This is a genomic window from Helicobacter baculiformis (assembly GCF_900197685.1).
Classification (GTDB): domain Bacteria; phylum Campylobacterota; class Campylobacteria; order Campylobacterales; family Helicobacteraceae; genus Helicobacter; species Helicobacter baculiformis.
The window spans coordinates 1-51,097 of the sequence record NZ_FZMF01000012.1 but is presented as its reverse complement, the minus strand read 5'-3'; the positions used below and the strand labels follow the sequence as shown (position 1 = coordinate 51,097).

Here is a 51,097-nt window from a genome sequence, read left to right as displayed (position 1 = left end):
GGAGGAGGGCGTGTAAATTTGTATCTTGGGGGTAAAGGGCGGCTCCTTTTAAGGGTTTGGCCTTCCGTCCCCCCCCTGGTGGGGTGGGCAAAGCTTGGGCTAGGTTTTACAACTTCTCTAGTTTTGGGTCTGTGGGTTTGTTCTTTACCGCCTCTAGGTTAAGGCCCCTTTGGTTTTTTGGGTTTTTGAGGGCCTTCTCTCCCCCCCCCCCCCCATTTTTCGCCCCGCACACTCCGCAAGCCTCTAGCACGGCTTGAATCAAGGCTTTATACTGCTCCACACTCATACGCACCTCAGCATAGCGTTTTTCCACTTGGGCGCATTCTGTAATGATTTGCTCTTGCACCTCTAGGGGGGGTAGGGGGATTTTAACTTCAGCCATTACATTATTCATTAGCTTAGGATTGGCAGACTTAACAACATAATTCGGTGTAGCCAAGTTTAAGACTAGCGACAAAAATTTATGGTGTATCTTACCTTCATCTATAATCTTTAATGTTCCGCATACATTCGTGCAGTTAAACTTTCCGCTTCTGTAAAAGCAAGTCCCGGCATAAATGCCGTCAGTAGTCCATGTAACATATTCACCCTCAAAATCATAAGTATTTAGATAACCCAAAATCCCGTTATCTTTTGTCTGTGATGAATATACGGGGTATTCTCCTTTATTGGCTTCTATGTCCTTATGACTAATAACTCTACCTCTACCTATGTTACATAGCGATTTGATTTTGACTAACCCATACTTGCCCCCCTCAAAGGGGTTAAGGCTGGCTTGTTTGGGGGTTAAGTTAATCGCTCTATCTAGCACTGCCTTAGAAAAGTCTATCAACTCCCTTAAGGGCGCGCTAAAGAGTTGGTAACCTGCGGGGTCTGGGTCCCTATAGGGGCTTAAATTAGGGCGGGGGGTGTTGGTGCGCACAGCGTGCATAAAGCTTTTAAAGGCATAGGCTAGTTTGGTGGGGTCCTCTGGGTTTTGGGGGTTGTAAAGGGGGGTTTGTATGTGCTTGATACTTTGGACATTGCCTAGTGCCTGACTCTCTAGGTCCTCTGTTTGCGCGCTGGTGTATTTGATGCCCTCATCGCCCTTGCGCTTGCTCCAATCATAGCCCAAGAACTCTACAATCTTAGCCTTGTTGTTTTTATTATCGCTCTTTTTATCCGGAGGGCTTTTGAGAATCAGCACCTCTTCGCCTTGAATGAGAGCAAAGAGGTGCATTTTTTCTAACTCTAGGGCGTGCATTTGCTCTAGGGCTTGCTCTCTTTGCCATGCCTTTAAGGTGTCTTGGTAGTCTTTGCTTTTAAAATACGCGTTTTGTTGGGCTTTGCCCTCTTGCTTGGGGTCTTTGGCATAAAAGCTAGAAGCTTTAAACCACTCTTGTTTAAGTCCCTCTGTGGGGAGCTTTTTTTTAAAGGTTTTGGGCTCTTTACTCTCAAAATCGCTAAAATACTCGCTAAAGCTCTGCTCTAGGGCTGGATTTAAGTTTTTGTCCGTCATGAAGGCTTTAAAGTCCGCATAAGGGTAGCCCCTAAAGGCGCAATATTCTTTTAAAAACTCTGTTTGCTTGAAGTCTTTTTCAAGCTTTTTTTCTTCAAAATTGGCTTTAGTCAGCGCGTCCAATAAATCGGTGCTGTATTTTTGCGCCTTTTGGGCGAATAAAATGATCGTCTGCGTGCCCGTGCTCCCAAAGGTGCGCGAATTAAGTTCCACAATACAGAGCAGTTTAAAATTTTCTAGCAAGAGGGCGCGGGTTTTTTCATACAGCCCCCCCTTTTGTAAGACGCTCACAGGCAGTATGAGCGCGCATATCCCCCCCTTTTTAAGAAAGTGCAAAGCGCGCTCTAAAAAGAAGCATTCAATGGAGTTATTGTTTTCATAACTCTTGGGGTCAATGCCACTTTTTAGGCTAAAGGGGTTCAGCGCGCTAGGCTCGAGCGTGCTTAAAAACCCTTTCACAGAATAGGGAGGGTTGGAGAGAAGGCAATCAAAGCTTTCTAGCTCAAAGCTTTTAGCATATCGGGGGGCGATGAAGTCTAGCGCGTCTTGAAAAATCACTTGGCTTTGGCTTTTGGGGTTGTGAAAAATGCAGGCGAGTTTGGCGACTTTGGAGAGGTCTTTGTTTTTCTCAATGCCATAGACTTTCGCGTCCTTGTGGCGCGCCATAAACTCGGTTAAGAAATGCCCCGCCCCACAAGCAAAGTCTAAAACTTTGGGGTGATTTGGCAGGGGGGGCAAGGAGTGGATGATAAAATTAGTGATGGGCGTGGGGGTGAAAAAACGCCCTTCGGTTTGGTGGATGTGGCGGTTTAAAAAGCCTTCAAACAGATCGCCTAAGAATTGGTTATTTTGGCTTTGGCTCAAGTGCAGGTCGGCGATAAGCCCAGCCACTTGCACGAGGACTTTAAAGTTGAGGTAAAACTCTTCGGAGTTTTCCACCTCAATAAAATTAAACTTTTTGATGTTGAAGTATTTTTGTTGATCAAAGATGTCGTCTAATTTTTCTTTAAACTTGCCTTCATAACGCTGGGCTTCTTTAAAGAGATCGCCAATGGCGCTTTTTTTAACATTGATGACCTGTTTATTAAAGAGTTCTTTAATGCCCATTTCATAGAGGTTTAAAAGTCTGTCGCAGTACAAAAAGGGGTTGTCTGAGATCACGCCCTTGTAGGTGAATTGTAGGTCATTAGGGTTTTTGATTTCATCAATCACCTTACACAAGAACAAATCCACAAGGATATAAAAGCTGTTTTCGTAATTGCCAATAGAATGGTGGCGTAAGATGGTGGCAAATTCGTGGTAAATGCTTGAGATTTGATCGGCAGAGACGGCGCGTAGGTCCTCAAGGCTGTATTTTGTTTTGCCGATATTGTAGGCTTGGATGTCTTCTTCAAAAATGCCCTTCGTGGTGAAGGCGTTTGAATAGGTTTGACTCCAGACTTCAAAATAGCTTTTGGCGTTGGTGTTGCTCGAGTCTGCAAAGCCGCGTTTTTTGTCCTCCTGCTTACAATCGCGGTTCAAACGCTCTAAATGTTCGGGATTGTCCTGCATAGAAATTAAGCGCATGTCAGCTGTGTGCGCGTCTTTGAAAGTGAGTAGGCACAGGTAGGGGATTTTATGCACGGCGTAATAACTAAAGAGCTGGTCGCCATTTTTGAGCGTGGCGTTCCATGCCTTGCTAAACTCATTCCCATAAGTTTTATTTTCAATGAGCACAAGGGGGTTAAATTCTTGATTGAGCACTAAAATATCCCCATAGACTTGTTGGTTATGCCCCACTTTAAAGGTGGGTTCTAAAATGATGTGCTTTGGGGCGTATCCCTTTTCTAGGAGCTTATGCACCGCCACCAAACACACAAAGTTTTCATTAGAGCTAAAATTAGTCGTGGTGTTGCGGTGGATAATAAAGCCTGTGCTAGGATCATCATTGCTAGGGTAATCGCCCTCTTTAAAACGATGATCTAGGGGAGAGTAGGCGATTTTTTTGTGTTTGAAATCTACGCAAATTTGGGCGTTATTGGGGTAAGTGTATTCAAAAACCTCGCCCTTGCGTGCTTCAAAGCCTAGAGAGTTTAAGATGTCTTTTAAGTTGTGTTCGCTGATCACCATGTCCCTTTAAAAAGGGAGTATTGTAGCTTAAAGGGGATAAAAAGACTCAAGCAATGCGCACAATCCATGTTAGGATTTCGGGTCATCTATTCTAAAAGGATTGGTATGTATAAACGCGCTTTATTGTTGGCTTCTTTGGCGGTGGGGCTGACTTGGGGGCATGATTTTGCCAAGCTGAGCGATGAGGAATTGCTTAAAATCGCGGGCACTCTGCCGGCTAGTCAAGCCTTGAATTATCGCATGGAAGTGGTGAAACGCTTGAGATCGCTTGATGAGGGGCATCAAAAGGAGTTTAAAAAGGCTTTTGCTCAGAGCGCGCGGGCGAATTTGAGCAAAATAAGCTGGAAAGAGTTTTCGCACATGCGTGAACAAGTGCGTGGCTATCTAGCTAAAGCTAAAAAGAAACACAGCTCCAAAGAGCTTGAGGCGATGGGTTTGAATATTGACATCTGCACGGGCAAAGAACGCCGTGTTTGGTGCGCCCCTAAGAGTTCTCATTAGATCGCATACTGCTTAAAGAAAGTGTGTAAGCGCGTGTAAATCTCCTCGTTGCGTGCTTCGATATCCTGTTGCAACCAATCACTTTGAGGGAGTCTGGCTAAGGCTTGAGCCTCTGCAAAGTTAGACTTAGCGTATTGGACTTTCTTATCATCAAAATACCCATTGCTGGCTTTGATATTGAGGGGTTTTTCTAGCAATATCTTATTACCAATGGACTCAATAAAAGGTTTAGCCTTAGTCTTATCCCAGCCGGTGTAATTCCTGCGCCACTGCGTGGTTTGAGGGAAGATGTGCTCAATCTGCGCCTGATCACATATGCCTACTGCTTCTTGAGGGTATTTTAAATACATGTTAAGAGCCAACAAGACCTTAGTAAGCTTCTTGCTAGATTTGCTAGAGGTGTTAAAAAGGTCGCGGAAATTGCGCTCACTTTTCCTCGCGGATAGAATCCTGCCCTCTAAAATGTCTTTGCTTTCGGCGTGAAAATCCATAGTGCCGGTTTTGTATAAGGAAGTGTAGGCGTTGTAAATCACATTTTTAAAGCTGATGGTTTTTTTGCTGATGCTGTAGAGCAAGAGATGTGCGCACAAACGCATCAAAAACTCTTCGCAGTTTTTGAAATAATCCTTGCCTCTTTCTAGGCAATACATGTAATATGCAGAATCTAAACACTTCCAATACTCGCTTTCGGTGAGATACAAAATATCGTAAAATTGAAGCGATTTGAGGCTGTATTTGGAACAAACCTCTTCCTCACGCCAAAATCGATCGAGTGTTTCAATGTTTCGCATGATAGAGCCATCTTGCAACATCTGTTTATGTTTGTTTAAAAAGAAAGTTCTTAGGGCAATCTCACGATTCTTATCTCCTTTTTGCGCGCGCACCACATGCATGTATTGCCTAAAGAGAAATTCTATATCGGCTACTTGCTCTAGCTCTTTCCAGCGTTGGATAAAAGCCTCTCTCTCCTGCCCTTTCCTATAAGTAAAAATCACACTTTTAAAAATGTCGGCATCGTTTAAAGGAAGTCCGCGGGCATTTAAGATGTGAAAAATACGCAGGGCAAACTCTAAACTCATCTCTCCATCTGGTCCCTCGCACCCAATGGGGAGTACAATACAAGCGCGCAATACGCACACGCAGAACGCATGGAAACTATTAGGGTGTTCTTTAGCAAACTCATCTAGTTGCTGGCAAAAATAGCGGTAATTTTTCTCGTAATTGGAAGCATTTTTATCATCTATTAACTCTTCTGTAGGCAACCCCTCTTTTAAGATACGCTCCAAAATTGCGCGCTCTTCATCAGCAACCGCCTCACTGCGCAAATGAGGGGCGTTGTAGTCGGGCTCTTTGGTGATGTGATCGACACGCCACAAACAGGACTGGATGCTATCTATCACTCCCTTTATATTGGTGTTATTCTCATTGGAAAGCTTGGCATGCATGGCTCTAAGCAGGAGAACAAAAGTTGTGGTGCGCTGTTGCCCATCAATGATGTATTGCTCCTTAACCCCCTGAAAGGAGTACATGACAATTGAGCCTAAAAAATAGGGGTCATCCTCTAGTTGAGCACTATCGCCCCCCCCTCAAAGAACGCTACAATGTCTTCCCAAAGCTGTGTGCACTGATCTTCTCCCCAAGCATAATGTCTTTGAAAAACGGGAATGACAAATCTATTTTGAGACAGATATTCTAAAATACTCTTCTTCTCCGTTTTCATCATCACCATAAAGCACCTCCATGAAAAAGTTGAAGCCGGAAGCTTAGCATAAAAAAATTTATTTAGGACAAATACACGCGTGGGAGGCGTTTGGTGAGCATGGTGATAGCTTCATAATTGATGATACCTAAGATTTTGGCAATGTCCCCAGCCCCCATCGCCCCACTTGCAGGATCGCCTAAGAGAATCACCTCATCGCCCTCTTGTGCCTTTATACTACCCACATCAATAAAGCATTGATCCATGCACACCCCCCCGATGATGGGCACTTTTTGCCCATGCAAGAGCCCCCACGCTTTATTGCCCAAGATTTTAGAAAACCCATCCCCATAGCCTAAGGGCAAAACCCCTACGCGGGTGTTTTTCATGCAATAGTAATCCTCCCCATAGCCTACCAATCTCCCCGCCGGGATGTCTTTTAAACTCACAATCTGGGCTTTGAGGGTGAGGACATGGCGCAAAGCAAAACCCTTTTTCTCTAGAGCGTCTTGGGTGTAAATAGAGGGGTGTAAGCCATAGAGAGCTAGCCCCACGCGGGCTAAATTCATGCCATAGCTGGGCATGCTCAGTGCGCACGCGCTATTAGCCATGTGCTGGTATTTAAACTCTAATCCCATGCCTTTGAGTTGATCGACAAATGCTACAAATTGTTCGGCTTGTTTTTGGGCGTAATTTTTATAGAGCGCGTCCGCGTTGCTATGGTGGGTGAAAATGCCCTCTAGTTCTAGCCCCTTGAGCTGGGCGATTTGGGCGATGGCGTGCGCGGCTTTGGGGGTGGGGAAGTAACCCAAACGGCTCATGCCCGTGTCTATTTTGATATGCACCTTGAGTTTGCGCCCCAATTTGAGCGCGGTTTGTGAAAAATGGCGCGCCTGTTTTTCACAAAAGAGGGTTTGGGTGATATTGGCTTGGATGAGCTCTTGTGCCATGTGATCTGGAGTGAAGCCTAGAATGAGAATGGGCACTTTTTCAAAGCACGCGCGCAATTCTAGGGCTTCATCAAAGGTCGCTACCCCCAAATACTCCACCCCCTGCTCTACAAAGACACGGCTTGCCTCTAGCGCGCCACATCCATAGGCATTTGCTTTCACCACCGCCATGATGCTCATCTTAGCCCCCAGCAAAGCGCGCATGACTTGAAAATTATGTACTAGGGCGTGGGTGTTGACCTCCACATAGCTAGCGCGCGTGGGGAGCATAGACACCCTGTTGCAACGCGCTAAAATAAGACTTGGTTTCAGCCACCACGACTTTATGGAGCAAGAGTAGGGCGATCAAATTGGGGATTGCCATTAAAGCGTTGGCGATGTCAGAGAAATTCCACACAAATTCTAGCTTGGTGATCGACCCAATAAAGATGGTGATAAGATAGAGAATGCGGTAGGGGAAAATGTAGCGATCCCCAAAGGTGAATTCAATGCTACGCTCCCCATAATAAGCCCACCCGACTATTGTAGAATAGGCAAAGAAAATAATAGAGGCAAAGACAATCCAACCCCCATTAGGATAGAAATAGCGCACACTCTCATAAGTGAGCAAACTGGCGTCATGGAGTTGGTGATAAACCGGAGTCATGAGCACCAATAGTGCGGTGGAGGTACAGACCACCATTGTGATGATGAGGGGTTGTAGCATGGTGATGAGGGCTTGCTTGACCGGGTGTGCGCTCTTAGAAGCGGCCGCTACAATGGCTGCACTCCCCATGCCCGCCTCATTAGAAAAGAGCCCCTTAGACACCCCAATCTCTACAATGGTGAGCAAGCTCACTCCCCCAACCACACCCCCTAAGACCGGTTGAGGGTGAAAAGCTTGCGACACAATGAGTTTTAGCGCGTCCAAGGCTGCGCTAGGATGGGTGAGCACGATATAGCAAGTGGTGAGCACATACAAGAGCACCATGAAGGGCGCAAAATAATCGCTAAACTTGCTGATGGATTTGATCCCCCCCATCAAAATGAAACCCGTAATAGCGGTGATGATGAAACCAGAAAGCCAAGTGGGCATAGAGGCATGGTGTAAGAGAATAGAAGAAACCGCATTTGCCTGAGTCATGCTCCCAATCCCAAAGGAGGCGATCAAAGTGAAGAGGGCAAAAACAAAGGCGAGTTTGGGCATGTGCAACCCGTTTTTGATGTAATACATCGGACCGCCCTTATAACCAAACTTGCCCACCTCGCGGTATTTTAAAGAAAGCACCCCCTCGGCGTACTTGGTCGCCATGCCTACAACACCCGTTATCCACATCCAAAAAATGCTCCCCGCTCCCCCCATCACGATCGCCAAAGACACCCCAATAATGTTCCCAATGCCCACAGTCGCCCCAATGGAGAGCATTAAAGAAGAAAATTGCGAAATATCGCCATGGGAGTGTTTGTCGCGCGTGTAAAGCACCTTGAAGGCATGGATAGCCTTGCTAAATTGAATCCCCCTGAGCAAGAAGGTGTAAAACAAGCCCGTGCCCACTAACAAGACTAATAAGGGCAACCCCCACACCCATTCTCTGACAATCTCTAAGAAAGAATTGAGCGCATTCATTCTCTAAAAAAGGCAGAAAAGAGCATAATATCCGCGCTCTTTTCATTGCATCCACAAGCGATGAGATCGGCGATGATCTTGCCCACTGCCGGTCCAAAGGTGATGCCCAGCCAGCCTAAGCCTGTGGCGTGGATGAGGTTACTATAGTGCGCGTCATAGCCCAAGTAGGGGATGTCATTAGGGGTAAGGGGTCTAAACCCGCTCCACTCTTTGGGTTCTTGCATTTCAAAGGGATGTGTGAAGGTGGCAAAATTCTTCTTCATGTTTTCAATTTGGGCGCGCACAATGCCCGGATCGGTGGTGTTGAGTTCAAGCTTAGAAGTGATGCGTACACTCTCACGGCGCGGGGTCATGGCTAAAAAGATGTCTGCAAAGAGAGAAGAGGTCTTGGGCTTGAGCTCTTCGGGCATTTTAAAGGTGATGCTATAGCCCTTAGCGCCCATCATCAAAAAGCGATTATGGGTTTTTTGGAGCAAGTAGGGGTTAGCCCCTGTGGCTAAAATGATGGTGTGGGCTTCAAACTTATTATGGTTGGTCAACACACCGCTGATCTTTTGTCCACTAAATTCAAAGTCTAAAACCTCTTCATTGTAGTAAAGTTCCACTCCCGCATTTTTCAAGTAACCCTGCAAACTCTCCATCACTTCTTGGGCGTCCACATGGGCGTTTTCTTTGAGCAAAACGCTTCCACAAATATTCTCTTCTCTAGCGATGGGCATATAATCCAGTGTGGCTTTGGGATCAAAGATTTCATAGGTATGCGCGGGGTAGTGTGTACACGCCTTGAGTTTTTTCTCAAAATTCTCTTTGAGAGTGTAGATCATCAAGAGCCCATCTTCTTTAAACCAAAAATCCATGCCCCGATCCAACATCTCATGATAAACCTCTAAACTCATCGTGCCATAGCGTTCAAAGAGCGCCAAAGTGCGCTTAAGAGACTTCGCATTCGCGCTTCTGATAAATTTCCACAGCCATTTATAGAGTTGAGGGTTGAGCCCCCAGTGGATATTCAAGGGTGCTTGCCCTTTGAGCATGAGCTTGATCGTGTCGCACACCACACCCGGACTAGCAAGCGGGGCTTTCTTGAAGGCAGAAACTAAGCCCGCATTGCCAAAAGAAGTTCCAAAACTCCCATCATTTTGTTCAATCAGCGTAACTTTTCTGCCGGCATGGTGCAAAGCGTAGGCACAACTCAAACCCACAATGCCCCCACCGATGATAATGATATCTTTTTGCATAAATCACCCACAACGCGCAATTGCTTCGATCTCCACCAGCCCGTCTTTAGGAAGTTTAGCTACTTGAAAAGTCGCGCGGGCGGGGTAGGGTTCTTGAAAATAACTCCCGTAAATCTCATTCACCACTCCAAAATCTTCTAGGTTTTTGAGCAAGATGGTGGTTTTGACCACGGCGCCAAAATCTAAGCCCGCTTCTTGGAGAATGGCGCGCATGTTCTCCATGGCCTGTTTGGTTTGCTCTTTAATACCTCCGGCAAATTCTGCGCTCTTAGGGTCAATGCCCAACTGTCCAGAGACAAAGACGAACCCGCCGCTTTTAATCGCCTGTGAATAAGGTCCAATCGCCTTAGGGGCGTGATCTGTATGTATTTTTTTCATAAATCTCCTTATTTGACATCATACTCTGTGTAAGTTGCGCTCTAAGACCGATCAGCTATTTGATCTCTATATGTACGGGCTTACCCACATCTTGACTCACCTCTTTAAGCTTAGCATCGGCTTGCTCTCTTGTGGGATAAGGACCGATCAAGTAGCGCTTTTGCCCTTTAAGTTCTTGTATTTGATGGGGATATTTGACAAAAGCCTCCATAAATTTTGTGTTGGGAGTCTTGCTGAATACGCCCACTTGCAAGTAAAACCCTTTTGGAATACTGGGCTGTTCTGCTTTTACACCACCCATCTTCTCCCCCTTAACATGATCGATGGCGATTTCTTCCATCTGTGGTTTTATAGGAGTTTTGGATGGGGTTTTAACCGGCTCTGCTTTGGCAACTTTGGGAGCTTCTTTGGGTTTTTCGACTATTTTTTTAGGTTCCACCTTAGGGGCGGGTTTCTTCTCAAGAGTCTTGTGCGCTAGCTTCTCATGCTTCTCTTTTTCATGTCTGCTATGTTTTTCCCTCTCATGCTTTTCATGCTTGGGTCTAGCCGAGTGCTCTCTGTGTTTTTCTAGAGATTTTTTCTCGTTATGTTTTAACTCCTCTTTTTTGGGTTTTGAGGATAAGGGCGTAGAAGCAGTGCTTACGCTTTTGTCTAGAGGGCTTGCCGGGAGCATAATAGAAGGTTCTGGTACCTGCTGTGCTTGCTTTGCCTGAATATCTCTAACAATCTGATCAAACCTATCTTCCTCCTTTTTTGTATTGTTAGAGGACTCTAGAGTTAGATTTTCAAAATTGTTTTGATTGGGCGTACTATCGTGGAGATTACCTACCCTTTGCAAATGCTCATCATCGGGGATAGAAGCACTTTTAAGTGGCTCGCGCGTGCTCTTATAAAATACGACCAGCACGACCCCCAAAATAATAAGTCCTACGGCCGCGATAAGCAAAATTTTCTTGAGACCGGAACTTTTTGCCTCATGTTCATTGAGAGCTTCACTGATTTTTTTATTTAAATCATGTTTAAGTTCTGAATTATCGATCTCTTGATTAAATTCTGATTTGTTCATGGGAATCCTTTTAAGGTGCTGCGCGCACTACATGTGCTTTGCCCAACTCGCCCCCCTCTCTTTAGCAAAGACTTCATAGGGCAGAATGAGGATATTGAAATCTGGTGGGAGATCACCATTGGGGAAGACACGCCATTCATTGGGCAAGCCCTGAGCGAGTTTCATAGAAAGCGTCTTAGCCAGTCTGCAGCCCTCGCCAAGCTCCGTATGCCCCTTGTGTATATACAAATGCAAATGCCCGGGGGTTTTGCTCTCATAGGCAGTAAAATTAATATACCCCTCTTCTCTTAGAAGTAATTGCGCCTTGTGGTAAAAGCGCTCTGTATTGCGCCCATTGTAATCAAAGACGATGTTCTCTATCTTATTGTTAGGCAAAATCAAGTTATGCGCGATGGTAATTTCCTTGCGCCAATGCTTTTGGATGAGCATAGAAGTGAGACTAGCCCCAACTTTTTCAAACTTGTCATAGAAACAACGCCCCAAATAAGTGACGCGCCGCCCTAAACCGGGTTGCTGTACGAAGTAGTGGCTTGTTTGCATTTTAATGAGCTGTAAATCCATCTCTACCATACGACTTCCTTAGAAAATCGGAGTGTCATAAGTTTTATAACGCTTAGAAAACGCCACCACTTCTTCTCTAATGCGCGCGTGCTTGGCGCTGTTTTGGACATCTTGCAAGACCTCCACGATTTTATTGCCAATGAAATGAAAGTCCTCTTCTTGCATGCCCCTGCTGGTGAGCGCAGCCGAACCCAGCCTTAGCCCACTGGTGAGCATGGGGCTTCGTGTGTCTCCGGGTACGCTGTTTTTGTTGGTGGTGATCCCGGCGCGATCGAGGGCAATTTGTGCGTCCTTGCCGCTATACTCATGCAAGCGCATCACCAGCAAATGGTTATCACTCCCTCCACTCACCAAATCAAAGCCATGTTCTAAGAACACCTTGACTAAAACCTGTACATTGCGTTTAACTTGGATGATATAGTCTCTCCATTCGGGTTTGAGGTTTTCTAAAAACCCCACCGCCTTAGCCGCGATCACATGCATTAAAGGCCCCCCCTGCAAGCCCGGGAAGAGCGCACGATCGATCTTGCTAGCCACTTCTAAATCATCACTCAAGATCAAGCCCCCCCTAGGACCGCGCAATGTCTTATGTGTGGTGGTGCTCACCACATGGCAATGGGGGAAGGGGTGGGGGTGCTCCCCAGCGACCACTAGCCCGGCAATATGCGCCACATCACCCATCAAGAGCGCGCCCACTTCATTGGCGATCTCTCTAAAGCGTTTAAAATCCACCTCCCTAGGGTAGGCAGAATAGCCACACACAATGAGTTTAGGGCGCACAATCTTGGCGATCTTTAAGACCTCATCATAATCAATCCAGCCCTCGTGATTAAGTCCATAAAAAAAGCCTTGAAAATGCTTGCCCGTTAGGCTCACCGGAGAGGCATGGGTTAAATGCCCTCCACTACTCAGATCCATGCTCAAAATGCGCTCATGAGGTTTGAGCAGGGCGTGGTAAATGGTCATGTTGGCTTGGCTGCCCGCATGGGGTTGCACATTGGCAAAGGCGCAATTAAAAAGCTTTTTAGCCCGCTCAATGGCGATCTCTTCAATCTTGTCCACCACCTCGCAACCCCCATAATAGCGCTTAGAGGGGTAGCCTTCGGCGTATTTATTGGTCAGCACACTCCCCATCGCCTCCATCACGCTTTCAAAGGTGTAATTCTCGCTAGCAATCATCTCCAAATGCTCGTTTTGGCGTCGCCATTCTTGGCAGATGAAATCAAAAATTTGCGGATCGCTTGTTTGTAAATGGAAAGCCATATCACTCACTTTGGTTGGATTTTAAGGGTTTCATGGCCGGGAAGAAGATCACATCTTTAATACTCTTCGCGTTGGTGAGCAACATCACCAACCGATCGATGCCAATCCCCTGCCCGGCTGTGGGGGGCATGCCAAGCCCTAGCGCCCAAACATAATCGGTGTCCATAAACTGCGCCTCTTCATCCCCACTCTCTTTAGCTTTGACCTGCTCTTCAAAGCGTTGGTATTGATCTAGGGGGTCGTTGAGCTCGCTAAAGCCATTGGCAATTTCTTTGCCCGCAATGAAGAGTTCAAAACGATCGGCGATATTAGGATCTGTGTCGTTGCGGCGCGCTAGGGGGCTGAGTTCAATAGGGTAGTGCGTGATAAAGGTAGGGTTAATGAGCTTGGGTTCTACCAGCGCGTCAAAGGCTTGCGCGAGCAAGTGCGCATAGGAGAGCACCCCCCCCACCTCCACGCCCTGTTTTTCTAAGAACGCTCTTAGGGTATTGGCATCCTCTAGCGCTTCAGAGCGCACCCCCCCAATCTCCACTAAAGCCTGCTTGAAAGGCACACAGGAGAACGCCTCAAAATCAATTTCTACATCCCCATACGCCAGCTTAGTGGGCAAACCCAAATGCTCTAAGAGAGTGCTGAAAAGCTCTTTTGTCAAGGCGATCAAATCTTCATAAGTCTTATACGCCCAGTAAAATTCAAGCATGGTAAATTCTGGGTTATGGGAGTGATCCATGCCCTCATTTCTAAAATTGCGGTTGATTTCAAAGACCGCTTCAAACCCCCCCACTATCAGGCGTTTTAAATACAACTCCGGGGCGATGCGCAAATAACGCTCCACCTCTAAAGCGTTATGGTAGGTGATAAAGGGGCGCGCGTTTGCCCCCCCGGCAATGGGGTGCATCATGGGGGTTTCTACCTCTAAAAACCCTTTTTGTTCAAAAAAAGCGCGCACACATGCCACAATGGCGCTACGGCGCACAAACACCTCTTTCACCTCTGGATTGGCGATCAAATCCATAGAACGCTGGCGGTAGCGCAATTCAATATCGCTCAAGCCATGAAACTTCTCAGGCAGGGGCACAATGGCTTTAGTGAGTACCTTAAAGCAAAGCGCGTGCAAACTGAGTTCTTTGGTTTTAGTCACAAAGGGATACCCCACAACATTGAGAATATCCCCCACCTCTACGCATTTTTTAAAAATATCAAAAGCTTCTTTGCCCAAGTCATTTTGTGAGAGATAGACCTGCAATAACGCGCTTTGATCTTCAATTTTAATAAAGCATGCCTTGCCCATCAAGCGGATGAACTTCACCCGCCCCACTAGCGCGTACGTGCTCGTTGTCTCTTTCTGCCCCGCCTCCAGCGCGCTAAAAGTCTGCAAGAATTGCGCATTGCTTAGAGATCGCTGCGCGCGGTTTTCATAGGGGTTGAGAGCGTGGGCGCGTAACTGTTCTGCCTTGTGGAGGCGTTGTTGGATATAGGGGTTGTCAAACATAGAATTACTCATGAGATTGTGTAGTGGTGGGTGTTTCTAAATCATTCTTTTTGACTTCTTGAACCCTATTTTGGATAGCTTTGCCTAACTTTTGAATTTCTGGGCGTTGCATCACATAGGAGGCCACTTCTTGCATGGTTGGGTAAAACTGGCTATTGGCATGCAGGTAGGTATCCATAGACTTCATAAAATCAAAGCGCGACGCCCCATAGAGCAAGAAGGCAAAAACCAAATACATTTTTGCGCAGGCAAAGACAAAGCCTAAAGCCTTGTCAATCACCCCAAGATTGCTGAAACTTACCGCTTTGCTCACCACAACCCCTGCAATCAAGAATAAAATCCATACCCCCGCAAGCACGGAAGTAAAGCCGATCAAACTTTCCATAGAGGGGCTATGAAAATCATGCACATGGGTGGAGAAGAACGCCCCCATATTAGAAGCGTAGCGTGAGCCTAGATACACCCCGCACACGATCCCCAAAATACCCGCCATTTCGTCAATAAGTCCGTTATAATACCCGCGAATCCCCACAATAAGAATAACAGCCACTAACGCAACATCAATATAATCCATACACTACACATTTCTAAGTGAATTTAAGACAATCTATCTTAGAATTATAAACTCTGTAAGCTTAAAATTATAAATGACTTAAGATAGAAGAAGGAGCGTAGTTGCCATCGCTAAGGCTAAAATATTATGTGTGGGGCTGGCTTTTGTCCCATACACATTGGGGACTAGCCTTGCTATTTTTGGCACCTGTGTATGTGGGTTCTATGCTTACAAAGCATCCCTTGATACTGACAGGCGCCCAAAGTTTACTCGCTCCTTTAAGTATCTTTGCGTGCTTGCAAGTAGAGAAACAGCGATCCTTTAGCTTTGGTTTTTTAGTGGGTTTAGGGTTATTTTACTGGTGTGCGCTGAGTTTTAGATACAGCGATTATGCCTTTCTTATCCCGCTTATGATGATTCTAATCGCCCTGTGTTATGGGGGGGTTTTTTACCTTCTGTGCTGGCGTTCTTCACCCATTTATCGCGTGCTAACTTTGTGGTTAGCTAGCTACATCCACCCCTTTGGATTTGATTGGTTTGTCCCGGAGTCCTTGTTTGCCTACTCTGTCTTTAAGGTGGATAAATTGAGTTTTCTTTGTGTGCTCATGGCTATCGCCCTACTCAAGCCCCATGAAAACGAACGCTTTTTATTTCTTAAAACCTCTACCCACCTTTATCCTAAGCTTTTAGCCTGTACCCTCTTTGCTCTGAGTTTAGACTGGCATGCCTCCAATGTGCCCCATAACACTTTTAGCCAATTCAAAGTTGCCACCACCCACACCGCCCAAGATCTCAAATGGCAACAACAGCACTTAGAAGAGATTGTGAATCATAATTTAGAGATGATCCGTAGAGCGATCGCTCAACAAAAACAGGTGGTGATCTTGCCTGAAACCGCCTTCCCCTTTGTGCTCAATACCAGCAACTTACTCCCCACCTTGCTAGAATTGAGCGCGCACATCACCATCATCACCGGCGCGCTCACACAAGCAGATCACACATTGTACAATTCTACCTATGTCTTTGCCAATAAGAGCTATCAATATGCCCACAAGGTGATCCTAGCTCCCTTTGGAGAAAAAATGCCCCTGCCCAAATTTTTAGCCGACTATTTAGAAAAAGTTTTCTTTGGTGCAAGTTCTTTCAGCTTGGGGAGTGGGGCTTCTTTTAGAGATTTTGACATTCAGGGGTTTAAATTCCGCCCTCTTGTGTGCTATGAAGGCACTTCTGCGCTTGCCTACCCCCATAGCCCAGACACCTTTGTGGTGATCAGCAATAACGCGTGGTTTGTACCCAGCATTGAGCCCTTTTTACAGCGCATGCTTTTGAAGTACTACGCGCGCCGTTTCCACAAAACCATCATACACAGCACCAATTTATCGCCCTCTTACATCTTAACGCCCACTCTGTTGGGCGATCAAAATAAAGGGTTTTAATGTTAGAAGCCACCCACATTAGCCATCGCTTTGAACATTGGCTTTATCAAGATTTGCATTTACGGCTCAAGGCTCAAGAATCCATCGCGCTTTTAGGGGTGAGTGGGAGTGGGAAATCTAGCCTGCTCAACCACCTCTCTACCATGTTAAAGCCCTTAAAGGGTGTGGTGCGCTTGCTCGAACATGAGAATATCTACGCCCTGCCCATGAAGACTCTCTTGCACATCCGCCGTTACCAAATTGGGATCATCTTCCAAGCCCATTACCTTTTCAAGGGCTTTAACGCGTTAGAAAATCTGCAAGTGGCTTCTATTTTGACCCAACAGCCCATAGACACCGCGCTGCTAGAAACATTGGGGATCGCACAGCTGCTCTCTCAAAGCGTGGGGGAGCTCAGCGGAGGGCAGCAACAACGCCTCTCCATTGCGCGCATTCTCACCAAGAAACCTAAAATCATCTTTGCGGACGAACCTACGGGCAATTTGGACAACACCACCGCTATGGCGGTGATGCAAACCATGCGCGATTACATCCATGCCCATCAAGGCGCGCTCATTCTAGCTACCCATGATGAAAAGATGGCGCGCGATTGTACCCGCATTTATTTGCTAGAACAACAACGACTCAGATTGCTTTGATCACATTTTATAGCTAATAGAAGTCATCACATAAGAGCGATCTTGAGTGGTGGGGGCAAAGTCCAAATTGGGCGCGCCAAAATAGCCAACCTTGTAGCCCCGGTGCATGGATACCTCATAGTAATTCACCCGGAGCATCGCACGGATGCTCTTGGTAATATTGTAAAAACAAGTTAAGCCTAGACTTTCTTCATTGGCGCGGGGAGAATAAGTGAGCCGTCCCAAGACTTCCCAAGAAAATTTTTTATAAGTGCCCCCACCCCGCGCAACTATTGTGATTGCGTTGCTATTATAGAGATTATCTAAACGCCCTTCATAGGGGGTGTTGTCTTTGGTATCGTAATTAATGGGTGTACCAAAACGCGCAATTCTAGCATTAGCGTTTCCAAAATTCTTATAAAGACTCCAACCAAAGTGGTAATTAGAGATAAGAAAATTTTGTTGGAATAAAAAGGAGGCTGTAAAGCGCCCAATCAGATTTCCGCGCCAGTAGGTGGAAGCTAGAGCGTGGCTATAAATAGGAAACCACAAATAAAAATGATTTTGGATACGCCAAGTGCCTAAGTTTTGCTTGGTATCATAAGAAATTTGTCCTTCTGGAGCGCTAAAGTCTTTAGGATAAAACCATAAGAAGGCTTGGATATCCCAAGACTTTCGACTCCAAAAGAGATTGATTGCGTGCATACCATAGTTGATGCGTCGCCCATCAGGATAGCGATATTGTACAGGCGCATAAAAATCTCGAATATATTGCAGGTTCGCGCGTCCGCGTCCATAACTGCTAAACCACTCCAAGCGCCAAGCTCCCTTCCGTACAAAACACTCAAAGCCCTGATTATAACCACTCAAGAAAAGCGCACGACTACGATAGCGCCCCACATTAAAGCCTACAATATTCTTATAAGAGTAACTAATGTAAGCGCTGTAGAGAACATAGTTTCGGGTGTTAACATTGTTGCCATAGCGCGATTTATGCCATGGTGCATCCATTAAATACCCCTGCCAACGCCCCATATAATACCAACTAGCAGGTTGGAATCCTGCATTAGGATCGCTTTGATCAATCAGTGTCCTAGTCGAGTCAAAAGCCAATCCGCCCAATTCACCCCCAAGCCCTGCGCTAAGCTTATGTGCGCCCATGGATTCAGGGAGCAGATTGGCATCAATTTGTAACGCTCCCACAGCGGTAACATAGCTACCCGTGGGGTAAATCCCCTTATCTGAATTGATTTGGGAATTATTAAAACCAATGCGCGAGAATGATCCGATACGCCCGCCGATCTTATAATCAAAAGCGCACAAATGGGAGAGAGATAGTAAGAGCACTAGAGGGCTTTTGGGCTTCAAGATGTTACCTTGTGAAATTGGAATGAGAAATTTTACCATTAAAATAATGCAAAGTGTGCTAATATGGCGCGTTGTACGCGCAACTGATTTTCAAAAAGAGTGTGCGATCTGCAGAGTTAAGCCTAAGATGGATTGACACCACTGATCCCCCGGCCTTCAGCGATAAAAAGTATATTAATGGGCTGTACATGCTTTTGGCATACCCCCCATTAAAGCTATTGGGATCATCAAGACTTGCCCGCTAGACGGGTCTCACAGCCCCTACTTCAAGAGTTGAGTCCCCGACTTTATGGCGGACACCATAATACAAAAACACCTTATCTTCATAGCTAAAGCTGGGGACTTCGACGCGCGAGCTTGTAAGAGGAGGGATTCAAACTATTATTGTGATCAGTTCAAGCAACCTCTCTTGGAAAGTGTTGCATCGCATGCTCCCGCAAGTAACCCAAAGCTTCAAAACCCCCAATTTCAATATGATCAGGTTTATGAAATATCTAAAAATCTCTGAGCAGCTCTGAGTTGGCGCATTTGGACACCCAAAGCCCCTTGTGCCTCTTTAAGCCGCTCAAGAGTCTGAAAGATCAGTTCTTGAGCCGTCTGTAGGGTCTCTAAATCTGTGCCATCGCCTTCTACAAAAGGACAACTCTCCACCAAAGCAAAGGCTTTAGAAAGATTATTTTCTAAAAGCGCTATCTTAAGCTTATCGACCCAATTCATGCTGATGGATTTCCCGCCATGCCTCTAAAAGTCCCCTAGCCACACGCATCACCAACCCAATTTTCTCACTATCATTTTCCAAGTTCGCCTGAGTGAGCACCTTAATTTGATGGGTGTAAAGCCCGGTCAAGTAAACCGCTACTTCACCCCCGCGCTCGTAATCCAAGACATTTAAGAGCTCGGTAAAAATATCAGTTACTTTATTCAAATAAAGAATCTTCTTTTCAATATCGCCTGCCTCAATATGTCGCTGTGCTTGTGCACAGAACTTTAAGATGCCTTCATAGAGCATTTCGATCAGCCGCGCTGGGGATTCCACGGTAACCGAATTTTGCTGGTAAATATTATATGCATTTGCCCTAAACATCGCTTCCCTTTTGTAATGTGGTGTTGGCACTAGTTCTTCTTAGCCGCTGCTTGATCAATCATCATCTGCACGGCATTAAAAGACTTGTTAGCCTTAGAAATCTGCTCATCATAGGCGGCAAAACGCTCAGCCATGGTATCATAACGCGTTTTCAAAAGATCCATAGCGTTCTCTTTATCCTTTCTCAAAGCCTTAACATCTTGGTTTAAAGAGTCTCCATAGAGCTTCAAACGCGCATTACCACCATCGACCAAATTCGACAAAACTTTATCTACACGCTCAAAAATCCCATCTTGATGGACTTCTTTCCCTCCAATAGTTTTATTATCACTCCCATAGAAAAAATCCTGCGTACCTTGAGGATCAGCGCTAACGGCACTAGAAAGACGACTTTCATCTAAACTCATCTTGCCATGTTCATCGAGCATAATCCCGTATTTCATTAAGCTGTCCACGCCCTTACTGGTCGTAAGCGTAAAAGTAACCGCATTAGTCAAAGACGAGCGAATCGTGCGTATATCGCTCACTCCATTAAAAATCCCGGCAATTTTAGTATCCGGGTCATAGCGTGTTGTCTCATCTAACTTAGGAATGAGAGCGTTATAAGCTTTGACAAACTCCTTAACATTATCAATGATTGCCTTATCATCGCGTGTAATGCTTACTGTAACTGGTTTGCCCGGCTCTGTAGTGCCTAATAAGCTTAAAGAAACGCCATTAATGACATCATTAACTTCGTTAGTGGGACGGGTGATGGTGGCGCCGTTGTAGGTAAATTTAGCATCTCCAGCGCTTTGGAGATTTTTAATTGCAAATAAGTCTTGAGCATTGGCATAAGAGCGCACAAATCCTTCAGAGAGACCCAAAGCACTAAGCCCTAGTTTGCCCTGCGCATTTGTCCCACTCAAACGCAACTGCCCGCTAGTGCTATTCAAAATGAGTTTGCCATCATTCCCTACAGAGGCATGCACCCCTTCTAATTGGCTAAGGGCTTGGGCTAGGGCTTGGGCGTTTTGTTCGCTAGAATTGCTAGACTTGGTGATCGCCCCCAAATCTAAAGTTTGACTATTCACGCTAATTATGCCTTTGATTGCTCCGGATTTGGGGGCGGTCGTTGCCTTGAGGAGGTCTCCCTCTGCCTGAGATTTCTCTTGAATAAAGCCTAACTCATGCGCCTTAGCGCCCCCCACCTCCACCGCTAAGCCTCGCTTATCATTGATAACCAAAGATTTGCCATCGTTGATCACCCCTACATTCAAATGCCCATCTTCTACAAGAGCTTTAGTTGTTGGGTTGTCTTCCAAAGCCTTTTGGATCGCTGCACGCAAGGCTTCATTCTTACTCTCCACAGAATTTTGTGCACCCAATTCCAAAGCAATGGGAATCTCCACAGGGTTATTCTGTGCGTCATAGACTTTGATAAAAAAGTCGTCCTCAGGCTTGGTGTCGTTCTTGAGTCCCAGGCTAATAGGGGCATCACTGCTTAAATGAGAGATCACACTAGAGCCAAAATAGACGCGGTTATCTGCACCCGTGTTCTTGCCATTAATCATGAGCTGGTAGGGCTTATTACCTCCTGTTTTCATCACAATCCCCATCACATTACCATCAGTGGCATCTGTAATCGCCTGTGCTACATCCCCCACACTCATACCCGCTTTGATTTTGACATCGTAATTTTGGTGATTGGTATAAAAACGCAAGGTGGTATCAAACTGGCTAAACGCATCATCACGTGAACTAAAATGTGTACCCACTTCGTTAATATCCCCCTGCGCTAAACTCTCAACATCAACCCTAATGTTTTGAAGGGGAATACCTGCACTAACATTAGCTTTAAGTGCATCACCGGTTACATTAGTGTTACGAGCCGTGTAAGTAGAATAGTCGCTCAAGGCTTTGGCAGGAGATCGCAGATTGGAGATGAGGGTTTCAATCTCAACAAGCGCTTTTTGCTTTTCTAGGTTTGCCTCCATCTTTTTCTCGATGGGCTTTACCATCATGTTCTCATCTGCTTTTTTAAGCTTATCAATCACATCATAATTTAAAACTTTGCTCCCAAGTCCTAAAGAACTCAACTGCCCTATTGCCATGATTCACTTCCCATACTGCACTCTCTCTAACCCTTTTTATCAAAGAGAATTCCTACAATATCGCGCATTTTCTTCGTCAACTTGATCACTTCCTGAGGAGGAATTTCACGAATCACCCTATTTCCATGATCGTCTTTAATTGTAACCACCAAGCCCCCAATGTCTTCATTGTAGCTAAAGGTGATATCTGAATGCATGCGCTTCATCTTCTCATTAAGGTCTTTGCTGATCTTCTGCAAATCCTGTTCCTTTAACTCCTGGGCGATGGAATCCGTCTCGGGCTTTTTGTCAAAATCATGTTTGGACGACTCGACATGCAAATCGGCTTTGCTGATAATAGTGTTGGGCAAAACATGGGGCTTTATTTCAGAGATGCTAGCAATATCGCCGGACATGGGCTCTCCTTAAATACAGCTAGATCGGCATTATTATGTTGTTTTTAATGTCATGAATCACTGGATTCGTGCAATAAGTTCTAGAGGGTTAATATGTTTGTCTTTAAGGGTAACTTCAAAACTCAAGCGTTGGTCAATCCGTCCGATCACATAGCCCTTTTGTACATATAAGCCATGTCGAATGGTAGGCGCAATCTTGTCCAGCTGCGAATAGATTGTATGCATGCCATCTTTATGTTCGATGATAATGACTTTCTTTAAAATGGGCACTTCTTTAGCATAAACGACCCGCCCATCAAAGACGCTACGCACCACAGCGTTGGGTTTAGTGGGCACTAGAGTTACCGACTCATTAAAAACTTTGAGGCGGTAGACAGGATCAAAATAAGGTCCGAATTTCTGCACCACTCTATAGCTGCTCAAGGGAGAAATAGTTTTAGGTCCTCTGTAGGTAATAGTTAAAATATCATGGTAGGAGCTTGCTACCTGTCTTACTTCAATGGGAGCTTCAATGCCTTCAAGAGCTGGTTTAGGTATCTGTTCGTGTTCTTTTTGCACACGGGCAATTTCTTTTTCCTTCGCAAGTTTGACAATGTTTAAAGAAGCCAAAAGCTGATCTAACCCCTTGCGTTCTTTATCTAAAGTTTCTAACTTCTTATTGTAGAGCGTCAATTCAGCGCGCATGCTTTCGATAATCTTTCGCTGTGCTTCCACTACAAGTTGTAAATTACGCTTGCGATCTTTTTGGGCGTTGATAGTGGAGCTGATTTGGTTAATATTGTTAGAAAGTTGGGTGATCTTGCTTGCGATCTGCTCTTCCTGTAGATTGAGAGTAGCAAGCTGGTTCTTAGAACGTTGGTTAATACGCTTGAAAACTTCTTGAAGCATCAAATCTTCAGTGCTAACTAGATGTTGTGTCTCCAATACCAACGCAAAAATCACATCTTTTAGCAGAAGTGTGGTTATTTCATCTTGAATCTTGAGGCGATTTTGCTTGAGATTATTAAGATAGAGGCGGTACTCTCCCAAAGATTTTTCCTGCGCCTGACTTTGGGCTTGGTTCTTATCAATGCTTTTTTGGATACTCTGAATTTGTCTAGCAAGTTCTTGGCTTTGCTGGTATTTTTGATTGATTGCGTTGCCCAAAGTGGTTAGATGGTTGCTCAGTTTATTTTTCTCAGCAGTGGTTTCTTGAAGCTTATTGGTGTTGAGGTTGATATTGCGCTGGATTTCTTCAATGCCATCCCCTTCCGCCCCAAGTCCTACACATAGCCATCCCATGACAAGCGCAACGCGCCAAACTTTCATGTGCTTCTCCTTTGGACCACCACGATCCACACGCAGGCTAAGGACACGCTCAGCGATGCTCCTAAGAAGATTGCCAAATCCTCATGCCATACAAAAAGATCGCTGTGGAGCTCTAAAGTATTCAAAATAATCTGAAATTTTTCTTGAGAATTTAAATATAAACTCCCCAGCAGCACCCCTACACTTGCCAACACCGAATCCACCAAAGCCAAACGGAATAAAAAGCCATTTTTGATCCGCATAGGTGCGCCCAAGAGTTCCATAATCTCAATGCGTTTAGAGTATTGTAGATTCCATACACTCACCTGCTTGATCAAAAGTAAGATGGAAAGCAAACCCACTAAAAAGGCAAAAACTAAAGTGCTCTCTTTGAGCAAAAGCAAGAGGCGGTATTCTTGATCGTGAGTTTTGCTAAAAACTTCTACTCTAGAAACCCCCGGTATTCTTAGTAATCTGTCATGAATGTGTTTGAGTTCCTCAGAAGTGGGAAAATGCTGTAATTTAAGCGAATAGAAGAAGGGTAAGCTTTTTTTAAGATTAGCTAAACTACTGGGGCTAATATTCTGCTGTAATCTCTCTAAAAGTGCATCTGGGCTGATAATTTCCAGCGTAGCGCTTGATCGAATATTTTGGCGGATAAATTCTAAACTTAACTTCTGTTGACTTACGATAGCAATTGTGTAGTTTTTGGAAAGTTGCGTTTCACGAATATTGAGCGCGCGTTGAATCCACAACACACTTTCCAAACCAACAAGTAAGGCGATCAGGGGTAATAAAAACGCTAAATGTTCCTTAAGTGTATTCATGTACCTCTCCGTCTTTAATATAAATCTTGCGGTAGGGTACATTGAAATTGCTCGGGATGCGGTGGGTTACCACGACGATCGTGATGTCTAGCTGCTTGTTCGCTCCTTTAAGTAAACTCCAAATCATGTCGCTAGAGTAGTCGTCCAAATTGCCCGTAGGTTCATCAGCAAGAATTAAAAAAGGTTTATGGGCAATAGCACGCGCCATTGCCACGCGTTGCTGCTCCCCTCCGCTGAGTTCTAAAGGATAGCGGTTAGACTTATAAAGCAAGTCCACATGCGCTAAGAGTTTCTCCGCTTGAATATTGCACTCCTCTTTGCGATACCCATTAATGAGCATGGGCAATTTAATATTTTGCTCCACGGTCCACTCTTCAATCAATTTATAATCCTGAAACACCACCCCAATATGGCGACGCAACTCGTTAATAAACGCCCTAGAGGCACGATTTACATTAATATTACACACTTCTAAACTTCCCCCCAACAAGGGAAGATCGCCATACAAAGAACGCAACAGCGTACTCTTTCCACACCCACTAGGTCCAGAAATAAACACGAAATCCTTGCGCTCCACCCTCAAATTTGCCCCCCGAATCACCCATTCATCCTTTTTATAGCCCAAGGATAAATCCCTCGCTACCACAATACTGCTCACAACGCCTCCACCAAAATTTCTTGCAACTGCTGGTGTGCTAGAACATTAGACTGGGTGTTTAAAGGCGCACCCCCCACATACTCCAACACGCCACTCTCTCGATTCCACACCGCGACTTTATTAGTGGGGGTGCCAAAATCCCCCAAACTTAATACTAAAATCCAAAGCTGTGCATATTCTAACACATCTTGGATGTGTAAAAAGTAATCAACTCCCTTGACAAGCCTATGTTTTAACACAAAATCTAGATTTCTAGGCACACCTCTCACATGTGTCGTTGTTTCTAAGCACATATTTTTTATCGATGTGGTAGCTTGGATATGGCATGCCCACACACATAAATCATAAATTTCTCTGCGTTGCTTAATCCAACGCGTTTCGTATTTACTGCTGATAGGTGCGGGGGCATTTTTAGCAATTTTGCATGCACAACTCTCCAACTCTAGCACCAAATCCAAGCTTTGCTTAAAATAAGTTAAGCTATCCGTGCGTAACCAAAAAAGCCCCTTATCAACCAATACTCTCAATATGTGTGCTAAAGTGCGCGTTGCCATGACGCGCCTTGTAGGGTTTTTGTCCCAAGGTACAGGAAAGTGTAAATCCAAGCTCAAACAAGATTGCGCGGGCAAGACTTCTAAAAGCGCACGCGCATCCGCGCGCATAATGTAGAGATTATGCAGTCTTAAGAGTTCTATTTGACGCAAGACTTGCTCTATACTGGGAGTATGAATTTCCACACCCACATAGACCTGTTTAGGGTTATGCTGGGCTTTTTGGAGTAAATGCACCCCCGAACCAAAGCCAATTTCTAAATGAAATGTTTCAAAACAGGCTAGTTGTGCTCCTTCTAGTAAATACGGACTTTCTTGGTACATATGCGCGCCTAAATTCCCTCGCACAAGCGTACAATGACACGCTAAAACTCGCAACGCTTGTTGCAGCACTCCCACAGGAATAGGGCGTGTAGATTTTTCAGCCTTGAATAAATACCCTTGTGGTTGCGTGATCTGGTAAAGGCAAAAATCATAGTTTTTTATCCCACGCACCCGTACGCGAATCAAAGCGATCTGTGCATGTAGCACGCTTTGGGCGCGGTATAAGAAACACACCCCCTCTTGCTCGAAAGGAAAAGCAGGCAGATTAGCCCGAGTGGCGCTAAAATGAGGCATGCATTAGCGATCCAAGCGCAATTCTACTTCTTTACTGGGGCGCGATTCAAGTCCTTCACTATCGACACTCACTACTTGATAGCGGTATTTTCTCCCATTTTCCATATTTTTATCCACAAATTGTGTACCTAAAATAGCTCCATAGCGCAGGGGTTTGGAGCGGGCATTGTTTTCAAAGCGATAGATCGCGTAATTCTTCACACGCGCGTCTTTGATTGCTTCCCAAGCGATGATAGCGCGCCCATCTTCAATGGTACCCTTCGTGATGATAGGTGTGGGTGGGCGAGGTAAGGTAGCGCCCTTAATGGCCCCCTGGGGCAATTCCCCCTCTATGCCATCCTTGTCTAGCGCGACCACTTTATAAAAACGATCCACGCCATCTGTATCTACATTATCCGTATAGCGCGTGTCCCTAACCTGAGCAATCTCTTTATACTTACCATCTAGGGTATCAGAGGCATAAACTTTATAACCTACAATATCTCTTTGGGTAGAGGGTTGCCACTTGAGAGCAATTTTGCGCGTTAAATCCGCACTCGCTTGCACATCAGACACCATAGAGGGAGGGTTTTTTGTCTTGCCCACCACCACCGCGCTAGGTAAAGATTTCGCCCCTTCAAAATTCTCAGCGATCACGCGGTAGCGATAAGCCTGCCCATCGCCTAATTTCTTGTCAAAATATTCGACAAAAAGGCGGTTTTTAACGACTCCAATATTAGCGAATTTTCCCTGATCATCTTCGCGCTGGATGATGTATTTAGCAATGCTGGGGTTAGGATGGGGAGTCCAAAAAATTTTGATTTCTCTAGGACTGGTCATGCTTGCAAAGACATTTTCCACGGGATTGATAAATGAGGTGCGAACACTAATAGTCTTAGACATGGTGGAGATTCCCCCATCTTTTCCCATTGTGGCGATTTGGTAGTAATATTGCCGCTGAGGTGTTAGCCCATCATCATAATAATGCGTGGCAAAGGGACTATGCACAACACCTATTCGCCTAAAGCTTCGATCAGCTTGCATGCGGTAGATCACAAAGCCCTCGATGCGTTCCGGGTGTGCGATGGGCTGCCATTCAAACCCCACGGATTGCACATCATTAATCGTCTTAATACCCTGTACAACAGGCAAGCTTGCATTCGTTCTATCTTCTTGGTGGTCGGCAAAAGATAGGGTGTTGTTCTTCCTAGAAGAAGCACAACTAGCCAATAAGAGCGCAGAAACGCCCAAGAAAATAATCTTCTTGCAAACACCCATGCCAATTAACCCCTTGGAAATGTGATTGGGCGCATTTTACCATGTCATCTGAAAGCTTGGCTTTAAACAAGAGTTTTTGCCCGGTTCTAGGGTGGGTCGCATAGAGCAAATAGGCATGCAACATCGTGCGCGGGGCGTGTAAATCCGGGACACCATAGAGTTTATCGCCCAAAATGCGCCGCCCTATGCTCTCTAGATGGGCGCGCACCTGATGGGTGCGCCCGCTATGCAAGCGCGCTCCAATGAGCTGGTGCGCCTTGCCATCTACAAGGGGGACAAAAAAAGTTTTTGCCAATTTGCCCCCTTTGAGCCTGAGCGCGTCCAAATTCGTCATTTTCAAGCGGTTTTTAGGGTGTCTGCCCAATCTGCACTCCACACACAAAGGGGTGTGCAAATGCCCTGCAATGAGCGCGATATAATAGCGCCCCATTTCCCTACTCTGTAACTGGGCGCTCAGATGGGCATGGCTGAAGTTATTCTTGGCAATCACTAACGCGCCACTGGTTTCTTTATCTAAGCGGTGCACAATCCCACAGCGTCCCGCCCCGCCCAAATCAGAAAGCGCATGCCCTCTTGCCTGCAAATATTCGACTAAAGTGGCTTCTTTGAGGCTGGGAGCGGGGTGCACCGCCAAATGTGCGGGTTTGTTCAGCACTAACAAATCCTCATCTTCATAAAGACATTCAATGTCTAAATTTGTCCAAATAGGGGGGGGAGTGGGGGGGCTCTTAGGGGGGAGAATCCGCACGCAATCCCCATGTTTTAAAAACACACCCCCTTTGGGGCACACTTGATCGTTGATCAACACTAAGCCCGCCTTGATATGTTGCAATGCCTGATTCTTTGCGATCCCTAAAACCTGCGCGACAAAGCTATCTGCGCGGGCGGTGGTTTGTGCGATCGCTTCTATCATGCTTGCTTTAAGTAACGCTCTAAGATCACACAAGCGCTCAGGCTGTCCAACACGCCATTTTTGCGTGCGCGTTGGCGTTGCATCAAGGGTAAATGAGCGGTGTGCTCTAAAGCCTGCTCACTGCTATTCTCCTCATCGACATACACCACAGGCGTAAAATTAACCAAACTCATAAAATGCAAGACACGCTTACGGGTGTCCTCATAACGCACATGGGGCAAGCCCACAAGCAATTTTTCAGGCTTTCTAGTCTTTAAAAGGGTTTGTAAGGCTTGGCTGGCTTGTTGGCGATTGGTGCGCACAATGGGCTCAAGGGGCAAGATCACACCCCCTACACACAACGCCAAACCAATGCGCTTCAAGCCCACATCACAGGCGATGAGAGAAGTACTCATGCCAACACCACACAGCCATTATGGCGCATGATCAAGCCCTGCAATTCGTATTCTACAAGCAAATCTCCATAACGGGCATAGGCTTGTTCGTAGGTGGGCGCGCTCTTGAAAAATTCTAGCAACGCGTCTTGAGGGGTGGATGGATTTAGGTGGTGATCGTGGGCAAGTTGGGCACAAAAGCGTTCTAAATCGTAAATGGCTTGGGCTTTGTTTGTTTGCAACAAGGCTTGTGTACCCAAACTCTCCCCCAAGCGGTGGGGTAGAACAAAGAGGGGTTTTTGATAGGCTAGGGCTAGTTTCGCGCTTGCCATCGACCCGCTGTGCAGATTGGCTTCAGGAATGATCACCAAATCGCTTAAAGCGATAATGAGGCGGTTGCGCTCCAAAAAAGAATGCCGATAGGGTAAGAAATTGCGCGCATATTCGCTCAAGATTAGTCCCTCTTGGGCTATTTTGCAAATGGTGGGCGCGTTAGTGGGAGGATAAATGCGATCCAAACTGCAGGGGGCGATCATAATCGTGTGGGGCAGGGCGTTTTTCTGTGCAATAATGTCCACCCCTAAAGCCCCTCCACTCACCACCACTCCCCCCAATTTGGCGATCGCTTTGGCGAGCATCGCGCTGCTGTGTTGGGTGTATTGGCTAGGGCTTCTACTCCCTACAATGGCGACTTTTAAGGGGGCGTTGAGCCGCTCTAACCTGCCCGTATAATATAAATCTCGCGGGGGGTGCTTGAGAGCGCCCAAGCAGAGAGGCAGAGCGTCTAATTTATGGTAATTAAAATGGCTTAGAGAGGGCATTGCGGATTAGAGCCGTGTTCGAGCACAATCTCCACTTCTAAAGTGTCTATATTGTGATTTGAATTGGTGCGTACATCGATTTTAGTGGTGTGGGTGTATTTTTGCACCACCGCTAGAATTTCTTTTTTCATGTCCTCAATATAGGGTAAGCGCATGCTCCGCTCATAGGAGAGCACCAATTTTAGGCGATCCTTAGCCACGCGCGCGCTATTTTGCCCCTTAAACCACTTATCCAGCAAGACACTCATGCCAACCAACCCTTTAAGACCCCTACTAATCCCCTTTTAGCTTTAAATTCCCCAAATTCCACCTCTTGACCCAAAAGGCGTTGGGTGATGCGTTGGAAAGCTAGCGCGCTCGGGCTTTTGGTGTAGATAATGGGTTCGCCGGTGTTGGTGGCTGAAATGATTTTATCATCTTCGGGTACAAGCCCAATCAAGGGCAGGGCTAAGATCTTGAGCACATCCTCATTAGAGAGCATTTCTTGTTTTTCCACAAGGTCGGGTTTGATGCGATTGATCACGATGTGCTTGATCATCTCCCGCCCCTCTTTGACTTTTTGGCTTTTGGCATCGATGATCCCAATGACGCGATCGCTATCGCGTACACTGCTCACCTCCGGGGTAACCACCACAATGGCGCGATCGGCAAAGAGCACGGCGTGCTCAAATCCGCTTTCAATGCCCGCAGGCGAGTCGATGAGTACATATTCAAACTGGGCTTTGAGCGTTTCAATCAAAGCCTGTACTTTGGCTTTATCTAAAATATTCTTGTCTTTACTCTGTGAAGCGGGCAGAAAATAAAGGTCTTTAGTGCGCTTGTCATTGATCAAGGCTTGGGGCAGTTTACAATTGCCCTCCATCACATCGACCACATCGTAAACAATCCGATTTTCTAAGCCCAAAATCATGTCCAAATTGCGCAAGCCAATATCAAAATCGATCGCCACGACTTTCTTTTGTTGCATCGCCAGCCCGATAGCCAAATTCGCCGTTGTGGTACTTTTGCCCACGCCTCCCTTACCTGATGTGATAGTGATAACCACAATCTCTCCTTATGCCTTGAATAAATGCGCGCGCAAATGCGCGCCTACTGCTTCTAAAAGCTGATCTTGCAGGGCTTTTCTGTGCGCGCGCATGGTGGGGTAATGCTCCGCGCTCTCTTGCATGAACGCGCGCGCAAAATCTCCATTCTCAATCTCTGCCAAGATCGCATGCATGCGCGCTTTGCTCTGTGCATCTACAACCCTCTCCCCACTCACCAACCCGCCATACTCTGCGGTGTTAGAGATGTGCTCTTGCATGCGCGCCAAACCCTTGCTATAGAGTAAATCCGCAATGAGCTTGATCTCATGCACGCACTCAAAATAAGCCAACTCCGCTGGATAACCCGCCTCCACCAACACTTCAAACGCCTTTTGCAACAAACTCACAAGCCCCCCACACAACACCACCTGCTCGCCAAACAAATCGCTACAAGCTTCATGCTTGAAGCTGGTCTCTAAAATCCCTAAGCGCCCCGATCCAATAGCACAGGCATAACTCAAAGCCAATTCTTTGGCATTGTGTTGGACATTGTCCTGGTGAATGGCGATGAGGGCAAATAGCCCGCTCCCTTGTTGGTAATTTTCTCTGAGCGCGTATCCAGGTCCTTTGGGCGCGACCAAGATCACCCCTACCCCCTCAGGGGGTTGGATGTGTTTGAAGTAGACACTAAAACCATGCGCAAAGAGTAAAGTTTGCCCAGGCTTTAAAAAGGGGGCTATCTCTTGGGTATACACCCGCGCATGGCTTTCATCAGGGAGCATGAAGGCTAAAACATCGCTAGCCTGCACACATTCAGCCACACTGCACACTTCAAAGCCCTCTTCTTTAGCTAGAGCAATGCTAGGGCTACCTGCATACAAGCCCACTAGGACATGCACCCCACTATCGCGCAAATTGAGCGCATGCGCGCGCCCCTGCGCCCCATACCCTAAGACTGCCACGCACTTAGAGGTGATCAAACTTACTTTGCTATCCTTGTCCGTATAGATGGGCAAGAATCCCGCACCTCTAGACATACGCTCCCTTTTTGACTATAATTTGCCATTGTAGAGCAAGGTAACTTAAATCTTGTATAGGGGGTAGGATGCGCCAAGATTTGCAGGTGCGCCAGGAGCTAGAGTTTCTCCACAATATGGTTGTGTCAATCTTAGAAGAATTTAGCCCCGCCACTACGCATCATTTTTTGCGTTTAAAAGCACTTTTTGAACATAACACTCCTGAGCATGAGGTAGAGATCGCAACTGCCTTACGAGAAATTGCCCCCTCTGCGCAAATCTTAGAGGTGATTAAGGCGTTTTCGCTTTACAATATCCTCATTAACATTGTAGAGGAACGCTATAAAAACCAGCAGCCTTCTTTGCTCGATCAGGCTTATCAAAGCCTTCTAGAACAAGGCTTTGAATCGCATACTCTAGATCGCATGCTCGAACATATCCAATTTTACCCCGTTTTCACCGCCCACCCCACCGAATCGATGCGGCGCACCTTTTTAGAGGCGACACAGGAAATTTATGCCGATCTCTGCCTCATCTTTGATCATTCTTGCAACCAAGCCACAGCCGCGCGCGCCAAGGAGCATTTGGCTTACCGCTTGCGCTTGCTGTGGAAAAGCCACCTGATCCGCCAAGAACGCCTAGAGGTCCTCTTTGAGCTAGACAATCTGCTCTATATCCTAGAGCACTCTATTTTACCCAGCGCGCAAGAACTCTTGGGCGTGATTCAACAAACTCTCAAAATTCCCCTCAAACAGAGTACTTTGCAGTTGGGTAGCTGGATCGGGGGGGATCGCGATGGCAACCCCTTTGTGAGCAATACGCTCATGCATCAAGTGGTGGTGATTCAGCATGAATTTATTCTCAAGGCGTACCTAAAGCACACCGCTAAATTGCAACGCGAACTCTCCCTAGCAAGCGATTTTTGTTCTGTCTCTAGGGCATTGCAAGAGGACTTGCGCGCCCATTTTGCACGACTTGATCCCACCAGCGCGCGTCTGCATGCCAAAGAACCCTTCAGGGCAAAACTCGTGCTCATGGAACAAAAACTTAAAAACCGCCTCATTGCCCTGAACGCGCCCCTAAAAGTGGATTTTGCCTACCAAGACCCTCAAGAACTCTTGGCTGATATTGATCTCTTGTTAGAAAATTTAGAACCCAGCCTTGCCCAACCCTTGCTAGACTTTAGGCATTTGGTGCTCTTAGCAGGCTTTCATTTGTTGCGCTTGGATTTTAGAGAACACCGCGATGTTTTTCTCTACGCCATTAGCGAAGTGTTTTGCCACTTGGGACTGGCCACTAGCGATTTTTACGCCCTAGAAGAGAGTGCTAAGTTGGAGATCTTAAACCACGCTCTAGCCCAACCCCCCACACCTTTAAGCTCCTTAGAGCTCAGTCCTGAATGCAAACGCCTCTTAGAAGCCTTTAACCACATCGTGTGGGCTAAGCACAAAGTCGGCGCGCCCATCTTTCATTCCATCATCATCTCTATGACCACGCAGGCAAGCGATTTGCTCAGCGTGCTATGGTTGGCTAAACAGCATGCTCTAACCCATGGTCATCCCTTTCAAATTTACATCACCCCTCTTTTTGAAACCATTCATGACCTACAGCACGCCCAAACTATCATGCGCACACTCAGCCAGAACCCCCACTACCGCGCCTATTTAGAGAGTATGCATTGGCAACAAGAAATCATGGTGGGGTATTCAGATAGCAGCAAGGATGGGGGAATTTTTGCGAGCAACTACAATTTGCACGGGGCGATCAGCGCGTTGATGGATTTGGGCAAAGAGTTAGGGATTGGCTTTATACTATTTCATGGCAGGGGGGGGAGTGTGAGTCGGGGCGGGGGGAATTTGCAGCATGCCCTCTTGAACGCCCCTTTACACAGCGTGAATCGTGTCTTAAAGCTCACAGAACAGGGGGAAACCATCAGCTCCAAGTATCTCAACCCCTCTAGCGCGCTGAGCAATTTTTCCAATATTACAGGTGCACTTTTAACTAAAGTTATTTTAGATCGCCATTGTCCTCTAAAAGCGATACCCTCAGAAGCGATGCAGATTATCTCAGAAGTTTCTTGTGAAATTTATCGCGATCTGATTTACGCCACTCCCGATTTTTTAGACTATTTCAAGCATGCTACTCCTATTGCTTTTATCCAGGAGCTCAATTTGGGCTCGCGCCCTTCTAAACGCAAAGAGAGTACACGTATTGAAGATTTACGCGCTATTCCATGGGTTTTTGCATGGACACAAAACCGCAGCATATTACCCGCGTGGTATGGGGTGGGAAGTGGGCTTGAGAGTGTGGGAGATTTGGAGAAATTGCGCGATCTGTATTGTCAAGATGGATTTTTTAAGGTGGTGTTGGACAACATTGCTCAAGTACTCTTAAAAGTAGATTTACAAATCGCCCACCAGTACCACCATTTTGCCACGCACAGCCCTAGCGCGTCGCGTATTTGGGTGCGCATAGAAGAAGAATTTAGCAAAACCATGCGCATGGTGTTAGCCGTGCGTACTGAAACGCACTTGTTAGAAAAGGATAGTGATGTACGCGAGGGTATTCTCTTTAGGACTCCCTATATCAATGCGCTTAATTGTCTACAAATCGCTCTCATCAGCGAGTTTAACACAGCTCACTCTATAGAACGCCAAGCTCAGCTAAAGACCTATATCCACAGCACGATTATAGGCATCGCTCAGGGCATGCGCAATACGGGTTAGTTTCTATGTTTAGATTTTTGCTAGGGATTTGCTTGTTTTTCCTGCCTTTACGCGCTCTAGTGGTGCAACTGATTGAAGACTTGGACCTGAACAAGCGTATAGGTTATTTCACGGCCCAGGTGGTGCTCAAAAACACCCCTCAGAAGCATTTGAGGGTAAGAGGGCATTATTATATCCAATACCAAAGGCTATTCTTTAACACCCTGAGTGTGCAAAAAATCCCCAGTGTTAAAGGTGCTAAACTCCCTAAACCCACCCCTCTTCCCTCACTCAAAGCCTCCCAAGAACTAGGTACACTCAAGCTTAAAAAAATTGCTAAGGGTACACGCATTCATTTTAAAGAAAGCGATCCTAAGAAGATGGCAACATTGCTCGGGGTGAATTATGCGGACTACATCGCCTACAAGCCCGAGTCTGAGAGACTTGTCATGACAGGGGCGCAAGGGGCAGGTGGTGTAGCTACCCCTCAAGCTTTGGGCGTACACTCTAAGAGTCAGGAACCACAAAGCGCACAGAGACATTTTTCCAGTCTCAACAGCGCAGGCATGCATTCTTTGAGCCCACGATCTAGCCGTGCACGCTCTTATGCAAGACGCACTAGAAGTGCCAGCTCTAAAAGGTCGCGTAGCACGCGTAGCACTTCTAGATCGCGCACCACACGCTCTAGCCGTAGTGCTAGTGCCTCTCTGCGTACGCCAAGCACACAGACACAAAGCAATCTAAATCCCCAAGTTATCTCGGATGAAGGGATTGAGCGCCCGTCTACTCAACCCATCCACGCCAACAACACCCCCCAAACACCCCCACAGGCTAGCTTTAGCCTCCCGCAAAGCGCCCCCTCAGTGTCTAATTTTTTGCCCCTACCGATTCCAGAGAATTTAAGCCTGCCTCCCACTTACTCCCCACTTCCTAGCAATCTCCAAACTCCCCCTGTATTGCGCTCAGAAAAGGCATCTATATCCCCTGCTGAGGTGTCTAGTGCCCCTACACAATCCTCACTCGCCACTTCAACACAGACCCTAGAACCCAAAACGACCCTTCCTAAACAGGATACCCCAGAAGCTTCTAAAACTCTTACACCTCTAGAATCGCCTCCCTTATCAGAAAAACTTCCCGCACAAGATTCCCTCGTACAAGGAGCGGGCATGGGCGCGTATCAAGAGGTTGCCTGTGGCAATTGGACCTATGACGATACCAAATTGCAGGCTTATCGCCCCACCATTATTAAAAGTTTGGACAAAGCCAGCGGGCAGTATTTGGATTTGAGTCCATGCAATTTTGATCACGACCAAAGCAGTGGCAAGAGTGGCAAGATCACCCTAGCTTACACCCAATTACCCGATAAAATAGAAACTCTAGGTCCGACTAAGACTTTGCACACCTTTAAAATCTCCAAAGCTAATTACGCTCAAAAGCTCTGCTACAAGGCCAAAACGCGCCAATGTCTGCACATCGAGCCCAACACCAACCAAGTATGGACAAGCACCTATTCCACCACCACCATTAAAACCACTCAAACCTACCAACGCCCGCCCCAAGTAGGCGCGTCTGCGCCCACCTATTATGTGCGCGAGATCACAGACACCAAAGCCGATCGCCAAACTAGCATACAGGATAATGGGCTCAATTTGAGCGCGGATTTTATGAAATTTGTAGAGGTGTATGAGGGGCAGTATTTGGACGATACGATCAAAAATTCACCAACTTATACGGAGTGGAAAACGCACTTTGTACGCCCTCATCAGGGCACATGCGCCAAGTATGAAATTGAAGAACTCATCAAAGACAAGCGCGTGCGTCCCAGTATCCACAACACCCGCATTGTGTGTGTTGAAAGTGGGGATTATGTACTAGAAAGCGAAACTAGACTTTAAAACGACTGGCAAAAAAGAGGGCACACAACACACCCACACTCAAACCAGCAAGGAGTGCGCCAATGGTATGAGCATTGTAATAAATCCGTGCGCCCATTGTCAAAAACGCTAGAGGCAAAAAGATCAGCCACACTCGACCATAACGGCGCACCAAAAAAGCTAAAGCACAAGCGATCATAGAGGAATGCCCGCTAGGCATGTTTTTAGAGCTTCCACTAGGACGTTCTCCTAAACGTCTACCAAAGATCGCCACATCATTAAGTCCCCATTTGAGCGCGTGTGTGGCAATAGTAGTCGCAATGCTCACATGCACAATTTGAATCAAGCCCACCACATCTCTTTTTAGCAAAGGCAACGCTAAAGAAGCAATAGTAGGCACAAAGCGGACATAGTGTTCTGTAGCGCTGAAGATTAGAGGGATTTGAGGTTGTTTAGCAATCTTTGGAAAAGGAGTGATCGCCCCCACCACAAAAAGCAAGATAAAGAAAATAATGCTTTTAAAAGGTAGGCTTTCGGGCAGGCTTTTAGCATAGAGTGTTTTTAATTTAGTGGTGTTCATAAGCTTTAAATATATCTAAATCAGAGCTATATGCGTTACTGGTCCCCTGCATGCCAAATGCTCCCAAAATGCTAGAAAAAACCATTTCTTGAGAATATTGATCTTGGAGAGGTTTAAATGCATGTGCTTTTTTAAAGAGATCGTTAGCATAGACAATAAAAGGAATCTCTTTTTGAAAACTAGGGGCTAGCAGAAAAGGTGCACCATGCAAATACATACCATACTCGCCTAGACTTTCCCCATGGTCGCTCATGTACAATAATAACGCTTGGCGTTGAGTATGCTGCAGGGTGTTTATCATGGTGTCTAGCACCAAATCATTGTAAGCGATGGTGTTGTCATAAGCATTAACCAAACTCTTTAAATCACAAGTATTGGGCTCACTGTGTGTGCAGATAGGCTTAAAAGGGGTAAAATCGCGAGGTATCTTATCCACATACAAAGGACCATGCGAGCCTTTGAGGTGCAGAACGATCAATAAATTATCGTTAGGGTAACGCGCTATTAAAAAGGGTAGAGCGTGCGCTAGAGCCATATCAAAATTGAGCACCTTAGCCTCTACACCTTTAGATTTGAGCCATTTTTGCCATGTATCTTTACTAGGTTGCCAATCAATACTCATGGGAGGTTCGGCACTATTAAGACTAAGCCACACTACCTTAACACCCTGTCGATGCAGAAAAGAGGGGAGATTTTCATAACCCTTTTGGCTCGTGAGCATGCAAGTGAGAGCAGCGGTGGTGTAAGTGGCGCAAGAGGTGGCTTTAAGTGCCAAAATTTCATAGCGATTCAAGCGATCTTGCAATTTAGGAGTGGTGGCTCTAGTATATCCATAAATGCCATAATTAGCCCGCCGTGCGCTCTCGCCAATAGCCAAAACTATAACTGCTTTATCAGATCTAGGATGCACATTATCTAAGAGTTTAGGGGGATTTTGATGCCATGAAGCCAAGAGAACGCGGAGTGCGTTCACGCTATAGCTATAAGGGAGACTTAAGCCCCCAATGTATTTAGCATGGTGGTCAAAGAAAAGCCATTGTTTGGCATGGGTGAATCCCCAAATAGCAAATAGACAAACAGAGCTAACAAACAACCAAACCTTTGCTCTAAATGCACCTTTTTGAATGGGAAGAATATAAAAAAAAGCTCCCACACCTAAGCCTCCAAGTGTGTAGACCCATAAACTTCCTCCCAGCAACTCGCCCGCTTCATTGATATTAGTGTGTAGCACATTGCCCAACATGTTCTTAGTTAGAAACACATGATAGGTGTGAATGTAATAAAAAGCAATGGCGTTACACAGACTAAAAAGCGCCATCATTGCTTGCATGCACCGATTGCCCAACATGGAGAAGATAATAAAAACAATATTTGTCGTGCAAATGTAGGCAATGCCCACACTTAGCACAAGTCCAAATCCGCCCTGATGATCCAAAATATAGTGCAATAAAGGTGCATGGAATAAAATGAGAGAAATCACGCTATAGGCTGTCAAAGCCATAGCAAAAGAGAGAGGCTTAGTAAAAAACTTACGAACCATCTATCTCAAGAATTATTTAGAAAACTTACTTGCCCACATAAACTTGACGAGGGCGCGTAATGCGTGCTTGGGTGTTTTTGACATGCTCTAAAAGTTGTGCACACCAACCCACCGTGCGCCCGATGACAAACACAGGCGTAAAAAAGCGGGTAGGAATCTTCAGGGCAGTTAGAATTGTGCCTGAATAAAAATCCACATTGGGATAAAGATTACGCGCAATAAAATATTCATCTTTGAGCGCCACTTCCTCTACCTTGGCGGCAATCTCATCAAGTCGTGGATTCATTTTGATCCCTTTAGTCTGTAAGTTGTCCTTGATTTGTTTAAGAATACGCGCTCTAGGATCGTAGCTTTTGTATACTCTGTGTCCAAAGCCCATGAGCTTAAAGGAGTCGTTTTTATCTTTTACACGTGCGATGTACTTGTCCACATTTTTAACATCGCCAATTTCTTCCATTTGCAACAAGACCTTCTCATTTGCACCCCCATGCAAATGTCCCCAAAGCGCGCTGATACCCGCACTGATGGCTGCATAGGGATGCACGCCTGTAGAGGCAACATTGCGCACGGTAGTAGCCGAAGCATTCTGTTCGTGATCGGCATGCAAAGTCAAGATCTTATCAAAGGCTTCTACTTCTAGGGGATTGATTTCTATGGTTCCATGCAGTCCCTGCTTGAGTCGTCCATGCGGATAGCCACGCAACATGAAAAGAATATTCTCAATGTAGCTTCTAGTAACATCAGGGTAAATAATAGGTGCACCGATCTCATTGCGGTAGCAAATTGCAGCTAGAGTGGGCATTTTAGCGATAATGCGCCTAGCCATCGTTTGGTAGTCTTCTTCATTTTTCATTTTTCCATGATCGGAATAGAAAGTAGAGAGAATCGAAACCCCACTACTGAGTTTAGCCATAGGATGAGCATGTGTGGGGAAAGCTGCGAACATGTTATGCAAAGTTTCATGGATAAAACTACGATGACGCAATTCTAATTCAAATGCCAAAGACTCATCAGCATTTTGCGGTAATGCATCTGTGAGCAAGAGTTTGCACACATCGCTATATTTGTATTTGGCAACAAGCTCTTCTAGAGGGTAGCCTTTGTAGTAAAGCTCGCCTTTTTGCCCATCAATATAGCTAATGGTAGATTTACATCCGGCCGTAGAAGCATAGCCCGGATCGTAAGAGAGAAGTCCTGTACGCTCATAGAGTTTAGAAAAATCGATAGCCTGACCCCCTCGGGTGCAGGTGATGGTGTCAAACTTGAATTGCTCTTGTGTCGTATCGTTGATCAGCGTGATGGACATGAATTTTTCCTTTCATAATTTAGCTTAAATTATACCCGCCGAAAGATTAAACCAAAGCCCAGCACTAAAGTGTTTTGGCAATTTCTAGGTATTTTTGGAGCACCTCAGAGCAAAGTTCCTTGATAGCTTGGCTGAGATTCTCAAAGTTATCATCTAGGTAGGCTACAAAAGCTTTGCCCATCAGTCCAGTGACTGAACCTGCTAAAGTCGCGTTGATCATCCCTCCTGTGAGACTTCCCACTCCTGGAATCAATTTTAACAGGCTTCCTGCTGTTGCGCGTGCAATTAAACCTGTGCCCAGCACGCCTACAAAGGTAGTTACTAAAGTCTTAGCATTTTCTTCAGAAACCTCTAGATCATAAATCTTGCTAATGTGAATGATCATCGCAATTTGTGTGGGCAATAGCAAAGCAAAGTCAGAGAAGGGAATGGGGGTTGCCCCAATAGTCGCTGCTGCAGTGGTGTAGCCTAAAATGGCATTATGCGCGTCGTCTTTGCGCCTTTGGCGCAACTCCTCTTTAGCCTTTTTTTGCATTTCTGAATCGTATTGTTGTTTTCTTTCAAGGGCAAGTTTTTGTGCCTCATTCAGGAGATTACGCGATTTATTAATAAGCTCTTTGATACCTCTGATCTTCTTGATATCACCTTCATCATCTTCAATCTCTAGGGCTCTAACACGCTCAAAATGCGCCTCTTCCACTTGAAATTTAGAGCGTACCACCTCTGAAAACCTTTCCCCTTTATCATCTTTATCCTGCTGAGCCTTGGTAATCACTAGGATAGTTGGAATTCCATGCGCCTTGAGCATTTTATAAAGTTCTTCCTCACCCTCTTGTATCCGTCGCCCGGATTCTTGGATACACAGCCAAGCGATGTGGATTTGCTCATCAAGCATCGCCCCTCTCTTGGTGTCTAAGAAATTTTGAATCTGAGCTTTGGTGTTGGTAAAGTCTTTCATCTCAAGCCCCTTAGTATCATAGATACTCAAATCTTCTTTGGTATAGCGCTCAATTTCTTGGGTTACCGGTTCTCCCTGTCCTGTGGGGGCAACCTCTTCTCCAAAAACAGCATTGATCAGTGTGCTTTTGCCTACACCCGTTCCCCCAGCCACTAAGATATTGAGATTGTAGCTTGTAACTGGACTCTTGCCTATAAACTCTTGAGCTTTTTTAAAGCCCTTAGACATGAGTTCCTCTAGATTTAACACAACTTCAGATTTAGTAGCCATAAGCGCCCTTTCTTTCCTGCTTTATGGTAGCCTAACCAAAAATTTTAAACCCCTTATGCTACAATGCCATAAAATTCTTAAAGGAGCTTCTATGTCATATAACCCCAAATATTTATCTTTACCCACAGAGGGGGAGACTATCAGTCTCAAAGATGGTAAGTTGCATGTGCCCAATAACCCGATTATTCCTTTCATTGAAGGCGATGGGATTGGTGTGGATATTACCCCCGTGATGCGCAAAGTAGTCGATGCGAGCGTACAAAAGGCTTATAAGGGCACTAAAAAAATCGCATGGTATGAAGTCTTTGTAGGCGAAAAGTGTTATAACAAATTCAAAGATAAAGAGGGTTTAAGTCTAGAAGAACAATGGCTACTTCCCGATACTATCGACGCGCTCAACCACTTTAAAGTCTCTATCAAGGGACCCCTAACTACTCCCGTAGGCGAAGGCTTCAGGTCGCTCAATGTCGCTCTGCGCCAAAAGATGGACCTCTATGTATGCTTGCGCCCTGTGCGCTGGTATTCCAGTCCTAGCCCTGTCAAAGATCCAGGTAAAGTAGATATGGTAATCTTTAGAGAAAATAGCGAAGATATTTATGCCGGCATTGAGTTTAACCAAGATACACAGGAAGCCAAAAAGCTTATTAAATTTCTGCAAGAAGAGCTTAAGGTTACTAAAATCCGCTTCCCTAATACAAGTAGTATTGGGGTTAAACCCATCAGTTTAGAGGGCACAGAGAGGCTTGTGCGCAAGGCGATCGAATACACCATTGATAACGATCGTGATAGCTTAACCTTTGTGCATAAGGGTAACATCATGAAGTACACCGAAGGGGCATTTATGAAATGGGGTTATGCCCTAGCACAAAGAGAATTTGGCGCTAAATTACTCGATAAAGGTCCATGGTGCACTCTTAAAAATCCCAAAACGGGTAAGGAGATTGTGATTAAAGACATGATTGCGGATGCCTTTCTGCAACAAATCCTACTACGCCCAGCCGAGTACGATGTGATTGCGACCATGAATTTGAATGGGGATTATATTTCCGATGCGTTGGCAGCAATGGTAGGTGGGATTGGGATCGCTCCGGGGGCGAATATGAACGATAGTGTCGCGCTCTTTGAAGCCACTCATGGCACTGCACCAAAGTATGCTGGGCAGAATAAAGTTAATCCGGGCTCTATTATTCTGAGTGCAGAAATGATGTTACGCCACATTGGCTGGGTGGAAGCAGCCGATTTAATTGTGCAAGCTATGCAAAAAGCCATTGAAAGCAAAAAAGTAACTTATGATTTCGCCCGCTTGATGGAGGGTGCAACAGAGGTTTCTAGCTCTGAGTTTGGTGAGGTAGTCATTGCACATTTGTAAGGAGAATTAGGGTATACAGCAAGAACAAAGGGGGCATTGGGTGCACCTTTCTTTAAAAGCGTTGTCGGGGTGCGCACCATGTGCGTTGAAATTGCCAAACGATCCAAAGGGGCTTTCAAACATTAAAAGCTTCCGTTTGCACCTTAATCCTGAATCCTTACAATCACAAATCAACATAGAGTTTAAAACTTCGTCTCACACATTGATAGAACCTGTGTAGAATATGATGGGAATTATAAAAAAAGAGATGGCGAGAAATTTCATATAGATAAAATCGATGACGAAAGATCAAAATGGGATTAAGTAGATTGGGCAGACTGATTGGGATTATATTGCTTTTGGCTAATTTAGCTTGGGGGGTAGAGTGTGGCAATGATGACGTTGATCTTAAAGATCAACTAGAAAGTTTCGTGGAACGGATCATCGCACAAAGAAAGACCGATATTGATTCAAGCAGTCAAACCAAGACAGCTTATGTGTTTACGGAAAATAAAGCCCATGTCGGCAGTACACTTTATTGTGGCTTGATAGCGCGTTTTTTTGGAGCGAGCATGGAAGGTTCTAAAAGTGTTGTGAGTTTGCGTGCCATGTGCTTTAATCTTTATAAGAAATCCAAAGAAGACTCTGGAGGATTTAAAGGATTTTGTCTGGCTTTAAACCCTAAATCCATCCAATCACAAATCATTATGGAGTTTGAACAGAACACGTTTAACTTGCATATCAACGAATCTTATTTAGAATGTGGTCATAAGCGTTTCAACCATGAAATCTTAATCTTTAAGCCAATTCAAGATCGCTTGAGGTCCGGCTATGTTTTACAAGAGTATAGTCGCGAAAGCGATGCAGGTCTTGATCCTTTTTATCGCCAACAAAGAGACGGCAAAACTATTTTGATGGATGAAATGGATTTTGATGTGTTGCAAGATTTGCAACAACACTGTTATGAGAAAAAGTATTGTAAAGAGGGGGGTGATTAAAATGGCGTTACGCGGAGTGTGCGCTATTTTAGGGTTTTTATGTGTTTTGGCTAATTTTTGCTGGGGCGGTGCATGTGGCACTAGTCAAGCCGCCGCCCTAAGAGCGCAAGCGCAGCAGTTTATAGATTTAAGCGACCCCGAGCAGGTGGCTTATGTGTTGGATGTGTATAAAGCAGATGTCGATGATACTCTGTATTGTGGTTTTGTGGCGCGTCTTTTTGACACGAGGGCGGACGAGTCAGCCGTGAATGTCCGCGCCATGTGCTTTAGATTAACCAAGACATCTAAAAAAGGCTCTCATGTATTTAAGGGTTTTTGCTTGGACCTGTACCCCTCATCTACCCGTTCACAAATTGGCATGGAGTTCAGAAAAAACGCGTTCGTTTTGCACATTAATGAATATTATGTTGAGTGCGACCACGAACATTACGATGGAAGAACTTTAACTTTTGAGCTGGTTAGAAATCACAATCGCTATATTTTGCAAACATATAGCCGCGATAACGATGATGGTTCCGATCCATTTTATCGTCAAAAAAGAGATGGTAAGAGGATCTTTATGGATCAAATTAATGGTAGCGTTCTAGAGAATTTGGAGAATCACTGCTATAAGAAGCACTATTGTCAAACATGGGAGGAGAAAAATGGGATTGAGTGAGATAGTTATGCTACCAATTAACATTAGAACGACCTAAACAGGTTTTACACTTATGGTGGGTATAATATTATATTTTAATCATTGATTAACACTATAGACTTTCTTAAGCAGAGGAGGAATTTTGCATCACGATCGCATGCGGGATGAAATACGAATCCCCCAACCCACCACCCAATTTTCTGAATCTTTTAAAGATGTGTGTGCGCAATATCGCTTGTCCCAACCAGTCTTCCTTAAACTATGAACGTCGCACTGGAAAGTACGGAAGCCCTTTTATTAGGCATTGTTGGCTTTGTTACAGGGATTACAGCTGGGTTTTTTGGTATTGGTGGGGGTGAAATTGTTGTGCCCGCAGCGATTTTTGCAGGCTTTAGCTACAGCCATGCCGTGGGAATTTCTTTATCTCAAATGCTTTTTTCTTCTCTTGTGGGATCGTTCATTAACTATAAAAAGGGGTTACTGGACTTAAAAGAAGGAATTTTTGCAGCAGGTGGGGGGCTGATAGGGGCAATTTTAGGAAGTTTTTTACTAAAAATGATAGATGATCGGGTGCTCATGGGCGTGTTTGTAGTGGTGGTATGCTACACTTTTTTTAAATATGCCTTTGGGCACAAGGATCAAGACTATCAAAGTGCCCACTTTCGCATGCATGCGAGCAGAGATCCTTTAAAAATTCCCATTGTACATTGGCATTTGAGCAAAACTCATATCATCTTAACGCTAGCGGGTCTGATCACAGGTATTTTTTCTATCCCTCTTGGTATGGGTGGGGGGATTTTGATGGTGCCTTTCTTGGGCTATTTTTTAAAATACGACACCCACAAGATTGTGCCGCTAGGGTTGTTTTTTGTGATCTTTTCTTCCCTTTCGGGGGTGATTTCTTTGTACCGCTCAGGCGTACTAAACGATCATGCCCTGCAAGCTGGATCGATCACGGGGTTGGGCGCGCTTGCAGGGGTAGGCTTAGGAATCAAGCTTATTTTGCTAGCTAATGAGAGAATCCATAAAATCCTCTTGCTTGGTATTTATGCTCTAAGCATTCTAGCTACCCTCTACAAACTCATAGAAACATTAGCGTAATGCGTATTTTTGTGATCCATCTCTGCCAAGCCACTTGCGCGCAATATGACTTGCATGAGCGCAACATTAACCTCCTTTTAGAGAGTTTGCATGCCCAAGATAAACACGAGATAGAAGTTTTTGAAGCAATCTATGCCAAGAGTGAGAAGGGGTTACACCCCCTAGTGCGCGCCCATGCGCAAAGTTACTTTATAAATCCCCATATAGGACTCCATAAAAATTATCGAGCATGGTTAGAGGCATGTTACTATGCAATCAAATTCAGAGGGAAGATGATGAGCTTAGGGGAGTTGGGTTGTTATGCCAGTCATTATACCTTGTGGCAACGTTGCGTAGCGTTGCAAGAACCTATTTGTGTGCTTGAAGATGACATAATGCTACAATCCCATTTTTTTGAGAGTTTGGCGCATTTGCAGGAGCATATAGAAACTTTGGGTTGGGTACGTCTCATGCATTTATTTAGTTATCTAAAAATCCCTACAACGATCTCTAAGGTGCAAGAAATCCGAGAGAACACATGTGGGAGTGGCACACAGGGTTATTGTATCACCCCCAAAGTGGCTTCTATTTTCTTAGAAGTGAGCAAAAACAAATGGGTTATGCCTGTAGATTGGGTGATGGAAAATCACTATTTACATGGGGTGAGAAATTTTGTTATCGAGCCTTTCATGATCGCAGAGGAACAAAATTTGAGCACGCAGGGTAATGTTATCAGAGAAGAATACAAATGTGCGCGCTCTTTATCTTGGCTCAGAGAGTTAAACCGTTTCTATGTCCAACTTCACAAGTAACTTTTTAGAACTTCAAGAAGCCTTGTTAAAGTGGTATGCCCGGCATGGGCGCAGGGATATGCCCATTCGCCACCTAAGCGGCCCCCATGCTCCCTATCAGATTTATATTTCAGAAATCATGTCGCAACAAACCCAAATTAGCGTGGTGCTGGAACGTTATTTTAATCCCTTCTTACAAGCTTTTCCGACCTTATCTGCTTTGGCTAGCGCACCCCTAGATCGTGTGCTATGTCTGTGGAGGGGTTTAGGTTATTATGCGCGGGCTAGAAATCTACACAAAAGCGCGCAAATCTGTTGTGATACATATGGTGGGCAATTGCCTAGAAATTACGCCCAGTTGCGGGCTTTGCCCGGTGTAGGAGCTTATAGCGCACGGGCAATTTTATGCTTTGGATTTGGGCAGGCTGTGGGCGTGGTTGACGCTAATGTTGCTAGGGTGTTGTTGCGTCTATTTGCTATTTCTCCCACCCAACCCAAACTAGCTTCTATTTTGCAAGAGCATGCCGATATGTTTGTTAACCTTCTAAACCCTTTTGATCATAACCAAGCACTTATAGATTTGGGCGCGCTCGTTTGTACCAAAGAACCTCGATGCCACACCTGTCCCTTGAATTTTGCCTGTCAGGGTAAAAGTATGCTAGAGAAATTTAGTGCACGCAAGAAAGTCCCCAGCATCCCCCTGAATCTGCATTGTGGCGTGTGCTTAAAGGATTCCAAACTCTATTTAAGTCGTGCCACAGAGGGACTATATGCCCATCTATATCAATTTCCTCTTTTAAAAAACCAAGAATTAGTAACTCTACCCTTGCTAGGAAGTGTAAAACACAGCTACACCAAATACCGCGTACAAGCCATGCTCTATCACGCCAATCTGACAGATTTGCAACAGGAGGGACTAGAGGTGATCGCGCTGGATGACTTAGAAAATACCCCTATGAGCGCCTTAAGCATGAAGCTCTTAAATCTATACCGGCGCGTACACCCCCACACCACACAATATACACAACTATATTCCTAGCGTTCAATAGGGACGCATGCAAATGTGCTAACATACGGATTTTATTATGAGCACAACAGGTAATCTATGAAACAAGTTTTTTTTACTCACGATCAAATTTGCCTTTATCAAGCCAGTGCGCTTAACGCCAATCTTCTGTCCCCAGAGTGCCTAGATTGTATCATCACCTCCCCGCCCTATAATGTGGGCATCGATTATAATATTAATGCGGATAATCAAGGCTACCAAGAGTATTTAGATTTTAATGCTATTTGGCTTGAGAATGCCTACCAATGGGCTAAAACAAGCGCACGACTGTGCTTAAATATCCCTCTAGATAAAAACAAAGGTGGGCAGCAGAGTGTGGGCGCGGACCTCATCACTCTAGCTAAAAAGATCGGTTGGTGTTATCACAGTTCCATTGTGTGGAATGAGGGCAATATCTCTAAACGCACAGCGTGGGGGAGTTGGTTAAGCGCGTCCGCTCCCTATGTAATAGCTCCCGTTGAACTCATTGTCATCTTGTATAAACAAGTGTGGAAAAAGCAGAATAGAGGGGTAAGCGACATCTCTAAAGAGGAGTTTATGAGCTGGACTAATGGGCTGTGGAGTTTCAATGGAGAATCTAAAAAACGCATTGGTCACCCCGCGCCCTTCCCTAGGGAATTGCCTCGCCGTTGCATCAAACTCTTTTCTTTTGTGGGAGACACCATTTGCGATCCCTTTAGCGGGAGCGGGACAACCATGCTTGAAGCGCATTTAAACCAGCGCGCCTTTATTGGCATTGAACTAGACCCAACTTATTGTATGCTTTCTAAAACGCGGTTTTTAAAGATTCTGGAGGCGCAAAATGAGCATTAGTCAACAAGATTTAATCATAGAGTTTTTCAAGACGAATCCCCATCGAGATATCGCACATCCAGAAGTGGTAGATTGGGTGGTGAGAGAATATAAAGAGCGCACAGGCAAAGTCTTTAGGGATCCAGATAGAGGCATTCGTTCCTTGCACCAAAAGGGACAATTAATCAAGGTCTCTAAGGGAGTTTACCGCTATGAGCCCAATTTTGTATCACGCCAAGATTTGGAGGATTTTGGACCGGCCTTAAAAAAACAAATCTTAGAGAGAGACGGGTATCAATGTGTTATCTGTGGAGCAGGGAAAAAAGAAGGGGTGGAACTGCATGTGGATCACATTAAGCCTAAAGATTTAGGGGGTAAGGCGTGTTTAGAAAATGGGCAAACCCTATGCGCAAGGCATAACTTTTTAAAAAAGAATTTGAAACAAACAGAGACGGGTAAAAAGATGTTTAGACGCATGCTGGAAAGCGCACAAAAGGCGCAGGAGGCAGAACTCGTTGCGTTTTTAGAAGAAATCTTAAGTGTCTATGAAAAACACGGCATCAACGGACACATTGTATGGAAGAAAATCTAAAACTTGCTTTATGCCTCTCTAGTTCCACAGCTTGGGCATTTGCTCCAACACCATTTTGAATTTTAAGCAAACTATTAGGTAAAACACATTAGGTTTTTGTATCTAACTTAAAAGAACCTAAAATGAAAGTCGCGGTTTTGATGAGCGGGGGGGTGGATAGCTCCTATAGCGCATATTTATTGCAACAAGCTGGGCATGAATTGCTAGGACTCTACCTCAAATTGCACGCCAAAGAAGAAAAGCATGCGGTGTATATCCGCAACTGCCAAGAGGTGGCAAAGTTTTTAAATATCCCCTTTGAAGTGGTGGATTTGCAAGCGGAGTTCAAGCAGGGCGTTTATGACGCGTTTGTACACGCTTACGCGCAAGGGCAAACCCCCAACCCCTGCGCGCTATGCAACCCCTTGATGAAATTTGGGCTAGGCTTGGAATTTGCCCTAGATCAAGGCTGTGAAAAGATCGCCACCGGGCATTATGCCCGCTTAGAAGAAGTCAATGGGGTGTTGCGCATTAAAGAGGCAAGGGATAGCAGTAAGGATCAAAGCTATTTTCTCTACGCCCTGCCCCAAAAAGCCATTGACCGCCTGCTCTTCCCCTTAGGGGATTTGCTCAAAAGCCAGATCAAACCCCTAGCCCTAGAAAAAATGCCCTTTTTGGGGAGCTTGCAAACCTATAAAGAATCCCAAGAAATTTGTTTTGTGGACACCAATTACATGGACACACTCAAAAAGCATGTACAAGTGGATCAAGAGGGCTTGGTGCGCAATCTCAAGGGGGAGGTGGTGGGCACACACAAGGGCTATATGCACTACACCATTGGCAAACGCAAGGGCTTTTCTATCAAGGGCGCGCATGAGCCCCATTTTGTGGTGGGCATTGACGCGTCTAAGAATGAGATCATTGTGGGGCAAAAGGAAGCCCTTGCGATCTCCACCCTAGAGGCGCAAAATAAATCCCTGCCTGCCAATTTCAAAGAGGGCGCGTACTTGGTCAAGGTGCGCTATAGGAGCACCCCCACTAGCGCGCACATCAGTTTAGAAAAAGACACCATCCGCGCGCGCTTTGAAACCCCTGTTTATGGCGTGGCACCAGGGCAGGCGTTGGTGATCTACGATCAAGATCGCGTGCTAGGCGGGGGCGTGATCACCAAGAGCACTTCTTAAAACTTCCAGTGAAAGTTGACATGATAGGGTCCTGCGCTAGAGGCGCTCACATGGCTGCCCATTTGGGGCAACTCAATTTTGACATGCTTTTGGCACTTGCTTACAAAGTCTTCATACTGCCCTAAGTGCATGGAGTGAGCTTCGTAAGTTGTGATATTTTTTAGGGTGGGAGTCACCTTGCCCGAAACAAGCACATCCAAGATAGTGTCAAATAAACTCGCCTGTTTGGGGGGCGCACCCTTCAAAGCAACCGAAGGCAAACGATAAAAGCCAACATGAACCCCGGAACCCGAACCCTCCAACACATAAGCGTCAGCGCAACCCGAAAGAGCCAGCATAAAAGTTAATGGCTTAACGACCCCATTTTGGAACCTCCCAACATAGTCTAATTCATCAGACTCTAGATTTCTGGACTCTAGCACAAAAAGCTTAATTGTATCCTAGTTAAAACAGTCTCTTGGCATTTATAACAACTTCCCAGCCAAGAAAACTTTTTAAGACCCACGGCTAGAAATGTCATGGTATTTGTTAAAGATTGTCCTGCAGTGTCCAAAGAAAAATAAAGAAAGATACCTTATTCTTAGGCATTTATCAAAGATACGCAATACTTCTCTTTCTAAAATGGGGTGTTTAGGCCAATATATAGAGTTTTTGGATCGTGGCGATTAGGGTCTTTTTATGGGGGTCTAGGATCTCTAGCTAGTATTGGAAGGCTTTTGTGTTCTTGGTGGAGCTCGCGCTATTTCTCCAGACGCGCCGCTAGCTGGGGGAGCTTGAAGCTCATTAAAGTCTTGCCACTGCCAGAAATGTGCCACACATAGCCCCCCATTTTTTGGTCTGTCGTAGTTTTTTTGGTGGTGGGTGATACGATCGTAAAGCACAAAGTCCTCTAAATCCTCGATGTGATCATTGTACACATCATCCAAAAGCTGGTAAATTCAAAGGAATTTTATTTTGATTGCCCCTTTGGTGCTACTATTATATTTTGTATGCGCACCATTGCTGATCGCAAAGATTTGCACAAAGCCAAATAAACTCTCTTGATGCCCTAAACTCTCCTTTTGGTAGCGCTGGATTTGCTCAAAAGCTTCTTTAATCCTTACACTTCTTTTTTCAACTCAATATGCAATATGCGCAAAAGCAACCCATTGACCAAAATACTCGCATCGTAGCGGTTCTTGCTATCAGAGGTTTTGTATTGATAGATCGCCTGCAAAAAATTGTTATGCATACGCTCTTTGTCCAAAAACTTGATATTTTTACTCTCCCCATTGGCAAACTTGAAATGTCGCACATGATCGCGTTGGAGGATGTGACTTTTATTCATGTGTTTTGTGTTAATCGGGTTGCTTTGTTGATAGAAACGCTCCCATTCGGAGTCGCTAAAACAAAGATTGTTGAGCTTTTCTAGCTGGATTTTTAAATTGGATTTAAGACTTTGGGCATTAGATAAATGGATATGGACGATTAAAGAAAAAGGTTAATGCAACGGCTCAGACAATTACAAGCGCTTGTGGATACAAAGACCGATGCCACATAAGATGCCTTGAATAGGGAGAAGATGGGGTGCCATAAGCAAATCATGAATTCAACTTCAATAACTTTAACTCCTCAACCTTCAAACTTAACTCAAGCTACCACTATGTCGAATACTCTAAATCAGCAACTTACGACGCCACCAACTATTAAAGAATTCAATACGCAACCAAACACACAGCATTAAGCATCACATCCCAACAAATTACCCGACAAGACCTCCTAGAAATCCAAGTCATCACCCAATCGCAACCCACAATCCCCACACTATCTCTAAAGAAGTATGTTACCTTTCATAACGATGTGAACTCTATCTCTCTAGGTAAACTAGGTGCACTAGAAACTAATTTGCTCTTTGCAATTTTTAATAATCTCAAAGATAAACAAGATGAGTTCTTGGTGTTTGAAGAAGGATATTAAAGCAATAATAGGGGCTAACTATCAATATCAGTAATCTCTATAAGATCGTTAAGAATCTTTGGGAAAACATCAGAGCAGCTAACTTTTGGATTCTTTATCCCCGCACCAAAGAGAACATCATGCCTCTTTGACTATGGGGATATAAGCAAACCGCGCGCTAAACCCCCTGAGTTGCATATATAGCCCC

48 protein-coding genes and 1 pseudogene are annotated in these 51,097 nt (G+C 45.3%); 14 read left to right on the top strand and 35 right to left on the bottom strand.

Annotated features, from left to right (window positions below; genetic code table 11):
- Positions 1–106 precede the first annotated feature (106 nt).
- Complete coding sequence (locus C6G87_RS02335; protein WP_233708964.1) at positions 107–3,607, bottom strand: N-6 DNA methylase; 3,501 nt, start codon at positions 3,605–3,607, stop codon at positions 107–109.
- Between the two features lie 105 nt (positions 3,608–3,712).
- Between C6G87_RS02335 and C6G87_RS02330 the strand changes: the two genes are divergently transcribed.
- Positions 3,713–4,108: a DUF1104 domain-containing protein gene (locus C6G87_RS02330; protein ID WP_104751935.1), complete on the top strand. Its 396-nt coding sequence runs from the start codon at positions 3,713–3,715 to the stop codon at positions 4,106–4,108.
- On the opposite strand, the gene C6G87_RS08945 is transcribed toward C6G87_RS02330, so the two are convergent.
- The 11 genes from C6G87_RS08945 to C6G87_RS02280 are packed head-to-tail and all read right to left on the bottom strand — an operon-like array spanning position 4,105 to position 14,935.
- Positions 4,105–5,637: a DUF262 domain-containing protein gene (locus C6G87_RS08945; RefSeq protein ID WP_199767607.1), complete on the bottom strand. Its 1,533-nt coding sequence runs from the start codon at positions 5,635–5,637 to the stop codon at positions 4,105–4,107. The genes C6G87_RS02330 and C6G87_RS08945 overlap by 4 nt on opposite strands.
- Before the next feature lie 32 nt (positions 5,638–5,669).
- On the bottom strand, positions 5,670–5,831 hold the full coding sequence (locus C6G87_RS08940; protein WP_199767606.1) for a GmrSD restriction endonuclease domain-containing protein: 162 nt from the start codon (positions 5,829–5,831) through the stop codon (positions 5,670–5,672).
- A 59-nt stretch (positions 5,832–5,890) separates the two neighbouring features.
- On the bottom strand, positions 5,891–7,027 hold the full coding sequence (alr, locus tag C6G87_RS02320; protein WP_104751934.1) for an alanine racemase: 1,137 nt from the start codon (positions 7,025–7,027) through the stop codon (positions 5,891–5,893).
- Complete coding sequence (locus C6G87_RS02315; RefSeq protein WP_104751933.1) at positions 7,008–8,363, bottom strand: alanine/glycine:cation symporter family protein; 1,356 nt, start codon at positions 8,361–8,363, stop codon at positions 7,008–7,010. The genes alr and C6G87_RS02315 overlap by 20 nt, the downstream gene beginning before the upstream one ends.
- Complete coding sequence (locus C6G87_RS02310; RefSeq protein ID WP_104751932.1) at positions 8,360–9,601, bottom strand: NAD(P)/FAD-dependent oxidoreductase; 1,242 nt, start codon at positions 9,599–9,601, stop codon at positions 8,360–8,362. The genes C6G87_RS02315 and C6G87_RS02310 overlap by 4 nt, the downstream gene beginning before the upstream one ends.
- A gap of 3 nt (positions 9,602–9,604) precedes the next feature.
- Complete coding sequence (locus C6G87_RS02305; protein ID WP_104751931.1) at positions 9,605–9,979, bottom strand: RidA family protein; 375 nt, start codon at positions 9,977–9,979, stop codon at positions 9,605–9,607.
- 55 nt (positions 9,980–10,034) lie between these two features.
- Complete coding sequence (locus C6G87_RS02300; RefSeq protein WP_104751930.1) at positions 10,035–11,045, bottom strand: SPOR domain-containing protein; 1,011 nt, start codon at positions 11,043–11,045, stop codon at positions 10,035–10,037.
- Between the two features lie 27 nt (positions 11,046–11,072).
- On the bottom strand, positions 11,073–11,615 hold the full coding sequence (locus tag C6G87_RS02295) for a DUF1882 domain-containing protein (protein ID WP_104751929.1): 543 nt from the start codon (positions 11,613–11,615) through the stop codon (positions 11,073–11,075).
- 9 nt (positions 11,616–11,624) lie between these two features.
- Positions 11,625–12,869 carry a serine hydroxymethyltransferase gene (locus C6G87_RS02290; protein ID WP_104751928.1) on the bottom strand — a complete coding sequence of 415 codons (1,245 nt, stop codon included), beginning with the start codon at positions 12,867–12,869 and terminating at the stop codon, positions 11,625–11,627.
- A 1-nt stretch (position 12,870) separates the two neighbouring features.
- The gene (gene lysS, locus C6G87_RS02285; RefSeq protein ID WP_104751939.1) at positions 12,871–14,361 is read right to left on the bottom strand and encodes a lysine--tRNA ligase; all 1,491 of its coding nucleotides are present in this window, start codon (positions 14,359–14,361) and stop codon (positions 12,871–12,873) included.
- Positions 14,362–14,365: 4 nt separating this feature from the next.
- Entirely contained in the window at positions 14,366–14,935 is a 570-nt protein-coding gene (locus C6G87_RS02280; RefSeq protein WP_104751927.1) for a CvpA family protein, read from the bottom strand.
- A 128-nt stretch (positions 14,936–15,063) separates the two neighbouring features.
- Here C6G87_RS02280 and C6G87_RS02275 point away from each other — a divergent pair, with 128 nt between their 5' ends.
- Complete coding sequence (locus tag C6G87_RS02275; protein ID WP_267892684.1) at positions 15,064–16,350, top strand: apolipoprotein N-acyltransferase; 1,287 nt, start codon at positions 15,064–15,066, stop codon at positions 16,348–16,350.
- Complete coding sequence (locus C6G87_RS02270) at positions 16,350–16,988, top strand: ATP-binding cassette domain-containing protein (protein ID WP_104751925.1); 639 nt, start codon at positions 16,350–16,352, stop codon at positions 16,986–16,988. The genes C6G87_RS02275 and C6G87_RS02270 overlap by 1 nt, the downstream gene beginning before the upstream one ends.
- On the opposite strand, the gene C6G87_RS02265 is transcribed toward C6G87_RS02270, so the two are convergent.
- The 16 genes from C6G87_RS02265 to ilvC form a co-directional block, all read right to left on the bottom strand.
- Positions 16,989–18,335 (bottom strand): outer membrane family protein, encoded by a 1,347-nt coding sequence (locus C6G87_RS02265; protein WP_233708962.1) that lies wholly within the window; start codon positions 18,333–18,335, stop codon positions 16,989–16,991.
- A gap of 483 nt (positions 18,336–18,818) precedes the next feature.
- Positions 18,819–19,052: a hypothetical protein gene (locus tag C6G87_RS02260; protein WP_104751923.1), complete on the bottom strand. Its 234-nt coding sequence runs from the start codon at positions 19,050–19,052 to the stop codon at positions 18,819–18,821.
- Positions 19,036–19,419 (bottom strand): flagellar export chaperone FliS, encoded by a 384-nt coding sequence (gene fliS, locus C6G87_RS02255; RefSeq protein ID WP_104751922.1) that lies wholly within the window; start codon positions 19,417–19,419, stop codon positions 19,036–19,038. The genes C6G87_RS02260 and fliS overlap by 17 nt, the downstream gene beginning before the upstream one ends.
- Before the next feature lie 29 nt (positions 19,420–19,448).
- Entirely contained in the window at positions 19,449–21,512 is a 2,064-nt protein-coding gene (gene fliD, locus C6G87_RS02250; RefSeq protein ID WP_104751921.1) for a flagellar filament capping protein FliD, read from the bottom strand.
- 26 nt (positions 21,513–21,538) lie between these two features.
- Positions 21,539–21,907 carry a flagellar protein FlaG gene (locus tag C6G87_RS02245; RefSeq protein ID WP_104751920.1) on the bottom strand — a complete coding sequence of 123 codons (369 nt, stop codon included), beginning with the start codon at positions 21,905–21,907 and terminating at the stop codon, positions 21,539–21,541.
- A 57-nt stretch (positions 21,908–21,964) separates the two neighbouring features.
- Entirely contained in the window at positions 21,965–23,215 is a 1,251-nt protein-coding gene (locus C6G87_RS02240) for a murein hydrolase activator EnvC family protein (RefSeq protein WP_104751919.1), read from the bottom strand.
- Positions 23,212–24,021 (bottom strand): cell division protein FtsX, encoded by an 810-nt coding sequence (locus C6G87_RS02235; protein WP_104751918.1) that lies wholly within the window; start codon positions 24,019–24,021, stop codon positions 23,212–23,214. The genes C6G87_RS02240 and C6G87_RS02235 overlap by 4 nt, the downstream gene beginning before the upstream one ends.
- The gene (locus C6G87_RS02230) at positions 24,008–24,679 is read right to left on the bottom strand and encodes a cell division ATP-binding protein FtsE (RefSeq protein WP_104751917.1); all 672 of its coding nucleotides are present in this window, start codon (positions 24,677–24,679) and stop codon (positions 24,008–24,010) included. Before C6G87_RS02230 ends, C6G87_RS02235 begins: the two co-directional genes overlap by 14 nt.
- On the bottom strand, positions 24,676–25,848 hold the full coding sequence (gene trmB, locus C6G87_RS02225; protein WP_104751916.1) for a tRNA (guanosine(46)-N7)-methyltransferase TrmB: 1,173 nt from the start codon (positions 25,846–25,848) through the stop codon (positions 24,676–24,678). The genes C6G87_RS02230 and trmB overlap by 4 nt, the downstream gene beginning before the upstream one ends.
- Positions 25,849–25,851: 3 nt before the next feature.
- Complete coding sequence (locus tag C6G87_RS02220) at positions 25,852–27,105, bottom strand: fibronectin type III domain-containing protein (protein WP_104751915.1); 1,254 nt, start codon at positions 27,103–27,105, stop codon at positions 25,852–25,854.
- A complete protein-coding gene (locus tag C6G87_RS02215; RefSeq protein ID WP_104751914.1) occupies positions 27,050–28,018 on the bottom strand; it encodes an RluA family pseudouridine synthase in 969 nt (322 codons plus the stop codon). The genes C6G87_RS02220 and C6G87_RS02215 overlap by 56 nt, the downstream gene beginning before the upstream one ends.
- Entirely contained in the window at positions 28,015–28,413 is a 399-nt protein-coding gene (gene ruvX / locus C6G87_RS02210) for a Holliday junction resolvase RuvX (RefSeq protein WP_104751913.1), read from the bottom strand. The genes C6G87_RS02215 and ruvX overlap by 4 nt, the downstream gene beginning before the upstream one ends.
- A complete protein-coding gene (gene dprA, locus C6G87_RS02205; RefSeq protein WP_104751912.1) occupies positions 28,410–29,213 on the bottom strand; it encodes a DNA-processing protein DprA in 804 nt (267 codons plus the stop codon). The genes ruvX and dprA overlap by 4 nt, the downstream gene beginning before the upstream one ends.
- A complete protein-coding gene (minE, locus tag C6G87_RS02200) occupies positions 29,201–29,461 on the bottom strand; it encodes a cell division topological specificity factor MinE (RefSeq protein WP_104751911.1) in 261 nt (86 codons plus the stop codon). The genes dprA and minE overlap by 13 nt, the downstream gene beginning before the upstream one ends.
- Complete coding sequence (gene minD, locus C6G87_RS02195; protein ID WP_104751910.1) at positions 29,458–30,258, bottom strand: septum site-determining protein MinD; 801 nt, start codon at positions 30,256–30,258, stop codon at positions 29,458–29,460. The genes minE and minD overlap by 4 nt, the downstream gene beginning before the upstream one ends.
- 9 nt (positions 30,259–30,267) lie before the next feature.
- Entirely contained in the window at positions 30,268–31,275 is a 1,008-nt protein-coding gene (ilvC, locus tag C6G87_RS02190) for a ketol-acid reductoisomerase (protein WP_104751909.1), read from the bottom strand.
- Positions 31,276–31,343: 68 nt separating this feature from the next.
- Here ilvC and C6G87_RS02185 point away from each other — a divergent pair, with 68 nt between their 5' ends.
- Positions 31,344–33,980, top strand: coding sequence for a phosphoenolpyruvate carboxylase (locus C6G87_RS02185; RefSeq protein WP_104751908.1), 2,637 nt, complete (start codon positions 31,344–31,346; stop codon positions 33,978–33,980).
- A 32-nt stretch (positions 33,981–34,012) separates the two neighbouring features.
- Positions 34,013–35,854, top strand: coding sequence for a hypothetical protein (locus tag C6G87_RS02180; RefSeq protein ID WP_233708961.1), 1,842 nt, complete (start codon positions 34,013–34,015; stop codon positions 35,852–35,854).
- Here C6G87_RS02180 and lpxE read toward each other — a convergent pair.
- The 4 genes from lpxE to C6G87_RS02160 all read right to left on the bottom strand — a co-directional run bounded on the left by lpxE (position 35,844) and on the right by C6G87_RS02160 (position 40,487).
- A complete protein-coding gene (gene lpxE / locus C6G87_RS02175; RefSeq protein WP_104751906.1) occupies positions 35,844–36,413 on the bottom strand; it encodes a lipid A 1-phosphatase LpxE in 570 nt (189 codons plus the stop codon). The two genes, C6G87_RS02180 and lpxE, sit on opposite strands and share 11 nt — an antisense overlap.
- Entirely contained in the window at positions 36,400–37,914 is a 1,515-nt protein-coding gene (locus C6G87_RS02170; protein ID WP_104751938.1) for a sulfatase-like hydrolase/transferase, read from the bottom strand. The genes lpxE and C6G87_RS02170 overlap by 14 nt, the downstream gene beginning before the upstream one ends.
- 64 nt (positions 37,915–37,978) lie before the next feature.
- Entirely contained in the window at positions 37,979–39,259 is a 1,281-nt protein-coding gene (locus tag C6G87_RS02165) for a citrate synthase (RefSeq protein ID WP_104751905.1), read from the bottom strand.
- Positions 39,260–39,323: 64 nt separating this feature from the next.
- Positions 39,324–40,487 (bottom strand): YcjF family protein, encoded by a 1,164-nt coding sequence (locus C6G87_RS02160; RefSeq protein WP_104751904.1) that lies wholly within the window; start codon positions 40,485–40,487, stop codon positions 39,324–39,326.
- Between the two features lie 91 nt (positions 40,488–40,578).
- Between C6G87_RS02160 and icd the strand changes: the two genes are divergently transcribed.
- The 9 genes from icd (at position 40,579) to mnmA (ending at position 48,954) form a co-directional block, all read left to right on the top strand.
- Positions 40,579–41,856, top strand: a complete 1,278-nt coding sequence (gene icd, locus C6G87_RS02155; RefSeq protein WP_104751903.1) for an isocitrate dehydrogenase (NADP(+)) — start codon at positions 40,579–40,581, stop codon at positions 41,854–41,856.
- 293 nt (positions 41,857–42,149) lie between these two features.
- Positions 42,150–42,833, top strand: coding sequence for a hypothetical protein (locus tag C6G87_RS02150; protein ID WP_104751902.1), 684 nt, complete (start codon positions 42,150–42,152; stop codon positions 42,831–42,833).
- Between the two features lies 1 nt (position 42,834).
- Positions 42,835–43,491, top strand: coding sequence for a hypothetical protein (locus C6G87_RS02145; RefSeq protein WP_382262708.1), 657 nt, complete (start codon positions 42,835–42,837; stop codon positions 43,489–43,491).
- A 240-nt stretch (positions 43,492–43,731) separates the two neighbouring features.
- Positions 43,732–44,571: a sulfite exporter TauE/SafE family protein gene (locus C6G87_RS02140; protein WP_104751900.1), complete on the top strand. Its 840-nt coding sequence runs from the start codon at positions 43,732–43,734 to the stop codon at positions 44,569–44,571.
- Positions 44,571–45,362, top strand: a complete 792-nt coding sequence (locus C6G87_RS02135; RefSeq protein ID WP_104751899.1) for a glycosyltransferase family 25 protein — start codon at positions 44,571–44,573, stop codon at positions 45,360–45,362. Before C6G87_RS02140 ends, C6G87_RS02135 begins: the two co-directional genes overlap by 1 nt.
- Positions 45,343–46,380, top strand: a complete 1,038-nt coding sequence (locus tag C6G87_RS02130; protein ID WP_199767604.1) for an A/G-specific adenine glycosylase — start codon at positions 45,343–45,345, stop codon at positions 46,378–46,380. Before C6G87_RS02135 ends, C6G87_RS02130 begins: the two co-directional genes overlap by 20 nt.
- Before the next feature lie 66 nt (positions 46,381–46,446).
- Positions 46,447–47,220 (top strand): DNA-methyltransferase, encoded by a 774-nt coding sequence (locus C6G87_RS02125; RefSeq protein ID WP_104751898.1) that lies wholly within the window; start codon positions 46,447–46,449, stop codon positions 47,218–47,220.
- The gene (locus C6G87_RS02120) at positions 47,210–47,791 is read left to right on the top strand and encodes an HNH endonuclease (protein WP_104751897.1); all 582 of its coding nucleotides are present in this window, start codon (positions 47,210–47,212) and stop codon (positions 47,789–47,791) included. The genes C6G87_RS02125 and C6G87_RS02120 overlap by 11 nt, the downstream gene beginning before the upstream one ends.
- Positions 47,792–47,913: 122 nt before the next feature.
- Complete coding sequence (gene mnmA / locus C6G87_RS02115; RefSeq protein WP_104751896.1) at positions 47,914–48,954, top strand: tRNA 2-thiouridine(34) synthase MnmA; 1,041 nt, start codon at positions 47,914–47,916, stop codon at positions 48,952–48,954.
- Here the strand turns inward: mnmA and C6G87_RS02110 are convergent.
- The 3 genes and pseudogenes from C6G87_RS02110 to C6G87_RS08695 all read right to left on the bottom strand — a co-directional run bounded on the left by C6G87_RS02110 (position 48,951) and on the right by C6G87_RS08695 (position 50,371).
- The gene (locus C6G87_RS02110; RefSeq protein ID WP_104751895.1) at positions 48,951–49,292 is read right to left on the bottom strand and encodes a hypothetical protein; all 342 of its coding nucleotides are present in this window, start codon (positions 49,290–49,292) and stop codon (positions 48,951–48,953) included. The genes mnmA and C6G87_RS02110 overlap by 4 nt on opposite strands.
- Positions 49,293–49,649: 357 nt before the next feature.
- The gene (locus C6G87_RS09135) at positions 49,650–49,871 is read right to left on the bottom strand and encodes a hypothetical protein (RefSeq protein ID WP_104751894.1); all 222 of its coding nucleotides are present in this window, start codon (positions 49,869–49,871) and stop codon (positions 49,650–49,652) included.
- Between the two features lie 21 nt (positions 49,872–49,892).
- Positions 49,893–50,371: pseudogene (locus tag C6G87_RS08695) on the bottom strand (type I restriction endonuclease).
- Positions 50,372–51,097: the final 726 nt, after the last annotated feature.

What these genes read in the sequence shown, in the direction of transcription:
- C6G87_RS02270 (WP_104751925.1), top strand. Translation starts at nt 16,350, where the DNA reads ATGTTAGAAGCCACCCACATTAGCCATCGCTTTGAACATTGGCTTTAT.
- C6G87_RS02260 (WP_104751923.1), bottom strand. Translation starts at nt 19,052, where the DNA reads ATGAATTGGGTCGATAAGCTTAAGATAGCGCTTTTAGAAAATAATCTT.
- C6G87_RS02305 (WP_104751931.1), bottom strand. Translation starts at nt 9,979, where the DNA reads ATGAAAAAAATACATACAGATCACGCCCCTAAGGCGATTGGACCTTAT.
- C6G87_RS08945 (WP_199767607.1), bottom strand. Translation starts at nt 5,637, where the DNA reads ATGTACTCCTTTCAGGGGGTTAAGGAGCAATACATCATTGATGGGCAA.
- C6G87_RS02290 (WP_104751928.1), bottom strand. Translation starts at nt 12,869, where the DNA reads ATGGCTTTCCATTTACAAACAAGCGATCCGCAAATTTTTGATTTCATC.
- C6G87_RS02145 (WP_382262708.1), top strand. Translation starts at nt 42,835, where the DNA reads ATGGCGTTACGCGGAGTGTGCGCTATTTTAGGGTTTTTATGTGTTTTG.
- ruvX (WP_104751913.1), bottom strand. Translation starts at nt 28,413, where the DNA reads ATGAGTACTTCTCTCATCGCCTGTGATGTGGGCTTGAAGCGCATTGGT.
- C6G87_RS02330 (WP_104751935.1), top strand. Translation starts at nt 3,713, where the DNA reads ATGTATAAACGCGCTTTATTGTTGGCTTCTTTGGCGGTGGGGCTGACT.
- C6G87_RS02315 (WP_104751933.1), bottom strand. Translation starts at nt 8,363, where the DNA reads ATGAATGCGCTCAATTCTTTCTTAGAGATTGTCAGAGAATGGGTGTGG.
- C6G87_RS02240 (WP_104751919.1), bottom strand. Translation starts at nt 23,215, where the DNA reads ATGAAAGTTTGGCGCGTTGCGCTTGTCATGGGATGGCTATGTGTAGGA.
- C6G87_RS02125 (WP_104751898.1), top strand. Translation starts at nt 46,447, where the DNA reads ATGAAACAAGTTTTTTTTACTCACGATCAAATTTGCCTTTATCAAGCC.
- C6G87_RS02130 (WP_199767604.1), top strand. Translation starts at nt 45,343, where the DNA reads ATGTCCAACTTCACAAGTAACTTTTTAGAACTTCAAGAAGCCTTGTTA.
- C6G87_RS02120 (WP_104751897.1), top strand. Translation starts at nt 47,210, where the DNA reads ATGAGCATTAGTCAACAAGATTTAATCATAGAGTTTTTCAAGACGAAT.
- trmB (WP_104751916.1), bottom strand. Translation starts at nt 25,848, where the DNA reads ATGCCTCATTTTAGCGCCACTCGGGCTAATCTGCCTGCTTTTCCTTTC.
- C6G87_RS02135 (WP_104751899.1), top strand. Translation starts at nt 44,571, where the DNA reads ATGCGTATTTTTGTGATCCATCTCTGCCAAGCCACTTGCGCGCAATAT.
- C6G87_RS02220 (WP_104751915.1), bottom strand. Translation starts at nt 27,105, where the DNA reads ATGGGTGTTTGCAAGAAGATTATTTTCTTGGGCGTTTCTGCGCTCTTA.
- alr (WP_104751934.1), bottom strand. Translation starts at nt 7,027, where the DNA reads ATGCTCCCCACGCGCGCTAGCTATGTGGAGGTCAACACCCACGCCCTA.
- C6G87_RS02185 (WP_104751908.1), top strand. Translation starts at nt 31,344, where the DNA reads ATGCGCCAAGATTTGCAGGTGCGCCAGGAGCTAGAGTTTCTCCACAAT.
- C6G87_RS02150 (WP_104751902.1), top strand. Translation starts at nt 42,150, where the DNA reads ATGGGATTAAGTAGATTGGGCAGACTGATTGGGATTATATTGCTTTTG.
- C6G87_RS02235 (WP_104751918.1), bottom strand. Translation starts at nt 24,021, where the DNA reads ATGAATACACTTAAGGAACATTTAGCGTTTTTATTACCCCTGATCGCC.
- C6G87_RS08940 (WP_199767606.1), bottom strand. Translation starts at nt 5,831, where the DNA reads ATGATGAAAACGGAGAAGAAGAGTATTTTAGAATATCTGTCTCAAAAT.
- C6G87_RS02140 (WP_104751900.1), top strand. Translation starts at nt 43,732, where the DNA reads ATGAACGTCGCACTGGAAAGTACGGAAGCCCTTTTATTAGGCATTGTT.
- ilvC (WP_104751909.1), bottom strand. Translation starts at nt 31,275, where the DNA reads ATGTCTAGAGGTGCGGGATTCTTGCCCATCTATACGGACAAGGATAGC.
- fliS (WP_104751922.1), bottom strand. Translation starts at nt 19,419, where the DNA reads ATGTTTAGGGCAAATGCATATAATATTTACCAGCAAAATTCGGTTACC.
- mnmA (WP_104751896.1), top strand. Translation starts at nt 47,914, where the DNA reads ATGAAAGTCGCGGTTTTGATGAGCGGGGGGGTGGATAGCTCCTATAGC.
- C6G87_RS02280 (WP_104751927.1), bottom strand. Translation starts at nt 14,935, where the DNA reads ATGGATTATATTGATGTTGCGTTAGTGGCTGTTATTCTTATTGTGGGG.
- C6G87_RS02110 (WP_104751895.1), bottom strand. Translation starts at nt 49,292, where the DNA reads ATGCTGGCTCTTTCGGGTTGCGCTGACGCTTATGTGTTGGAGGGTTCG.
- C6G87_RS02245 (WP_104751920.1), bottom strand. Translation starts at nt 21,907, where the DNA reads ATGTCCGGCGATATTGCTAGCATCTCTGAAATAAAGCCCCATGTTTTG.
- lysS (WP_104751939.1), bottom strand. Translation starts at nt 14,361, where the DNA reads ATGTTTGACAACCCCTATATCCAACAACGCCTCCACAAGGCAGAACAG.
- C6G87_RS02310 (WP_104751932.1), bottom strand. Translation starts at nt 9,601, where the DNA reads ATGCAAAAAGATATCATTATCATCGGTGGGGGCATTGTGGGTTTGAGT.
- dprA (WP_104751912.1), bottom strand. Translation starts at nt 29,213, where the DNA reads ATGCCCTCTCTAAGCCATTTTAATTACCATAAATTAGACGCTCTGCCT.
- C6G87_RS02295 (WP_104751929.1), bottom strand. Translation starts at nt 11,615, where the DNA reads ATGGTAGAGATGGATTTACAGCTCATTAAAATGCAAACAAGCCACTAC.
- C6G87_RS02160 (WP_104751904.1), bottom strand. Translation starts at nt 40,487, where the DNA reads ATGGCTACTAAATCTGAAGTTGTGTTAAATCTAGAGGAACTCATGTCT.
- C6G87_RS02165 (WP_104751905.1), bottom strand. Translation starts at nt 39,259, where the DNA reads ATGTCCATCACGCTGATCAACGATACGACACAAGAGCAATTCAAGTTT.
- C6G87_RS02335 (WP_233708964.1), bottom strand. Translation starts at nt 3,607, where the DNA reads ATGGTGATCAGCGAACACAACTTAAAAGACATCTTAAACTCTCTAGGC.
- minE (WP_104751911.1), bottom strand. Translation starts at nt 29,461, where the DNA reads ATGAGTGTCTTGCTGGATAAGTGGTTTAAGGGGCAAAATAGCGCGCGC.
- C6G87_RS02300 (WP_104751930.1), bottom strand. Translation starts at nt 11,045, where the DNA reads ATGAACAAATCAGAATTTAATCAAGAGATCGATAATTCAGAACTTAAA.
- C6G87_RS02170 (WP_104751938.1), bottom strand. Translation starts at nt 37,914, where the DNA reads ATGGCTTTGACAGCCTATAGCGTGATTTCTCTCATTTTATTCCATGCA.
- lpxE (WP_104751906.1), bottom strand. Translation starts at nt 36,413, where the DNA reads ATGAACACCACTAAATTAAAAACACTCTATGCTAAAAGCCTGCCCGAA.
- C6G87_RS02215 (WP_104751914.1), bottom strand. Translation starts at nt 28,018, where the DNA reads ATGATAGAAGCGATCGCACAAACCACCGCCCGCGCAGATAGCTTTGTC.
- icd (WP_104751903.1), top strand. Translation starts at nt 40,579, where the DNA reads ATGTCATATAACCCCAAATATTTATCTTTACCCACAGAGGGGGAGACT.
- fliD (WP_104751921.1), bottom strand. Translation starts at nt 21,512, where the DNA reads ATGGCAATAGGGCAGTTGAGTTCTTTAGGACTTGGGAGCAAAGTTTTA.